Raw genomic sequence first — 55,644 nt, 5'->3', positions numbered from 1 at the left:
TCGCGGGGTAGAACCACCCCCGACCGTCGGGGACGTCCCCGCCGAGCCGCACGCTCGCACCGGCCGCGACCGCGTCCTGCACCAGCGTGCCGACGGTCTCCCGCTGGCCCGCGTTGATCAGCGGACCGAGCGTGGTGCCGGGGTCGGTACCCGGCCCGAGCCGGTACTGCGCCATGCGCTCGGTGAGCTTCTTCACGAACTCCTCCCGCACCGGGTTGGCGACGTGGAAGCGGTTCGCGGCCGTGCACGCCTCGCCCCCGTTGCGCAGCTTGGCGGCCAGTGCTCCCTCCACCGCGGCGTCGAGGTCGGCGTCGTCGAACACCAGGAACGGCGCGTTGCCACCCAGTTCCATCGACGTGCGCAGCATCGCCTTCCCGGCCCGCTCGGACAGGGTCCGGCCCACCTCGGTGGAACCGGTGAAGGTCAGCTTGCGCAGGCGGGGATCGTCGATCAGCGGGCCGGTGACCGCGCCGGCACGCGAGGTCGGCAGCACCGACAGCACCCCCTTCGGAAGCCCGGCCTCGACGAACAGCTGGGCGAGCAGCAGCATCGTCAAGGGGGTCTCCGACGCGGGCTTCATCAGGATCGTGCAGCCCGCGGCGAGGGCGGGACCGATCTTGCGGGTGCCCATCGCGAGCGGGAAGTTCCACGGCGTGATCGCCAGGCACGGTCCCACCGGCTGCTTGGTCACCAGGATCCGTCCGTTGCCGGCGGGTGCGTGCGTGTAGCGCCCCGAGATCCGCACCGCCTCCTCGGCGAACCAGCGGAAGAACTCGGCCCCGTACTTGGTCTCGGCCCGGCTCTCCGGCAGGGCCTTGCCCATTTCGAGAGTCATCAGAAGCGCGAAGTCCTCGGCCCGTTCGGTGATCCTCCCGAACACCGAACGCAGCAGTTCACCCCGCTCGCGCGGCGCGGTCGCCGCCCACTCGTGCTGGGCGGCCACCGCGGCGTCGAGGGCGCGGACGGCGTCGGCGGGGCTCGCGTCGGCGACGTCGGTGAGGATGTCGCCGGTGGCGGGATCGTGGACGGGGAAGGTGGCGCCGTTCTCGGCGGCCACCCATTCCCCGCCGAGGAACAGTTCTGTCGGTACGGTCCGGATCAGTTCGTCGGTGTCCATGTCCCACATCATGCGCTCCGGGACCCGGACGGGTTCCGAACCCGCCGGTAACTACGGGCCCGCACTAGGCTCTGAATTCATGAGCGACGTGACTCGAACCGCACCGTGGCAGCAGCTGTCCCAGCACCGTTCGGAGCTCGAGGCGGTGGATCTGCGAGGGTTGTTCGCGGCGGATCCGGGTCGGGCGCAGCGGTTGTCGGTGACCGCGGGCGACTGGTACATCGACTACAGCAAGCACCGCATCACCGACACCACCGTCGCGTTGCTGCTGGATCTGGCCCGGGCCGCCGGGGTCGAATCCCGCCGCGACGCGATGCTCGCCGGGGAACGCATCAACAGCACCGAGGACCGGGCGGTGCTGCACACCGCGCTGCGGCTGCCGCGGTCGGCGACGCTGCCCGTGGACGGCGCCGACGTGGTCCCCGACGTCCACACCGTGCTCGACGCGATGGCCGGCTTCGCCGAGCAGGTCCGCTCCGGCACCTGGCGCGGCGCCACCGGGGAGACGATCACCACGGTGATCAACATCGGCATCGGCGGCTCGGACCTGGGCCCAGCGATGGTGGCGCGGGCGTTGCGGCACTACGCCGACGGCCCGGACGCCCGGTTCGTCGCCAACATCGATCCGGCGGATCTGACCGCGCAGCTGTCCGACCTGGATCCGGCCCGGACGCTGTTCGTGGTGGCGTCGAAGACGTTCACCACCATCGAAACGCTCACCAACGCCACCGCCGCGCGGCGCTGGCTGGTCGCCGCCCTCGGCGAGGACGCCGTCGCGGCGCACTTCGTGGCGGTGTCCACCAATGCCGCCAAGGTCGCCGAGTTCGGTATCGACCCGGCGAACATGTTCGGGTTCTGGGACTGGGTGGGTGGGCGGTACTCGGTGGGTTCGGCGATCGGCCTGTCGGTGATGTGCGCGATCGGCCCGGTGCGGTTCGCCGAATTCCTGGCCGGGATGCACACCGTCGACGAGCATTTCGCCACCGCGCCGCTCGAGGCGAACGCGCCGGTGCTGCTCGGGCTGCTGGGGGTGTGGTACGCGTCGGTGCTGGGGGCGCAGACGCGGGCGGTGCTGCCCTACAGCCAGGACCTGGCGCGGCTGCCGGCGTATCTGCAGCAGCTGACCATGGAGTCGAACGGCAAGTCGGTGCGGCTCGACGGCAGCCCCGTCGACCACGACACCGGGGAGATCTTCTGGGGTGAGCCGGGCACGAACGGTCAGCACGCGTTCTTCCAGCTGCTGCACCAGGGCACCCGGCTGATCCCGGCCGACTTCGTCGGGTTCGCCACCGCGCTCGAGGATCTGCCCACCATCGACGGGACCGGGAGCATGCAGCAGGTGCTGCTGGCGAACATGCTCGCCCAGGCCAAGGTGCTCGCGTTCGGCAAGACCGCGGCCGAGGTCGCCGCCGACGGCACCGACCCGGCGCTGGTGGCGCACAAGGTGATGCCCGGCAACCGGCCCTCGACCACCCTGCTCGCCCCGGCGCTGACGCCGGCGACGCTGGGCCAGTTGATCGCCCTGTACGAGCATCAGGTGTTCGTCCAGGGCGTGATCTGGGGCATCGACTCGTTCGACCAGTGGGGCGTCGAACTCGGCAAGACCCAGGCCCTGCAACTGGCCCCCGCGCTGACCGGCGCGGCGGACCCCGAGACCGGCGACACCTCCACCGACACCCTCGTCCGCACCATCCGGCGGTGGCGTAAGAACTAGAGCAGACACCCGTTGTGGCGGGCTTGCACCGGTTTCCGACTGCGGAAACCGGGGCAAGCCCGCCGATTCGGGCGCAAGCTCTGCCGCTCAGGCGGCGTGCGGGCGGGACCAGCGGCGGGTCGTGTGCACCCGGTCGCCGCCGTCGACGAGGCGGGCGGCCAGGTCGTACTGCTCGAGCCACCGCACCGCGGGCGCTCCGCGGCGCAGAGCTGCCGCGGCGGCGGCGTCGGCCCACAACGCGTCCTCGGCGATGACGGTGACCTGTGCCCACCGTCCGGAGACGTCGTTCCCGCCGTCCTGCTCTGCGTCGGATTCCTCGCGCACGCGCGTCGCTATGGCGCTTCCGGCCGGGAGCTCGACGGTCCCGGCGCCGGGGACGGACACCTGCCACCCGCCGGCGGGACTGTGACCGGCGGTGGCCGTCACGTCGCCCATCCGCACCAGGACACCGCATTCGAGGCTGCGGGCCACGGTCGCGGCGGCCCGATCCGCGGTGTCGGCCCTGGCCGTCTCGGTGATGTCGAGGTTGACGCCGAACGGGGCCAGCACGGTCTCGCCGTCGAGGTGGATGTCGCTGTAGTCGGGGAGCGGATGGATGGGCGGGGTGGCGTCCTCGTCGATCCCTGCGTCGTCGGCCGCCAAGGGACTCACCGTCCCGTCGGTCATCCGGGCGACCCAGAGCGCCGAGCGCAGCAACGCCGACAGCCGCGGGCTGACCTGGACGGGAATGCCCTGGGCGAGGTTGACCTCGTGGATCTCCGCGTCGCCGCGCTGCGGGTTGCACGCCGCCTCGGATTCCGCGATCGCGGCGCGCACCCGCGTTTCGGCCTCCGCCAGGGCGGCGTACTCGGTGACGGCCACCGTCACCGGGACCCCCCATTCCCGCCATTCGCTGCTTCTGATCATGAGGGGCTCCGGGCTCGCTCGACGATCGTTGTCGTTACCTCCAGTATGCCCTGACCTCCAGGATGCCCTGTGGGTCGTCGCCCGTCGGCTCGCGTGAGGGTCGCCGCGGATCAGACGCGCGCGAGGATCGCCGCGGTGTCCAGGCCGGTGGGCATGGTCCCCAGGGCGATGCCCCAGTCGTCGCCCAGCCGGGTGGCGCAGAAGGCGTCCGCGACGGCCGGATGCCCGTGCCGCACGAGCTGTGCACCCTGCAGGACCAGCGCCATCAGTTCCACGATCCGGCGGGCCCGGTACTCGACGTTCTCGAGATCGGCGAGTTCCTTGCCGACGCGCGCCACGGCGTCGTCGAGCCGGGAGTCGGCGCCCTCGGCCAGGCGTACCTCGGCGAAGAACGCGTCCACGGTCTCGGGCTGCTTGACCATCGCGCGCAGTGCGTCGAGGGCGGCGACGTTGCCCGAGCCTTCCCAGATCGACATGAGCGGTGCCTCGCGGTACAGCCGCGGCATCCCGGATTCCTCGGCGTAGCCGTTACCGCCGAGGCATTCGAGGGCCTCCGCGGCGTGGGCGGGGGCGCGCTTGCACACCCAGTACTTGGTGACCGCGAGGGCGATGCGGCGCAGCGCCGCCTCCTGCGGATCCGTCGATGCGCGGTCCGTCGCACCGGCCAGCCGCATCATCATGGTCGTCGCGGCTTCCGACTCGACGATCAGGTCGGCGAGCACGTTCCGCATGAGCGGCTGGTCGACGAGCAGGGCGCCGAACGCCTTCCGGTGGCGGGCGTGGTGGACGGCGCGCAGCGTCGCCGCGCGCATTCCGGTCGCCGAGCCGATCACGCAGTCCAGGCGCGTCATGTTCACCATCTCGATGATGGTGTTGACGCCGCGGCCCTCCGCGCCGACGAGCCAGCCGGTTGCGCCCTCGTACTCGATCTCGGAGGACGCGTTCGACTTGTTCCCGAGCTTGTCCTTGAGCCGCTGGATGCGGATGCGGTTGCGGCTGCCGTCGGGAAGCACCCGCGGCAGCAGGAAGCACGAGAGGCCGCTGGTGGTCTGCGCCAGCGTGAGGAACATGTCCGACATCGGTGCGGAGGTGAACCACTTGTGTCCGACGATGCGGTAACTGCCGTCCGCCTGAGGGGTCGCGGTCGTCGTGTTGGCCCGCACGTCCGATCCGCCCTGCTTCTCGGTCATGGACATGCCGGCGATCAGGCCGCGCTTGGTGGACGGTTCCCGGAGCCCGAAGTCGTAGTGCGGGGCGGTGAGCAGCGGCTCGTACGTCGCGGCGAGTTCGGGATTGTGCCGCAGCGCCGGTATCACCGCGTACGTCATGGAGATCGGGCACATGTGTCCCGCTTCGGCCTGGCCCCACACGTAGAACTTGGCGGCCCGGGCGACGTGCGCCCCGGCCCGGGGGTCGCGCCACGGTGCCGCGTGCATGCCGTGCTCGACGGCCACCGTCATGAGGTCGTGCCAGTGCGGATGGAACTCCACCTCGTCGACGCGGTGCCCGTAGCGATCGTGGGTGTGCAGCACGGGCGGGTACTCGTCGACGAGCCTGCCCCATTCCTGCGCACGCGTCCCTCCGGCGAGCGCGCCGATCTCCCGGACTTCGTCCTCGGCCCAGGCGGCTCCTTCGCGGCGCAGGCCCTCGAGCAGTGCCGCGTCGTCGGCCGCCTGGTACGGCACGAGGTCGGGCACCTGGTTGAACACCTCGTGGGTGGCGGGAAACGTGGGTGATTCGGTCATGGCCGGGCTCCTAGTGCGCGTAGGGCGAATGCGACGAGTTCGGGGACGGTGTCGGTGGCGGCCACGCCGGACTGCAGCGGGCCGGTGAGAACCTCGCCGACCGCCCCGACGAGGGCGGCGGCGGACAGCGCCGGGTTGCGAGAGGTGAGATCGCCCGAGTCGACACCGCGGCGCAGGGCGTCCTCGAACGCCGCCGCGAAGGCGCGGCGCAGCACCAGGCGTTCGGCGTCGACGGCCGCGTCGACGGGTTCGGCGAGCAGGGCGTAGGCGAGGGTGGGGTTGCGCAGGGCGCGGCGGGCGAAGGTCTCGACGACGGCGGCCACCTGTGCGGCCGCACCGTCCGGCCGGGCCGCGTCGGCGGCCGCGACGACGGCGTCGACCTCCCGTCCGCACAGGCTGCGGAAGATGCGCACCATCAGTTCGGACTTGTCGGCGTAGTGCCGGTAGACGCTGCCGGTGGCGACGCCGGCGCGCTCGGCGACCGCCGCGATGGACAGTCCCTGGTAGCCGCGCTCGGACAGCAGGCTCACGGCGGCGTCGGCGATCGCCTCGCGTTGCGCGTCGAGCCGTTGCTGCACGGCGGGGGTCCGGCGGTAGGCCACGAAAGAATTGAACCTCGATTCACAGCTTGGGTCAAGGACGGCGGCTACCGTCGGGACGGTGAACCGGCTCAGCGTGGTGGACGAGATCTTCCTGTACAGACATCGCGGCCTCGGCCTGCCCATCGCACTGCAGGGGCTGTGGCGCACCGGCGACACCGTGGGCGCACCCCTGCTGATCTCGCTGCACGACGCGCTCGGCCGCGGCCCCCTCGGCCGGCGCGTGGTTCGCCCGCACGTCCCGGGCGCCCGCCCCCGGCTCGAGCCGGGCCTGCGCAGCTACCCGCTGCGCTACCCACCCGAGCCGATCCCCACCACCGACGTCCTCACCTGGGCGGACCAGCAGGCGGAAGTGGACGTCGACCCCGAACTCGGACCGGGCTGGGCGCTGACCGCCACCCGCGTCGAGGGCGGCGGAACGGTCGTCTCGCTGGTGTGCTCGCACGTGCTCGCCGACGCGCGCGGTCTGATCGACGCCGTCGCCGACGCGCTGGCCGAGCGGATCCGTCCGTCCGACCCGGAGCGCGTCTCCGACCTCCGCGACGCCGCACGCCTGGTCCGTCGCGTCGCCCGCGGCCTGCGCCGGGCCCGCTGGTCCCCCACGACCGGCAAGCCCCCGCGTCCCCGTCCGATCCGCTCACCGGCGCGGACGGCACTGCTCGACGTGGACGCGCTCGCCTGGGACACCGCCGCCGACACGGCCGGCGGCACCCCCAACTCGCTCTTCCTCGCCCTCGCCACGGGCGTCGCGCACCGCGCCGGGCTCGACTGGCCGGTGCGGATCGCGGTGCCCGTCGACGGCCGCACCGCCGCGCCCGGGCTCCCCGGCGCCGGCAACGGGGTGACGATGACCGAGGTGGTGGTCGACGCCTCCGACACCCCGGCGTCGATCCGCCACCACGCCCGGGCGGCGTACACCCGCGGCCGGGAGGGGGCACCGCACGGCCTGCCGGACGAGGCGCTGCAACTGCTGCCCGACCGGCTCGCCGCGCGCCTCGCCGCCGGGGCCGGTGAGCGGGACCTGCTGTGCTCCAACATCGGACCGTTGCCCGCGGTGCTCGACGGCTTCGGGCCGCACCGCACCACGGGCGTCGCGACCCGCGCCGTCCACCCGGGACTCGCGACCGCCCGGGCCGCGACGTCCACCCGGCTCGCCGCATACCTGTGCCGTCAGGGGGACCGCTACACCTTGGCTCTCGTCGCACTCGACGACGAGTGCTTCCCCACCCGGGCCGCCCTGCGCGCCCACACCGACGCCGAGCTCGCCGCCCACGGCCTGCACGGCCGGCACTGGTAACGCGGCACCTATGACCGGCCGTCACGTACAGTTCGAACATGGCGGACGAGACCCTTGTCACAGTTTCCGACGGTGCCCTGCGGGGCACCCGCATCGGCGACCTGCTCGCCTGGCGCGGAGTCCCCTACGCAGCTCCTCCGGTCGGCCCGCTGCGACTGCGCGCCCCGCAACCGGTGCAGCCGTGGACCGGCGAGCGCGACGCCACGCACTTCGGTGCCGCGGCGAGCCAGCACCCACGGGGCCTGACCATCGGCTTCCGGAAACAGCAGCCCGCGAGCGAGGACTGCCTGACGCTCAACGTGCTGGCACCCGCGGCCCCCGCCGCGGCACCCCGACCGGTGATGGTGTTCATCCACGGCGGCGCCTACACGCTGGGCACTACGGCGCTGCCGCTCTACGGCGGGGAATCGCTGGTACGCTGCGGTGACCTGATCTACGTGTCGATCAACTACCGGCTCGGCAGCCTCGGCTATCTCGACTTCACCGAATTCTCCACGGCCGAAAGACCGTTCGACTCCAATCTCGGACTACGCGACCAGGTTGCCGCGCTGGCGTGGGTGCGCCGCAACATCGCCGCCTTCGGCGGCGACCCCGACAACATCACGATCTTCGGCGAGTCCGCCGGCGGCAATGCCGTGACCACGCTGCTCGCCACCCCGGCGGCCGAAGGACTGTTCGCCCGCGCCGTCGCCCAGAGTTCGGCACCCAACCTCGTCGTCGACGCCGAGCATGCGGCCGAGTGGGCGCGACGTTTCGTCGAACTGCTCGGCGCAGACCGGGATTCCGCGGTCGAGGCACTCGGGTCCGCCACTCCGGTCGACTTCGGCCGTGCCGCCCGGCGGCTCAGCGGGCGCATCCTGCACGAGACTCCCGGCCTGCACGCGTTCGGTCCCGTCGTCGACGGCGACTACCTCCCCACCACCCCCGTCGAGGCCTACGAAACCGGTGCCGCACATCGGGTTCCGCTCGTCATCGGCACCAACGCCCGGGAGGGGACGCTGTTCCCGCGGGTCCTCGACGCGCTGCCGACCAATCAACTCCGCATCGAGCAGATGTTCGGGCTCACCGATCCCACGGCCCAGGAACGCGTCGTCGCGGCCTATCCCGGGTATCCGGACGCCCGGGCGGCCGTCGACCTCGGCGGCGACCTCACGTTCTGGCATCCCTCGATCGAGATCGCCCAGGCCCACTCCCGCCACGCCCCCACCTACAGCTACCGGTTCGACTACGCGCCGCCGCTGCTGCGCTGGACCGGCTTCCACGCCACCCACGCCTTCGAACTGCTCTCCGTGTTCGGCCAGGCCGACACCGCCCTGGGACGGGTGGTCACCGCCGCCGGGGGCCGGCGTGCGCTGCGCACGGTGAGCGACGCGGTGCAGCGCCAATGGCTGCACTTCGCGCACGTGGGAGAGCCGCTGCCGTCGTGGCCGCGCTACGACGAACACGACCGCGCCACCGTCGTCTTCGACGACCCGACGCACGTGGAGTACGACCCGTGGCGGGAGCGGCGACTCGCCTGGGCCGGGTACCGCGGCTACCGCGGAGTGGCGCTGCCGCAGCGGTGAGCGCTCACTTGACCACGGTCAGCAGGAACACGACGTCCTCGAGCGCGGTGACGCTGTGCCGGACGGTGGGCAGCACCAGATAGTCGCCGGTCGAACCCTTCCAGGAATCGTCCCCGGCGATCAGGGACAGGCGCCCGCTGAGCACCTGCAGGGACCCCTCGCCGGGGCCGTCGTGCTCGGCGAGTTCGTGTCCGGCGAGCAGCGCGACCATCGTCTGCCGCAGATGCCTGGCGTGCCCGCCGAAGATGGTCTGCGAGCTGCGGCCGCTGCTCGATGCCGCCGCCAGCTTCAGTTGCTGTCGCGCCAGAGCCGTGAGGGATAGCTTGTCCATGGCTGCCCTTCCTGGTCGGGGTACGCCCTCGCAGTATGGCCCACCGGACGCGCCACCGGTCAGGTTCGCGTGTACCGGACGAAACGGAACCCGATTCCGTCGCCGGATTCCTGCCGCTCACCGACGTCCACGGCCGTCCACTCGGAACCGATCGGCGGGGCGAAGGCATCCGCTCCGGTGTCCAGGTCCACCTCCGTGACGAGCAGCTGCGTCGCGTGCGGTACGGCCTGCGCGTAGATCTGTCCGCCACCTATGACGCAGACGTCGCCGTCCCCGGCGAGCGCCAGGGCCTGCGGCACCCCGTGGGCCACCTCGGCGCCCGCGTCCGACCAGGCCGGGTCGCGGGTGACGACGATGTTGCGCCGGCCCGGCAGCGGCCGGAAGCGCGGCGGCAGCGACTCCCACGTCAACCGGCCCATGATCACCGGCTTTCCCCGCGTCGCGGCCCGGAAGTGCGCCATGTCCTCGGGGATGTGCCACGGGATCGCACCGTCGCGGCCGATGCCCCCGGCGCGGTCCTGCGCCCAGATCAGGACGACGTCCCCCGCCGCCGTCATACCGCGACCGGGGCCTTGATGGGCGGGTGGTGCCGGTAGCCGGTGACCTGCACGTCCTCGTACTCGTACTCGAAGATCGACCCGCGCCGGTTCAGCTCCAGGGTGGGGTACGGATAGGGCTCCCGGGCGAGCTGCTCGGTGACCTGCTCGACGTGGTTGTCGTAGATGTGGCAGTCCCCGCCCGTCCACACGAACTCGCCCGGCTCGAGATCGGTCTGCTGAGCGACCATGTGGGTGAGCAGCGCATAGCTGGCGATGTTGAACGGCACGCCGAGGAACAGGTCGGCGCTGCGCTGGTACAGCTGGCAGCTGAGCCTGCCGCCGGCGACGTGGAACTGGAAGAACGCGTGGCACGGCGCGAGCGCCATCTTGTCGATCTCGCCGACGTTCCACGCGGAGACCACGATGCGCCGCGAGTCGGGGTCGGTGCGGATGGTGTCGATCGCCTTGGTGATCTGGTCGATGTGCCCGCCGTCGGGGGCCGGCCAGGACCGCCACTGCACCCCGTAGACGGGACCGAGCTCGCCGTCGGCGTCGGCCCACTCGTCCCAGATGGTCACGCCGTGCTCCTGCAGCCACTTGACGTTCGAGTCGCCGCGCAGGAACCACAGCAGCTCGTACACGATCGACTTCAGGTGCACCTTCTTGGTGGTGATCAGCGGAAAGCCCTGCGCGAGGTCGAAACGCATCTGGTGCCCGAACAGGCTGCGCGTACCGGTGCCCGTCCGGTCCGCCTTCGGCGTGCCGGTCTCGAGCACCAAGCGGAGGAGGTCTTCGTACGGGGTGGGCACGGCAGTCACCCCGACAGGCTATCGCCCGTGCGTGGTTGTGGTCGTCGGGGCAGCCCGAAGCACGCACGAGCGCGATAGCCTGGCACCATGCCCGAGCTGCCCGAGGTGGAAGCCCTGGCGGTGTTCCTGCGCGAGCACGCCGTCGGTGCCGTCGTCGGCCGGATCGACGTGGCGGCGCTCAGCGTCCTGCAGACCGCCGACCCGCCGGTCACCGCGCTGCAGGGCCGCGACGTCACCGGCGTGTCCCGCTTCGGGAAGTTCCTCGCGGTCGACTGCGCCGGGCTGTGGCTCGTCGTGCACCTCTCACGCGCCGGGTGGCTGCGCTGGCAGGACAACCCGTCGCCGGCCCCGCCGAAGCTGGGCCGCGGCCCGCTCGCGCTGCGGATACATCTGTTCACCCCCGAGGCCGCCACCCCCGCCTTCGACCTCACCGAGGCCGGCACCCGCAAACGTCTGGCCGTGTGGATCGTCGACCGCCCGCAGCAGGTGCCCGGCATCGCCCGGCTCGGTCCCGACGCCCTGGCCGTCACCGCCGACGAGCTGGCCGCGCGACTGGCCGGCAGCACCGCACGCCTGAAGACCGCCCTCACCGACCAGCAGGTGCTCGCCGGGATCGGCAACGCCTACTCCGACGAGATCCTGCACGTCGCCCGGCTGTCGCCGTTCGCGCCGGCGGGCCGGCTCGGCGAAGAGCAACGACAGGCGCTGTACGACGCGATGCGCACGGTGCTGCTCGACGCCGTCACCCGTTCCGTGGGGCAGGACGCCGCACGGCTCAAAGGCGAGAAGCGGTCGGGGATGCGGGTCCACGCCCGCGCCGGGCTGCCCTGCCCGGAGTGCGGCGACACCGTCCGCGAGGTCGCCTACGCCGAGCGCTCCTTCCAGTACTGCCCCACGTGTCAGACCGGCGGCAGGATCCTCGCGGACCGGCGGCTGTCGCGGCTGGTCAAGTGAGCGGTGCCGTGCGGACCCGCGCCGACCCGGACGGACACCCGGCGGTAGCGTGCGGCTGTGACGGTTCTCGACGGTCTCCGCGGGTGCGCCCGCACGCTCGACCCCGGCTACTTCGCGCTCGTGATGGCGACCGGCATCGTGTCGATCGGCATGCATCTGCACGGCCTGACGACGGTGTCGGCCGCGTTGCTGCTGATCTCCGCCGTCGCCTACGTCGTCCTGCTCGCGCTGACCGGGTGGCGGCTCGTGCGGTTCCGCGACGAGGTCCGCACCGACCTCACCGACGCGAGCCGCGCATTCGGATTCTTCACGTTCGTCGCGGGCAGCAACGTGCTGGGGATCCGACTGACCATGGACGGGTGGCACTCGACGGCCGCGGTCCTGCTCGCCGGCGCGGCCGCGACGTGGCTCGTGCTCGGCTACGTCATCCCGTGGACGGCGGTGCTCGGCACCCGCCGGCGCCCGGTGATCGCCAAGGCCAACGGCAGCTGGTTCGTGTGGGTGGTCGCAGCCCAGTCGGTCGCACTCGCCGCGGCGACCCTCGAGCCGGTCTACGACGACCTACGCCGGCCGCTGTCGCTGGTGGCGGTGTTCGCGTGGTCGGTGGGCCTGTTCCTCTACGCCGCGGCGGGCGTGTTCGTCGCGGCACGGATGATGCAGTATCCGCTGCGGCCGGTGGACCTCACGCCGTCGTACTGGGTGTCGATGGGGGCCGCGGCGATCACCGTGGTGGCCGGCTCCCGCATCGTGGCCATGGAGTCGGCCCCGATGGTCGACGCCACCCGCGGACTCGTCGCCGGGCTGGTCGTGGTGTTCTGGGCGTTCGCGACGTGGCTGCTGCCCGCCCTCGTCGCCGCCGGGTGGTGGCGGCACCGCACCCACCGCATCCGGCTGCGCTACGAACCGGGCCTGTGGTCGATCGTCTTCCCACTCGGGATGTACGGCGTCGCCGGGATCTACCTCGCCGAGGCCGACGAGCTGCCGTGGGTCGGTGTCGTCGGCCGGACGGAACTGTGGGTGGCCGTGACGGTGTGGGCGGCGGTGTTCGCCGCGATGCTCGTGCACCTGTGGCGCACGGTGCTGCGTCCGCGTCCGGCTACCGTGGGCCGGTGACGACCGAGGCCCTCGACGACGATTCGGTGCACGGCGTGCTGCATCACCCCGACGGCGCTCCGCGCGGTGCGGTGGCCCTGACCCACGGGGCGGGCGGCAACTGCGACGCGGCGATCCTGCGGCAGCTGTGCGGCGCGTTCGCCGACGCGGGGTTCCTCGCGTTGCGCTTCGACCTGCCGTTCCGGCGCCGACGCCCGAAGGGGCCGCCGCAGCCGTCGCGGGCCGCGGAGGACCGGGCCGGGATCGCGGCGGCGGCCGAGGCGATGCGGGCCCGCACAGTCGGCCGACTCGTGCTCGGCGGTGTCTCGTACGGCGGCCGGCAGACGTCGATGCTCGCGGCCGAACGACCCGGCGTCGCGGACGCGCTCGTCCTGCTGTCCTATCCGCTGCATCCGCCGGGCAAGCCCGAGAAGGCGCGCACCGAGCACCTGCCCGCGCTCGCCGTGCCGGCGGTGTTCGCCCACGGTGACCGCGACCCGTTCGGCACCCTGGACGAGATGCGCGACGCGGTGCCGCTGATCCCAGCGCCCGTCGTGCTGCTCCCGGTGACGGGCGCGGCCCACGACCTCGGCAAGGCGAGGACCGATCCGGCACCGTCGATCGTGCACGCCGTGTCCGGGCTGCTCTCGGACACGGCGTCCCGGGCGTAGCACCCCCGACCGCGGGCGGGGCGTCGGTGGCCGGGTCTCGGGTGGATCCTCCCCGACGACGGCCGGGGCGGTCTCTCGCATCCAGCCGAACCGCCGTTGCAGCCGGTGTCCGGCAGTCGATTCGGCCCTCCAACCTCCGACGGGATGCGGAATCCGGGGGTTAGAGTCGATCACGTCGGACCTGGGAGCAGGGAGGTGGGCGGTGCCTACGTCTCGGTTGCAGACCCCCGCGAGGACCCTGCCGATCATCCTGGCCCTGTCCCTCGCCTTCACGATCACGGTCGTCGACCCGCTGGTGCTGAGCCTGAACATGCCCCAGGTGAGCCGGGCCCTCGATGTGCCACCGCAGCTCGTCGGATTGCTCGGCGGCACGGCGACACTGGTGATGGCCGCAGCCGTCCTCGCCGCGGGCAACCTCGGCGACGCGTTCGGGCTTCGACGCCTGCTGATGTCGGGACTGGTCGTCGTCACGGTCGCCGATCTGCTCTCCATGCTCTCGCCCCACTACGCCTTCCTGCTTGCGATGCGGGTCGTGGCCGGATTGGGAATGACGGCGCTGCTCGGAGTGCCGCTGGCACTGCTCAAGACGTCCGTGACGGACAAGCAGCGGCCGACGGCCATCGGCGTCTTCGTGGCCGTCGAGATGGTTCTCTGTGGGGTACTCCCTGCGTTGACGGGCTGGGCGGTCGCGGCCGCCGGCTGGCAAGTGGTGTTCCTGGTCGCACCGCTGCTGGCCGTGATCTCGCTTCTGCTGACGGCGAGGTTCGTCCCGGAGACGCCCGTTCAGCATCGCGCTCGGCTGGACGTGGCCGGCGTCGTCCTGGTCGGTACGGCGCTCCTGGCACTCGTCATCGGGCTGGCAGCCGCGCAGAACGGCATCCTCCGGCCCCAGACATGGCTGCCGTTGGCTGTCAGCGTGGTCGCCGCCGTGCTGTTCGTTCGCCACGAACGTCGCACCCCCGTACCGGCACTGGACCTGGCTCTGTTCGGAAGCCGGGCCTTCAGCGTGGCTCTGGCGGCGACCTTCACACTGAATTTCCTCATGGCCGGGCTCGGCATCGTCCTGGGGCAGTTCGGCAGTGTGGTGCTCGCGCTGTCGCCGGAGACCGTCGGCCTGCTGTTCCTCCCCGGCACGCTGCTGATCGCCGGTTTCGTGGTCTGGTCCGGGAGCCTGGTGGGGAGGTTCTCGCCGAGACCGGTGATGGTCGTCGGCCTCCTGTTCATGGCAGCCGGCGGACTGCTGATGGCGGGCACGGTCGATCCGGCAATGGCGCTGTGGTTGCTCGTCTCGGCCGTGTGGCTGTACAACCTGGGCTCGATGGTGACCTCCACCTCCGTGTCCGAGACGGTGCTCTCGCAGGCGCCGAGCGGGCAGTCCGGAACGGTGGCTTCCGTGCAGCTGGCCTTCGGGATGACCGGCTATGCGTTCGGGCCCACCGTGTACCTGCTGCTTCTCAACGTGTTCTTCCAGCGAGAATGGCTGGCCGACACCGAGGCACGCGGGCTGACGGCGACCCAGGGCGAGCAGGCCGTGGATGCCGCGCGTAGCGCGGTGGCGCAGAGCCTCGGTGGCGCCGGGTACGACCCGAACCTGCTCCGGCAGGCGGGCGGTCTCGATCTCGGAGCGGACCTGGCCGACGCGGTGCGCCTCACCATGCTGACGGTCAGCGTCCTGCCCGTCGCCGTGGCGGTGGCGGCCTTCGTGCTCATGTCCCGCCGCACGGGGCCGACGGCGCGAAGGTGACCACCAGCACGTCCCTCCGCGCCGGTTTTCCGGGGTCGACGGGCCGGATCGGCGAAACACCGTGCCAGGTGCAACGGTCGTCGCCCAGGAGGAAGGTGCCGGGTTCGCGCAGGGTCGTCGTCACGAGTCGCTCGCCGTCCGGGCCGACCACCGAGCTTTCGCCCCCGGCGGCGTTGTCGACGCCGATCAACAGGGAACCGACCAGCGTGACACCGTCGCGGTGCACGCCCTCGGGTGTGGGCCGGCCCTCGTTGTCGGCCGAGGCGACCACACGGAACGGATGCACCCACACCGTCCATTCGGGAGCTTCGTCGAGGATCGGCGCGATCCGGCCCACGAGCTTCACCGTGAGCTCGAACAGCGGATCTTCGAGGAACGCGGCCGTCAGCGGTTCGAAACGGCGGTCCCGGGCGAGGTAGAGGACGTTGGAGCCGTCCGGCTGGACGAAGTCCCGGTGCGCCGCCGGCTCCAGCGTGCCGTCGGCCGTCCGGTACCGGAATCGGCCGTAGCGCCGCAGCCGGTGCACGCCCTGTTCTGCCGCGTACGGGTCGGGCTCGAGCTCCTCCCAATGCGCGGAGAACCGGACCCACGCATCGGCGTCGGCACCGAGGGATCGCCACAGGTCTGCCGCCGGCATCAGGAACGTACCCACGGAGGCGAGCGCACGCCGTGCGGCGTCGACCGGATCCGTGCCGGACTCCGCACCCCCCGCAACCGTCATCGACTCAGAATCGGCGAGGACGGCCCCCAGCGCAACCGTCGCCGGTGCAGACCACGCCGCTGCCCACAACGCCGCTGCCCACCGAAGAGCCGCCGAAGGAAACCCATGGGGTCGACGAGCGCGAACGCCACCGTCGGCACGGCGAGCTGCCCAGGAAGCGGCCTCCGCCCGCCGCGGCAGTCATCCGGTCAGGGAGCCTGCCGAGCACCGCGCAACCGATCCAGATCGTCCTGCACGCGTGCACTCACCGCCACGGGATACGGCGCCCCCGCCTCGTCGAGGGAACGAAGCGCCGTCGGAAGGGCGTCGATCTGCTGCCGTGCACGCCGTCGCGCGTCGTCGAGTCCTGTGTCGTACTGCGGCAGCCGCCGGCCGGCTCTCATGACGGGCACCAGCAGCGGCTCACCCGGGAGGTCCTCGTCCGGCCGGCCGATGGTGTCGCCGGCGAATACGCCGCCGTCGGTCCGCCGGAACACCTGCTTGCGCCCGGGATGGAGCACCTTGCCGCTCGACAGCTTCGTACGTCCGACGCCGGCGTACTCGACCAGCTTGTACGCCATGTCGAGGGTCGGCGCGTCCTGGGCGATCGACAGGTGGGTGCCCACACCGAAGCCGTCGACGGGGCAACCGGCGTCGAGCAGTGCCGCGATGCTGTACTCGTCGAGGCCCGACGAGGCGAAGATCCGGACGTCGTGCAGCCCCGCTGCGTCGAGCCGGGCGCGCGCGGCCTTCGACAGGGCACCGAGATCCCCGGAATCCAGCCGGATCGCGCGCACGTCGAACCGATCGCCCAGCCGCCCGGCCAGGTCGACGACGAGGTCCACGCCGCGCAGGGTGTCGTAGGTGTCGACCAGCAGCGTCGTACCCGGATACAGCCGGGCGAACGCCTCGAAGGCCTCGGCCTCGTCGTCGAAGGCCTGGACGAAGCTGTGCGCCATCGTGCCGAACGCCGGAATCCCGTACTCCCTGGCTGCGAGCAGATTCGACGTTCCGGCGGCTCCCGCGAGGTATCCGGCGCGGGCGACTTCGAGCGCGGCGTCCGTGCCGTGCGCCCGGCGTGCGCCGAAATCCACCACCGGGCGCCCCTGCGCGGCCTCGACGATGCGCGCGGCCTTGCTGGCGAGGACGCTCTGCAGGTGGATCCGGTTCAGCACGAACGTCTCGACGAGCTGTGCCTCCAGGATCGGCGCGACGACCTGCACGATCGGTTCGTTCGGGAAGACCACCGTGCCCTCCGGCACCGCCCACACGTCGCCGGTGAAGCGCACCGCGGCGAGCTGTCCGAGGAACTCGTCGGAGAACAATCCGAGTCCGTGCAGGTATTGCAGGTCGTCCTCCTCGAACCGGAACGCCTCGAGGAAGTCGAGCACATCGGGCAGGCCGGCGGCCACCACGTACGACCTTCCGGGCGGCAGCTTCCGGAAGAACGTCTCGAACACGGCTGTCTCCGACATGCCCCGGACCGCGTAGGCCTGCGCCATCGTGACCTCGTACAGGTCGATGAACAGCGCGGCGCCCGGGAATCGCACGGCGACCGTCACCCGAGCCCGGTCCGGGCCGGTGTGTTCTCCATACCCGAATTCTCACACGCCGGCGAGGCGCCGGCGGCCGGTTGCGTCCGGTGCACGAGAGGGGCCGTCTTCGACGGCACCTATGCTGACGGTGTGAGCACTACCGGTGACGCTACGACCGCCGGCACCGCCGTCGGTCGCCCCGGTGACGGCACCGCCGTCGGTCGCCCCGGCGACCGCACCGCCGACATCGACGGACTGCTCGCCGAGATCCGGGATCGGCTGACCGACACCGTCACCACCCGCGCGAGCCTGCAGAGCCTGCTCGAGGCGGTGCTCGTCGTCGGGTCGGGTCTCGAACTCGACTCGATGCTCCAGCGCATCGTCTCCGCGGCCGTCACGCTGCTCGACGCCCGCTACGGCGCGCTGGGCGTGCGGGCTCCCGACGGTGGACTCTCGGAGTTCGTCTACGTGGGTATCGCCCCCGAGGCGCGCGGCCGCATGGGGCATCTGCCGGAGGGCCGCGGCCTCCTCGGTCTGCTCATCAACGACCCGAGGCCGGTGCGCATCGCGGACCTGTCCCGGCATCCCGCGTCGATCGGCTTCCCTCCGGGACATCCGCCGATGAAGAGCTTCCTCGGGACCCCGATCATGGTGCGCGGCAAGGTGTTCGGCAGCATCTACCTCACGGAGAAGGTCGGTTCCCCGGCGTTCACCGAAGAGGACGAGGTGATCCTGAAGGTGCTCGCGACCTCCGCGGGCGTCGCGATCGACAACGCGCGCCTGTTCGAGGGCTCCGTCACCCGCGAACGCTGGCTCGAGGCGGTGGCGACGATCAACTCCCGGCTGCTGGTCGGCGGCTCGGTCGACGAAACGCTGGAACTGCTGGTCGACCACGTGCGCGACCTCGCCCACACCGAAGGCAGCTACGTCGTGCTCGTCGACGGCACCCAGGGCACGGTCCGGGCCGCCGCCGCACCCGGCCCGCCGTCGGCCGGCACCCGCCTCGACCTCACCGGTTCTCCTGTGCTCGAGGCGATCCGGACGCGGCGCACCCTGCTCACCGACAGTCTCGAGGGCATCCCGGACGCGGCGGGCACCGACGGCCGCGCCGTCGTCCTGCCGTTGTCCGCCACCTCCGGCGCGAGCGGCGCCCTGATCGTCACCCGGGCGGCCCGATCCGACGCGTGGGACGACGAGGACGTCACGCGGCTCGAATCCATGGCCGATCTCGTCACCGTCGCGCTGGAGTTCGCCACGCAGCAACGCAAGAAGCGGTTGCTGGACGTGCTCGCGGACCGCGACCGCATCGCGCAGGATCTGCACGACAACGTGATCCAGCGGTTGTTCGCCACCGGGATGAGCCTGCAGAGCACGCTGGTTCCCGGCACCGACCCCGACCGGGTCGCGAACGTGGTCCAGCACGCCGTCGAGCAACTCGACCGCACCGTCCGCGAGATCCGCACCACCATCTTCGATCTGCACACCACCGGCGCCGCGGCATCGACCAGCCTGCGGCGGCGGCTGCTGGACGTGGTCGGCGACCTGACCGCCCAGTCGCCGGTGGCGCCGAACGTCCAGTTCTCCGGGCCGATAGACACTCTGGTCCCCGCCCGCATCCATCCGCACGCCGAAGCGGTGCTGCGGGAAGGACTCAGCAACGCGTTGCGTCACTCGCAGTCGGAGAAGATCTCCGTATCCGTCTCAGCGGGAGACGAATTCACGATCGAGATCGTCGACGACGGCATCGGGCTGCCGGACGCCCCGCGCCGCAGCGGCCTCACCAACCTCGAGCGTCGCGCCCAGCAGTGCGGCGGCCGCTGCAGCATCGGCCCCGGTGCGACGGGCGGCACGCGCGTGGTGTGGCAGGCGCCGCTCTGACGGGTCGGCGTCAGACCTCGCGCTGCTTGCGCAACTCGGTGGCGAGCACCGCGGCCTGCGTGCGACGCTGCATCCCGAGCTTGGCCAGCAGCCGCGAGACGTAGTTCTTGATCGTCTTCTCCGCCAGGAACAGCCGCTCGGCGATCTCGCGATTGGTCAGGCCCTCCCCGATCAGCTCGAACACGGCCCGTTCCTGGTCGGACAGTTCGGCGAGCGGATCCGCCGTGCGGGACGCGCGGATGCGTTCCATGAGCGCGGCCGTGGCCCGGCTGTCGAGCAGCGAGCCGCCGGCCGCGACGGTCCGGATCGCCGACACCAGGTCGGTGCCGAGGATCTGCTTGAGCACGAATCCGGACGCACCCGCCATGATCGCGTCGAACAGGGCCTCGTCGTCGGCGTAGGAGGTGAGCATGAGAGCGCGCAGCTCCGGCATGCGGGCCCGCAGCTCACGGCACAGTTCCACGCCGTTGCCGTCGGGCAGGCGCACGTCGAGGACCGCGACTTCGGCTCCGCTCCCCGGGATGCGGGCCAGCGCCTCGCCGACCGACGCGGCCTCCCCGACGACCGTGAAGTCGGGCACGCTGTCGAGCAGGTCGACCAACCCGCGCCGCACGATCTCGTGGTCGTCGACGAGAAATACCCGAGGCATCGTCCCTCACCTTTCCTGGCACCGGTGTTGCGGTGACCATGCTCGCACACCACCTGCCGCGGGCCGTTCGACGGCAGTTTCGGGACCTTCGGCACATGCGCCCGGCACAGTCCACGGGCGATGCTCGGAACGTCGCCCCGATGAGCCGTGCGGGGTGACCGACCAGGACGAGGAGGCTGCGATGTCCACGGTGCCCGACACCTGGTCCACGAGCGACACCGAGGTCATCGCGCGTGCCGTGATCGAGGCCCCCTCCATCCACGACACCCAGCCGTGGAATCTGCGTCTCCCGGCGCGCACCGCCGAACTGGAGGAGCGGGTCGAGTTCGCCGCGCCCGGTCCGGACCCGCTGCGCCCGGATCGCCTCATCTCGTGCGGGGCCGCCGTCGCCAATCTCGAACTCGGCATCCGGGCGCTCGGCTGGAGCACCCGGACCCTGCTGCTACCGGAGCCGGAGCGGCCCGAGCTGATCGCGCGGATCGAGGCGGCGGCTCCGGCCACCCCGTCGAGCACCGATCTGGGGTCCTTCGCCGCGATCTCGCACCGGCGCAGCCACCGCGAGTCGTTCGCCCGGATCCCGGTGCCGGCCACCACCATCGCCGACGTGATGGCGGCCGCCGACATCCCCGGTGTCCGGGTTCGCCTGCTGGCCTCGGACGAGGCACCGGCCCTCGCCGACATGCTCACGTACTCGGCCGAGGCGATGCGCCGCAACCCGCACTACCAGCGCGAGATGTTCCGGTGGACGTCGCACTGGCATCCGGAGGGCAACGCCGAGGTGGTGACCGACTGGGGCGCCGACCTGGACGCCGGCGGAGCGGCCGGGCGCGCACTGATCACCACCGGCGTGCCGGACACCGCCGAACTCGCGGCGGCCATCGACCGGGAGACCGTGCTGGTCTTCTCGGTACAGTCCGCCGATCCGATCGACCTGGTGCGGGTGGGCATCGCATCCGAGCGGGCGTGGCTGGCGGCGGTCGATGCCCGGCTGTCCGCCTCCGTGCTCACCTATCCACTGCGCGTGGAGGACTCCGCGGCCCGGCTCGCCGAACGGATGGACCTCGACGGTCTTCCGCAACTGATCATGCGTATCGGGTTCTGACCGGACCGAACGGGGCGTCGCAGGGGGGCGCCCCGACCAATCAGAGAGGGAACACATCACTGTGACAAGGGAACTCACGGACCTGCAGTTGCTCCGGGAGCTCGAGCCGATCGCCGAGGACAACGTCCACCGCCACCTGGCGATGGCGAAGGACTGGCATCCGCACGACTATGTTCCGTGGGACGAGGGCCGCAACTTCGCCGCCCTCGGCGGCACCGACTGGGATCCCGCCCAGTCCGCGTTGTCCGACACCGCCCAGGCAGCGATGATCACCAATCTGCTCACCGAGGACAACCTGCCCTCCTACCACCGTGAGATCGCCGAGCACTTCAGCCTCGACGGCGCGTGGGGCACGTGGGTGGGACGTTGGACGGCCGAGGAGAACAAGCACTCCGTCGTCATGCGGGACTACCTCGTGGTCACCCGCGGGGTGGACCCCGTCGCACTCGAGAACGCGCGCATGGCGCACATGACCACCGGCTTCGACCCGGGGTCGACATCGATGCTCGAGTCCGTGTCGTACGTGACCTTCCAGGAACTGGCGACCCGGGTCTCGCACCGCAACACCGGCAGGGCGTGCGGCGACCCGATCGCGGACCGCATGCTCGCCCGCGTCGCCGCGGACGAGAACCTGCACATGATGTTCTATCGCAACATCGTCGACGGCGCCCTCGACATCGCCCCCGACCAGACGTTGGCCGCGATCATGAGCGTGCTGACCCGGTTCCGGATGCCCGGTGCGTCGATGGCGAACTTCCGGCGCAACGCCGTCCTGATCGCCAAGGGCGGCATCTACGACCTGCGCCAGCACCTCGACGACGTGGTGCTGCCGGTGCTCCGCAAGTGGCGCGTGTTCGAGCGCACCGACTTCGGCGGCCGCGGCGAACAGCTGCGCGAGGACCTCGACGCCTTCCTCACCGATCTGCAGACGAAGGCCGAGCGGTTCGAGGAAGCCCGGGACCGCGCGCTCGCACGTCAGGCCCACCGCGACGAGCACGCGGGGGCGAGCGCATGACCAGCGTGCGTGAGCCCGGGACCGGAACCCCCCGGACCGGAACCCCCCGGACCGGAACCACCGACAGCAAGCTGTTCGGCTCGGTTCTGGACATGGCGCGCGCCGCGAAGCGCGGCGACGTGTCCGGCTGGCTGACCGCCAAGAGCAGTACCCACCGCCCGGAGGACGTCGCCTACCTGAGCTCGGTGCTGCTGGGCGTCCTCATCGAGAACGACGCGGTCCGTCGCGGCATCCATCCCGCCGACGTCTGGCGCGAACTGCGCGAGCGTGGCCTCGACGACTTCGGCTGACTCGCGCACCGAGGAGACCACCGTGCGACGATGCCCGGCACCCGCTTCCGGGTGCCGGGCATCGAGCGTCCGGGTACGGTCGCGCGGTGCGGTGCTTCTCGCGCGCGTGAGAACGCGCGCGAGAAGCACCCAGCCGCGCAACCACATGCGGCGCAGGCCGGGACGGGAGGGCTACTTCTCGCCGTCGGGCCGGACGATCAGCACGGGGCAGTCGGCGGTCTGCATCAGCGCATTGCTGGTCGATCCGAGCAGCAGGCCCTTGAAGCCGCCGCGGCCTCGGGAGCCGACGACGATCAGCTGGGCGCGTTCGGCGTACTCGCTCAGCACCCGCACCGGCCGGTCCCGCGCGACGACGCGTTCGACGACGACGTCCGGGTAGCGCTCCTGGAACCCGGCGAGGTTCTCGGCGAGCACGACCTCCTCGCCCGTCTGGATCCGGCTCCACTGCGGATCCTCGGGCACCGCGCCCAGCGACGGCTGCACGCTCACGTCGCTCCACACGTTCACCGCGACGAGCGTGGCCTTGCGGGCGGCCGCCTCGGCGAACGCCACCTCGACGGCGCGCACCGACGCCTCGGAGCCGTCGACGCCCACCACGACCGGGCCGTCGGAGGGGGGTGCCCCGTCGAGGGTGCGGCCGCGCACGATCGCGACCGGGCAGTGGGCGTGCGAGGCGAGACCGAGGGTGACGGAGCCGACGAGCAGCCCCTTGACCTCGCCGAGGCCGCGGGAGCCGAGCACGACGGTGTCGGCACGGCGCGAAACCTCGACGAGGGTGGGGACGACCTTGCCCTCGATCTGCTCGGTGGTGATCTCGACCGGGCCCTGCTCGTCGGCGATGCGCTTGGCGAGCACCACGGCGCTGTCGAGCCGGGCCCGCGCCGTCTCCTTCATCTCCTCGTGGAAGCTCTCCGCGAGGTAGGGCTCGGAGTAGTAGAAGGCGGGGATGTGCACGACGGTGACGATGTGCAGCGGCAACGCACGGGCCGCGGCGGCGCGGGCCGCCCAGATCACCGCGGTGGCCGCCGCGTCGGATCCGTCGACCGCGACGACGATCGGTTGGGTATCGGTCATAGGTGTCCCCTCTGTCGGCGGGCCGGCGGCCCGGTTCTCGCGAGCGTCAGTTGCAGATCTCCCGCAGCTGTTCGATCAGTCGGACCCGGCCGGCGGTGTTCTCCGCGATCGGGGTGACGGTGAGGGTGGTGACGCCGGCTTCGGCGAACGCGGCGACCCGCTCCCGGACGTAACTCTCGGGGCCGATCAGCGAGACGGCCCGCACGAGGTCGTCGGGCACTGCGGCGGCCGCCTCCTCCTTGCGGCCGGCGAGGTACAGGTCCTGAATGGTCTCTGCTTCCTTCGCGTAGCCGTAGCGGACGGCGAGATCGTTGTAGAAGTTCTTCCCCTTCGCACCCATGCCGCCGATGTACAACGCCAGGTGCGGGCGCACGAAGTCGAGGAGGAAGTCGACGTCGTCACCGATCGCGAGGGCGGCCCCGACGTAGACCTGCAGGTCGCCCAGCGAGGGGTCGCGCTTGGCCTTGCCGCGCGCGAGGGAATCGCCCCAGACGTCGGCGGCCTTCTCCGGATGGAAGAAGATCGGCTCCCAGCCCTCGGCGATCTCGGCGGTCATCTCGACGTTCTTGGGGCCGATCGCGGCGATCAGGACGGGGATGCGTTCCCGCACCGGGTGGTTGATGAGCTTGAGCGGTTTGCCGAGCCCGGTGCCCTTCTCCGGCGGCAGCGGGATCTGGTAGTACTTGCCCTGGTATTCGACCTTTTCCCGGCGCCACACCTGACGGCAGATGTCGACGAGCTCCCGGGTGCGGCCGAGCGGCGCGTCGTACTTGACGCCGTGGAATCCCTCGATGACCTGCGGGCCGGACGCACCGATCCCCAGGACGAAACGGCCGTCGGAGACGTAGTCCAGTCCTGCGGCGGTCATCGCGGTCAGGCTCGGCGTGCGGGTGTAGATCTGGAAGATGCCCGAGGCCAGCTCGAGTCGTTCGGTCTTGGCCGCGAGGTAGCCGAGCTGACTGACCGCGTCGAACGAGTACGCCTCCGGCACGAAGATGATGTCGAGGCCGGCCCGTTCCAGATCGGCCACCTCCGCCGCCGTCTCGGCGAAGCCGCCGCTGTAGTTCAGTCCCATCCCGATGCGCATCGGCATACCCCGTGATCCGTTGGTGCGTGCCCGGACGGGCACGCTCGTACCGTTTTCCCGGTACCCTACCGCCGGGGCGCGGCACCGATCCTCAGGACTCGTCGGGGCGCACGACCATCACGGGGCAGTGGGCGTCCCGGATCAGCGAGTTGCTGGTGGAACCGAGCAGCATGCCGGTGAATCCGCCGCGTCCGCGACTGCCGACCACCAGCAGCTGCGCCTTCTCGGACCAGGCGAGCAGGTGAGCGCGCGGCCCGTCGACGTACACCTCGCGGCGCACGTTCACGTCGGGGTAGCGGTCGTGGAATCCGGCGAGACGCTCGGCGAGCAGGGCCTGCTCGGATTCCGCGAACGCGTCGGGATCGATCGAGACCTCGACGGCCTCGTCGAACGTCCCGCGCCGCATGTCGCTCCACACGTGGACCGCGACCAGGTCGACACCCCGCAGACCGGCCTCCTCGAACGCCGCGTGCACGGCCTTCTCGCTGAGGGTGCTGCCGTCGACCCCGACGACGACGGGCCGGGTGTCGGGCAGGGACTCCGGTGCCTCGCCGCGAACGACGACGACGGGGCACCGGCCGTGGCTGGCCACGGAAACGGGGGTGGAGCCGAGCAGGGCCTCGCCCACCCGGCCGGTGCCGGAGGAACCGAGCACGAGCATGCGCGCGTGGGCGGACAGGTCGATGAGCCAGCGGGCGCTGCCGGTGGCGGCGAGTCGGGTGGTGATCTCGAGCGCCGGCGCGACGGTGCGGGCGACCTCCTCGGCCCGTTGCAGCAGCGTCTTGCCCTCGTCCTCGACCCATTCGAAGACCTGCGCGGTCTGGATGAACGGCGCCCCGCTGTACCCGCTGGGGGCGAAGTCCAGAGCGTGCACGATGTGCAGCGGCAACCCGCGGTCGGCGGCGGTCGCGGCGGCCCACCGGACGGCGTCGTCGGAGGCCGGAGAGCCGTCGATCCCGACCACCACGGTGTTCGACCGCACCGCCTCGTCGTGCGCGGGTTCGTGGTGCGTCTTGCTGCCGGGGAACTTCACGTCGGTCACCGCTCTCGTCGCAGGGATCGTCCTCGGCCTCGAGGTTAACCCGCTCCCCCTGGGCCAGGAATGGTCTTTGGTCCTTCTCCGGGAAGTCCGGAGCCACTGGTCCGGCGGGGAGGATGCGGCCACAATCGTGGGGAGAGGAGGCGCGTCATGTCCGGTGGTCCGATCCGCGTGACGGATGCCGCGGCCCGCAAGGTCCGCGCGGCGGACGTGATGAGCACGCCGGTGCTGGCGGTGACGGTGGACGCCACCTTGGAGCGGGCCGGGGAGGTGCTGGCGCGCAACGGTTTCACCACACTTCCGGTGGTGGACGAGTACGGCCGGTTGTGCGGCCTGATCACCGAGGAGGCCCTGGCGGGGGCGCACCTGGCGCGGCTGTCGGTGTATGCCGATCTGCCCGAGCCGATCGTGAGCGCGATCCGCCGGCCGCTGACGGTGCGGGCGGTGGCGCTGCCGCCCGTCGCCCTCGACGCGGACGCGGAGCTGTTCGACATCGCGCGAGCGATGCTGCAGATGCGGCTGCGGTCCGTGCCGGTGGTGCGCGACGGCCGGCCGATCGGAATCGTCAGCTGGCGCAATATCCTTCCCCTGCTCGAGCACTGAAGACCGGAAAGCGATCTGCGTCACATTAAATTGTCATTTGGGATGACAATTATCTAGTCTCGGTTCATGCAACTCACCCAGTTCACCGATCTCGGACTGAGAGTTGTCATGTACCTGGCGGCCGCCGCGCCCGACAGCTCCCCCAGTACCAGAAGCGTTGCCGAGCAACTGGAGTTGTCGTACGCCCACACCACCAAGGTGGTCGCACGACTGAGCGAACTCGGCGTCGTCACGACCCGCCGCGGCCGCGGCGGCGGACTGGCCATCACCGAACTCGGCCGGTCCGCCACCGTCGGATGGCTCGCCCGGCAACTCGAAGGCGACAACGAGGTCGTCGCCTGCGAGGGCGACAAGCCGTGTCCGCTGCGCGCCGGGTGCAGCCTCCGGGGCGCACTGCGACGCGCCCAGGAGGCGTTCTACACCGCCCTCGACGCCGTCACCGTCGCCGACCTCGCCCGCCCGCCCACCCGCACCGTCCTGCTCGAACTCACCCGCCCCGCCGTCTGACCGCAGGGTTCCACAGCCCGCGAACCCGCCCAGCCCGATCGAAACGGAGTCCACGATGCCGCTCTCAGCCGAGTCCAAGGAAGTCATCCGCGCCACCCTCCCCGCCGTGGGTGCCGCCATCGGCGACATCACCCCCCTGTTCTACAAGAAGATGTTCGCCGCGCACCCCGAGCTCGAGCGGAACCTGTTCAACCGCGGCAACCAGAAGCAGGGCGAACAGCAGAAGGCCCTCGCCGGCTCCATCGCCGCGTTCGCGACCCTGCAACTCGACCCCGATCCCGCCCGGGTCGAGGCCATCCTGTCCCGCATCGCGCACAAGCATGCCTCCCTCGGCATCAAGCCCGACGAGTACTGGATCGTCCACAAGCACCTGTTCGAGGCCATCGTGGAGGTCCTCGGCGAAGCCGTCACCCCCGAGGTCGCCGCGGCCTGGGACGAGCTGTACTGGCTGATGGCCAACACCCTCATCAAGCTCGAGGACGACCTGTACAAGGCCGCGGGCGTCGCACCGGGCGACGTGTGGCGCACCGTCCGCGTCGCCGAGCGCCGGCACCAGTCCGCCGACACGGTCTCGTTCGTCCTGACCTCGCTCGACGGCGCCCCGCTGCCTGCTTTCCGCCCGGGCCAGTACCTCTCGGTGGGCGTCGTGCTCCCCGACGGCGCCCGCCAGATCCGCCAGTACAGCCTGACCAACGCGCCGTCGCAGGGAGACTGGCGCATCACCGTCAAGCGGATCCTGGCGACCACCACCCCCGACGGCGCCGTCGCGCCGGCCGGTGAAGTGTCGAACTTCCTGTACGACAACGTCTTCGAAGGCGACGATCTGCAGGTGACCACGCCGTTCGGCGACCTGGTGCTGCCCGACGACGGCGCCCCGCTGCTGCTGGCCTCCGCCGGCATCGGCTGCACCCCGATGATCGGCATGCTCGCGCATCTGGCGGAAACCGGTGACGAGCGCAAGGTTTCGGTGCTGCACGCCGACCGCTCCGTCGCCAACCACGCCCACCGGCACGAACTCGCCACCCTCGTCGAGCGCATCCCGTCCGCCGAGGTGCACCGCTGGTACGAGGATCTCGGTGCCCGCGAACCGCTCGAGACCGTGCGCGTGGGCCGGGCCGACGTGTCGGACCTGCCGCTCGACCCGAACACCAAGGCGTACCTGTGCGGTCCGCTGCCGTTCATGCTCTCGCTGCGCGAGGCCCTGATCGAGCGCAACGTGCCCGCCGAGAACATCCACTACGAGGTGTTCGGCCCGGACAGCTGGGCCCCCAGCGCCTGAGTCCCAGCGCCTGAGTCCCAGCGCCTGAGTTCCCTGCGACCGTGCCCCGGCCCCGGCCGGGGCACGGTCGTCTCCACGATCCGGCGCTAGGCTCGCTCGCATGGACGACGTCGCGGTCCCCGCCCGTGCGGACACGCCCCGCGGTCCCGCCCGGATCGGACTGCTCGTGCTGCTCCTCGTCGCGCTCACGGCCACGCTGCGGACCCCGGTGGCGCCCGCGCCGGCCGACACCCCACCGACCGAGTTCAGCGCCGCCCGCGCGACGGCGCACGTCGAGGCGGTGGCCGCGCAGCCGCGCCCGCCCGGCTCGGCCGGCCATGCCGCGGCGCGGGACTACCTGGTCCGCGTCCTCGACGGACTCGGCTGGGCCGCCCGCGTCGACGACGGCGTCGGCTGGTCGACCACCGCCGTGCAGGGCACCCAGCGCGGCGGCCGGGTCGCCAACGTGGTCGCCACCCTCCCGGGCACCGACCCCACCGGTTCCGTCGTGCTCGCCGCGCACTACGACACGGTCCCCGCTTCCCCCGGCGCGGGCGACGACGGGATCGGAATCGCCACGGTCCTCGAGGCCGCCCGGGCCCTGTCCGCCGGCCCCCGTCCCCGGAACGACGTGACGGTGCTCGTCACCGACGGCGAGGAACGCGGCCTGCTCGGCGCCGAGGAGTACACGAGGCGGCAGCCGGCCGACGCGCGGCCGACCGTGGTGCTCAACCACGAGGCCCGCGGCAACGGCGGCGTCCCCGTCACCTTCCGGATCTCCTCACCCAACGCCGGTCTCGTGGGTGTGCTGTCCGACGTGCCGGGCACGACCGCGGACTCGTTCACCCAGACGGCGTTCGAGTTGCTGCCCAACGATACCGACTTCCGCCGCCTCACCGAGGCCGGCCTGCACGCCGCGGACACCGCGGTCGCCGGCGGCGGCGCCTACTATCACAGCCCCGTCGACACCGCGGACCGGCTCGACACCTCGTCGCTGCAGCGCATGGGCGAAACGACCCTCGCTGCGGCACAGCGATTCTCGTCCATCGACCTGGCCGAACTCGGTTCCGGCGGCGACGACGTCGTCGTCACCCTGCCCTGGGGACCGGTGCACTTCCCCCGCAGGCTCGAGATCGCCCTGACCGCGCTGCTCGCCGCCGTCACCGGTGCCCTCGTGGCCCGGCGGATCCGGGACGGCACCGCCTCGGCGGGCCGGCTCGCGGCATCGGGCGGGATCTCGATCGCCGTGGCGGCCGCGGCGGCGGGTGCGGCGTTCGTCCCGTGGTGGCTCGCGCTGCGGATCGCCCCCGGGCAGGCCTCGGCGGTCCTGCGGGAACCGTACCGGCCGGTGCCCTATCAGGTTGCCGCGGTGGCCGCGGCCGTCGCCGTCCTGCTCGCGGCGTACCCGGCGGTGCGCCGCCGCATCGGCCCGGCGGCGTTCGCGACGGGCGCGCTGCTCGCCGTCGCGGTCACCGCCGTGGCCGCGCTGCCCTTCCTGGGCGTCGCGACCGTCCTGGTCCTGCCGGCGCTGCCGGCCGCGGTCGCCGCGCTCGTCGTGGACCGGCTGCCGGCCGACCGGCGCGGGTGGCGGACGCCCGTGACGGTGGCCGGGACCGTGCCGGCGGTCGTGGTGCTCGTGCCCGGCGCGGTCGCGTCGTTCGACGCCGGTCTGCTCACCGGAGCGCCGCTCGCGGGCGTGTTCGTCGCGGTGCTGTTCGCGCTGGCGCTGCCGCTCGTCGACGCCGCCGGCGACCCGTCGCAGCTGCGGCTCGCCGCGATCGCCGCCGCGGCGGTCGTGGTGGTGGCCGCGCCGACCGGGGGTTGGGTCAACCGCGACGGCGCCACCCCGCCGCGGCAGGAACAGCTCCTCTACGCACTGAACGCCGACACCGGCGCCGCCGTGTGGGCCTCGCCGCGCGCCCCCGCGTCGGACTGGAGCCGCGCCCTGTTGACCGAGGCGCCGGCCACCCTGCCGGACGCGTTCCCGTGGCGCAGCGAGACCAGGTTCGCCCACGGCCGGGCACCGGCCGCGCCGCTGCCCGCGCCCGGGCTCGACGTCGTCGCGGACGTCACCGACGGCGACGAGCGGACGCTGACGTTGCGGCTGACGTCACCGCGCGGGGCGCCCACGGTCGGGCTGTGGGTGGACGAGACGACCGCGGAGGTGCGCGAGGTCGCGGTGGCCGGCCGGAACGCCGCACCGGCCGCGCCGTTCGGGTTCCTGTTCTCGGGGACGCCGGCCGAGGGCATCGAGGTGCGGCTGACCGTCGTTCCGCGCTCCGGTACCACCGTGCTGCACGTCGCCGATGTCACCGACGAGCTGACCGCGGTCCCGGAATACCGCGCTCCGGACGACCGGGTCGTGGTCACCCCGGCGGTCGCGGTGACCCGGACCGTCCGGTTGTGATCACACCGCGCCGAGCGGCCACTCGTGAACGGGCTTGCCACCGAGCATGTTCCGGATGTAGTCGCGCATCATTCCGTGGAGGGCGGTGCGCCGGTCGGCGCCGGCGTCCTCCCGTTCGACGACCTGCGCGCGCTGCCACGCCGCACCGGTCTGCCGGTTCAGGCACCGGCCCTCGATGATGCCCAGGTACCTGTCCCGCGCCTGCTGCGACAGGCCGAAGGCGGTCAGCCCCGCGTCCGCCATCGGCAGCAGCCGGCGCAGCACGAGTTCGTCGGCTCCGACCCACCCCAGTCCGGGCCAGTACAACCGCGCGTCGAGACCGTACTTGGCCCCGATCCCGAGGTTCTCGCGGGCGGCGTCGAAGCTCATGAACCGGCACAGCGGCACGTCGGCATCGACGAGAGCCCGCAGCGCCCCGTAATAGAACGCGGCGTTGGCCATGACGTCGAGCACCGTCGGCCCCGCCGGCAGCACCCGGTTCTCGAGCCGCAGGTGCGGGTGGTCGTCGGCGACGTCGTAGACGGGCCGGTTCCAGCGGTAGATGGTGCCGTTGTGCATCTGCAGCTCGCGCAGGCCCGGAGTCCGTCCGGCATCGAGCTCGGCGAGCGGGTCGACCTCGGAGACCTCGGGAAGCAGTGCCGGAAAGTACCGCGAGTTCTCCTCGAACAGGTCGGTCACCGAGTCGATCCAGCGCTCGCCGAACCACACCCGCGGGCGCACCCCCTGGTTCTTCAGCTCCTGAGTGCGGGTGTCGGTGGCCTGCGCGAACAGCGGGATCCGGCTCTCGTGCCACAGCGCCTTGCCGGCGAGGAACGGGGAGTTGGCGGCGAGCGCCACCTGCACCCCGGCCAGGCACTGGGCGGCGTTCCAGTGTTCGGCGAAGTCTTCCGGAGCCACCCGCAGATGCAGTTGCAGCGACGTGCACGCCGCCTCCGGCACGACCGAGTTGGCATCGGCCCGCAGTTGTTCGGCACCGTCGCGGCCGGGCAGGGGCACGCCGTCGAGATCGAGTTCGATGTCTTCGCCGCGCGCGGCGAAGATCTGCTCGTTGAGGGCCTCGTAGCGCGGATTGGCGGTGATGCGTTCCCGGTCGAGGTGGGCGAGCTCGAGCGTCGGCAGCATGCCGATCATGACGAGCTGGGCGTCCTGTCGGTGCATCCGCGTGTCGGCGCGGCGCAGCGACTCGCGCAGGGAGTTCTCGATGTCGAGGACGGCGTCGCCGGCGAACGGCCCGGGGTCGACGTTCATCTCGACGTTGAACTGGCCGAGCTCGGTCTGGAACACGGCGTGATCGTCGATCGCCTGCAACACCTCGAGGTTGCACATGGCCGGTTCCATGTCGTCCTGGACGAGGTTGAACTCGATCTCCATGCCCAGGAGCGGCTCCGGGCGTTCGCGCGCATCGGTGAAGGCGCCTTCGCGCAGCATCCGCTCCAGGGCGGCCAGGCAGGCCTGCACCTTGGTGCGGAACTCGCGCCGGTCGGCGCGAGTGAAGGACCGAGCCTTGATCTGCGTGCCCATGGAGCCGTGTCCCTCTCCCCCGCTAGGTGATGATTCGTCAGCCTAGCGGCCGAGCGACCGCAGGTGGGGGCGAGCGTCAGACGGCGCGGTAGCTGCTCCAGTCGGCGACGACGCCGCGTGTGCTGAGCCAGGCGTTGGGGTCGGTCTTGCCGCCGGCCTGATCCCACACCTCGAAGTGCAGGTGCGGTCCGGTGGACCAGCCCCGGTTGCCGACGGTGGCGATCTGCTGACCGGCGGTGACCCGCTGGCCGGCGCTGACCTGGTAGGTGTCCACGTGGCCGTAGACCGCGGTGGTGCCGTCGTCGTTGAGGACGCGCACCCACTGGCCGTAGCCGGAAGCGGCGCCCGCGTCGAGCACGGTGCCGTCGGCGGCGGACTTGATGGGGGTGCCGATGGGGGCGGCGATGTCGATGCCGCCGTGGTGGCTGCCCCAGCGGGGGCCGAAGTCCGAGGTGAGCGTGCCCGAGACGGGCTGCACGGTGGCGGGCTTGGCCGGGTTGAGGTTGTTCAGCCAGCCCTGACCCGTGGCGAACTGGTCGACCAGGGCGTCGAGCTCCGGCGGCAGGGCGGGAGCGGCGGCATGCCCGTGGCCGTGTTCGTCGGCGGGGGCGGGCGCTCCGGGCAGCTGCGGGAGCTCGAAGCCCTCGGGCAGCAGACCCTGGGGCACCTCGAAGGGCAGCGTGCCGGTCTGAGCGGGGGCGGGGGCGGCACTGGCCGTGCCGGCGGTGAGCTGCGCGCCGACGGCGAAGAAGGCGCCGGTGGCGGCGGCGACGGTGGCGGCCTTCACGGGCGCCGACGGGCCGGCGGGCTCGACGCGGTGCCGGCCGCGGCCGGAGGACGCACCGGACAGGTCCATCTCGAAGGTGGTCGCCTCGTCGCCTGCCCGCTGGTGCCGTCCCACAGTTGCTACCTCATCCGTCGTCCGTTGCGCGCCGGGTGACCCCCGGCCGTTTCTGGCGACTCAAAGTAACAAAACGATATAGGCCAGCGCCAGCGTTACGTTTCGGACACCGTCGCGGTGGGTAGGGCGGCCGACGCCGCGGCGCCGTCGTCGGCTGTCGCGCTTCCCGCGCCCTCGTGAACAGCGGAAACCCGTCCTGCGGTGGGCACGACACGGCGGAAGCGTCCACCGGACCCCGACGCCGCGTCCCACTCCCGCACAACCGGCCGGAGCCGCCTCCGGTTATGTGATTGTGATCACAGCGGTTCGCCTGCCGCCTCAGCCGACATACGCGAGGGGCGCGTCGGGGACATAGTCGACGCACGAGAGCAACGGCGTCGGCGACGGGCTGAGGTAGCCGGTATCGAATGCCTGGATGCGCTGCTCGACGGTGCCGTGGGTGCGCTCCGGCCCCTTGTCCTCCCCCACCGCGGCGAACGCCCGCCCCAGTGATGCCAGGTCGGCCTGCTCGATCGTGACGCCGAGATCCCGTTCGGAGTACGCGACGAAGGCGCCCGATCCGCAGTCGGCCTGGTTCTCGTACGGGATTGCGCTGTTGGGTTCTGCCGGGTCGGGCTGCGGCAGCCCCAGCATCGTCTGGAAGTGATGCGTCACCTCATGGCTCAGCACCGCGGCAACGGCGATCTCCCCGTAGTCACTCACCAGTTCCCTCGCCGCCTTCTCGCCGATGTAGAGGCTGCGGTCGGCCGCGCAGTACATCAGCGAGTTCTCGTCGTAGGCGCAGCCGGGCGCCGCCTCCCCCGGCTTCCCGGCCGATACCGCGTAGTAGGCGTTCGGATGCGGCATGTCCGTATAGGTGGCGTCGATCCACGACTCGATCGACGGAAGGAAGCACTGCACATACGGTCCCATCATCTCCGTCGTGTACTGCCCGGTGGGCCCGGCGGCGAACGGACACTCCGCCGTGGGCGAAAGCTGTTGCAGTGCAGCCTCGTCCTCCGCGGCGGCCGGAGCGACGGCACCGAGGGCGGGCACCACGGCGACGACGGCCACGGCGGCGAGGCGGATCGTGCACGAAACGGAACGAGGCATGAGCACTCCCGGGGGACGAGGATTCGGCTTGCGGATCCACCCTCCGGCGTGCGGGGGTCTCGATCCAGGGCTCTTCGGGCTGCGCCCCGTCACCCCGAGGGGGACGTTTCCCACCCCCGGGATCACTGGCCGCACCTCCGCCGGGATGCGCCCGACTGCCGCCGCCGGGGTGCGCCCGACTGCCGCCGCCGGGGTGCGCCCGACTGCCGCCGCCGGGGTGCGCCCGACCGAATGTCACATGCGTTCGGCTGGATCGACGGCGTGTGACATTCGGTCGGGCGGAGTGGCCGGGCGGAGTGGGCGGGTACAACCGCTGCGCCCCAGGTCCGCGACCGTTTCACACCGGTACCCCGATCCCGGCTACACTCACACCGCGCATCGAATCGAACCGGTTCACCGCGCGCCGCCCTCGTAGCTCAGGGGATAGAGCACGGCTCTCCTAAAGCCGGTGTCGCAGGTTCGAATCCTGCCGGGGGCACACGGGAACGCCGGCCGAGTTCCGCTGCCGGCCCTGGATCAGTCGACCTTCGCTTCAGGGGCGACGTCGAGCCGCAGGTACGACCGGACGCCGAACAGGCGGTGCATCCTTCTCGATGCCGGTGTCAGATGCGGTTCCGCTTCCGCTGCGGGCACGATCACGGGAGCGACGACGTCGTAGCGCACGCCGGCCTGCTCGAGGGTGCAGCCCCCACCGGCCAGGACGTTGCGGCACCAGTCGACGTCGGTGCCGTAGGGCAGATGGACGAAGAACGACTGTCCGGCTCGTTCCGCCCAGACCGGGGTGACGTACGGCTTCCCGGATCGGCGGCCGACGTGGTGCACCGCGGTGACCGTCGCCCCTCTCCTCTTCAGGATCACCGGGTTGAGGACGGACTTGTTGTACCGGCGCACGGCAGTCAGGGCGGGCTTCCAACGCGAGCGCCACACGGCGACACGCACCACCGTGAAGGCTGTGTCGACGACGAGCACGGCGCCGTCGTACACCCGCTCGGCCAGTCGCCGGAGCACGGACCGGCCGGTCGCAGCTCCACCCTCGTCACTCACGGGGGATATCGGCCTTGCTCGCCGTGTCGGCCGAGCGGCCGTCGGCATCCGGTCCGTCCGCGGAGTTCGCCCACCGGAGGAACCTCGCTGCGAGGTCGGCACGTAGTTCAGCGAAGAGGTCGCCGTCCCGCGCGGGGTCCAGGTGCTCGACGGTGTCCAGGTGCGCCCGTACCGTCACGGATTCGTCGCCGCGAAGGCTGGCGATCCACCGCTCCACCGGGCCGGGCGGAGCGGGAACCGGACGGGGCACCACCACGTACTTCTCGAAGACCTTCCGAAACCGCTCCCAGCATTCGTGTTCCTGCTGCAGGAGGTACCACGGCCACTCGACGACCCGCCCCCGGAGGCACACCCTCGTCGAGGGGCCGTACTCGAGCGGATTCCACTGTGGCGGACGCGTGAACACCACCTGCAGGTCCACACAGCCCCGGTCGCTGCCGGGTGTACTCATCAGCGACAGGGTGTGCAGGTTCCGACCGTCCCCGGGACACCGGTACCGGATCGCCGGCGCACCCTGGCACGGCGCGTAGTAGCTTGCCGGCACGATCGCCGCGCCGTCGACGATCCAGCCGACGGACAGATCCTCGTGGCCGTGCTCGAAGGAGATCAGCACGGTTTCGGAGAAGTCGATCTGCCGGCCGACCCACACCCCGCGTCGGCAGAGCGACGGCGTCTTCGTGTAGTCCTCGGTCACGAGATGCCGCCCGGTTTCCGAGCGTTCCCGGGTCTTCTCGACGAGCGGGTAGGTCATTGCTCCCCCTCTCGGCTTACTCGACTCCACGGTAGACCGAAGAGCAGGCGGCGGAGCCGGTTTCCTGCTGCGGAGCGGACAGCTACCTGCTCAGTCCGATCGTCCGTGCGACTCGTACGCGGCCTGTTCCGCCGCCACGGCCTCGGCGACGTGCGCTTCGGCGGCGGCGGCGTCCACCCCGAGACCGCCGAGAACGCCGCTGCCGTTCTCGTGGTCGAGCAGGGCGAGGAGGATGTGCTCGGTGCCGATGTAGTTGTGCCCGAGCCGCAGCGCCTGCCGGAAGGTCAGTTCCAGCACTTTCCGGGCGCGCGCGTCGTAGGGGATCAGGTCGGGCACATCCCCCGTCGCCGGCGGGAGCGTCGCCGCCACGGCGCGACGGACCGCGTCCGGCGACACATCCTGCGCGACGAGCGCGCGCATCGCGAGGGCTTCGGGTTCGCTCAGCAGACCGAGCACGAGATGCTCCGGGGCGATCTCGGCATTGCCGGCCGCCCGGGCCTCGTTCTGTGCCGCCACGACGACGTTCCGGGCACGTTCGGTGAATCGGCTGAAGCCTTGTTCGGAATCGAGATCGGCGGACCCCTTGGGCACGAAACGTTTCTGGGCCGCCTGCTTGGTGACGCCCATACTGCGGCCGATGTCGGTCCAGGACGCGCCGGAGCGACGGGCCCGGTCGACGAAGTGGCCGATCAGGTGGTCGGCGACCTTTCCGAGATGCTCGGCGGCGAGAACGGCGTCCGTCAGTTGTTCGAGGGCATCGGAGTGGACCTTCTCGATGGCGTCGATGAGGTCGTCCAGCCGCACGGGATTGCTCATGGGGATCGGATTCGTCATTCGTCAACCATAGGTTGACGCATGACGCTCGTCAACGCTCGGTTGACGACGATTCCGGCGTGCCTCCCACGTGCGCCGACTCCGGGTACCGTCGTCGCATGGACCCCGATGTCCGCACCGGCCCCGGCCGCCGCCGCGAGCCCCTCATCGCACCCAGCCTGGCCTCGGGCGACCTGGCGCGTCTCGCGGACGAGGCGCGGATCGTGGCCGGTGGATCCGACCGCGGAGCCGACTGGCTGCACATCGACGTGATGGACGGGCACTTCGTCCCCAACCTCACCTTCGGGCTGCCGGTCGTGCGGTCCCTCGCCCGGCACACGCCGCTGCCGCTCGACTGTCACCTGATGATCGAGGACCCCGACCGGTGGGCAGTCGACTACGCCGAGGCCGGCGCGTACAACGTCTCCGTGCACATCGAGGCGACCCGCGACCCGATCGCCCTCGCCGGTCGCCTGCGAGCCGCCGGCGCCCGTGCCGGTCTCGCGTTCGCACCGCAGACCCCGCTCGAACCGCACCTCGGCACGCTCGCGCACTTCGGCACGCTCCTGGTGATGAGCGTGCCGCCGGGTTTCAACGGTCAACGGTTCATTCCCGAGATGCTCCACAAGGTGCGCACGGCGCGACGCCTGGTCGACGCAGGTGAACTCGACCTGCTCATCGAGGTCGACGGAGGGGTGAACCTCGACACCATCGGGGCTGCGGCGACGGCCGGTGCCGACTGCTTCGTGGCCGGCACGGCCGTCTACGGCACGGACGACCCGGCCCGCGCCGTGCGCCTGCTGCGCGAGAAGGCCCGGGCGGCGTACGGGAGACCGTGACACACGGGAGACCGTGGCACACGGGAGGCAGCGACGAACGCGAAACGGGCGCCGAGAGACATCCCGGCGCCCGTCGTGACGGCTCAGCTACCCAGCGCGTCGATCGCCGCCTGCAACCGCCGCGCGGCCTCGTCGGCGACCGGCTGCAGCTCGGGGTCTTCGGCCACCTGCACCATCAACTGCGGATTCATGGCTTCGACGTGGACCGTGCCGGAGTCCTCCGGATCGCGCCGGACGACGACGTTGCACGGCAGCAGCAGCCCGATCTGCCGGTTGGCCGACACGGCCCGGTGCGCGAGCGGCGGGTTGCACGCCCCGAGAATGACGTACGGCTCCATGTCGACGTCGATCTTGGTCTTCAGGGTGGCCTGCATGTCGATCTCGGTGAGCACCCCGAAGCCTTGCTCCTTCAGTGCCGCACGAGTGCGCTCGACGACGTCGTCGAGCGGGGCGCGCAGCGTGGTGGCGAGGGCGAGTGTCATAGCGCTCCTTCGTGATTCGCTGATGTCAGGCGAGCGCGAGGAAGAGCTTCTCGAGTTCCTCCTCGGTCAGCTTGTCGACGCAGGTGTCGTCCTGCTCGTCGAGGACGCACTGCCGCAACCGGGTGGCGACGATCTTGAAGCCGGCCCGGTCCAGGGCACGCGAGACCGCGGCGAGCTGGGTGACCACCTCGCGGCACTCGCGCCCGCTCTCGATCATGGAGATGACCCCGGCGAGCTGGCCCTGCGCGCGACGCAGCCGGTTGAGAACCTGGGTGGTGGATTCTGCGGCATTCACGGTGTTAACTGTCATGGTCGGCCCCTTCATACTGAAGATGAACACATCATACCCCGTGGGGTATTCCCGCGCCCACCTTCCGACTCGATGCCGCCTCCCGGATCACGGGCCGCTCGATCCGGCGTCGCCTTCAGCGGCGACCGCCCCTGACCACCCGCTCCCCGGCCCGTTCCCAGGCGATCATGCCGCCACGCAGCGAGGCCACGGGCGCCTGCGCCTCCGGGGCGAACATCCGCGCGGCGCTGGCCGACCGCATGCCGGAGTGACAGACGAACACCACCGGCCGGTTGCGGACGATCCGCGCCGCGCGCGTGGGGACCTGGGACAGCTCGCAGTGCTGTGCGACGGGCGCGTGCCCGGACCGGTACTCGGCGGCGGACCGCACGTCGACGAGGACCGCCCCGGCCTCGAGCAGCTCGCGTGCGCGACGGACGTCGACCGTCTCGTAGGGTTTGGCGAAGCGCGCCTTGACCTTCTCGAGCAGGCTCATCGGGTGCCACCCTGCTCGACCGGGTGACCGGCCCGCAGCCAGCCCTTGGTGCCGCCGGCGACCGAGACCGCAGGCCGCCCGGACGCGGACACGATGTCCGCCCCGCGCAGGCTGCGATTACCGGAGGCGCAGACGACGTAGACGAGGTCGGCTCCCGGGATCTCGGCGAGTCGGGACCCGAGTTCGCCGAGCGGAATCCACTGGGCGCCGGGCACGTGCGCCTGCTCGTACTCGTAGTCCTCGCGCACGTCCACCACGGTCGCGCCGGACTTCCACGCGTCGGCGAATGCGGTGATGTCGATTTCCCTCATGTCCACTCCTCGGCCCACACCGGTGGGCATCGTGCCGTCGTTCGAGGTTCATACCCCGAGGGGTACTACATACCCTAGGGGGTATATGCAGATCTGTCCACCGTCCCCGCCCGGGCGACGGCCGCCCGGGTCCGGCGCCGCGACCGTTCCGGTAGCGTCCGAGACGATCCCCGACCCGATGCACCTGGGAGGAATCGCCGATGAGCGAGGGACCCGTGGCGCCGCAGCCCGGCGCGGGCCGTGCCCGTCAGAACGTCATCTACCGGGCCGGAGTGCTCGGGCGTACTCCCCCGGTGCCGACCGACTTCGCCGGGCTGGAACGTCTGGCGCGACGGAAGACGAGCCGCCGCGGCTGGGCCTACATCGCCGGGGGCGCCGGTGAAGGCGCGACGATGCGCGCCAACCGGGAGGCGTTCGACCGCTGGAAGATCGTCCCCCGCGTCCTGCGCGACGTCTCCCACCGCGACCTGAGCGTCGAACTGTTCGGCCGCACCCTGCCCGCCCCGGTCCTGCTGGCGCCGGTCGGCGCCGCCGAACTCGCGCATCCCGACGCCGACGTCGCGATCGGTGGCGCGGCGGCCGAACTCGGTGTGCCCTACATCCTCTCCAACCAGGGCTGCGCGCCGATGGAGGCCACCGCGGCGGCGATGGGAGATGCCCCACGCTGGTTCCAGTTGTACTGGAGCAGCGACGACGACCTCGTCGACAGCCTGCTCGCGCGCGCGAAGGCGATCGGCGCGGACGCCGTGGTCGTCACGTTGGACACCACCCTGCTGGGCTGGCGGCCGCAGGATCTCAACCTCGGTTCCCTGCCGTTCGCCCGCGGCGAGGGGATCGCCCAGTACACCTCGGACCCGACGTTCGTGCGCATCGTCCGCGACCGCATCGCGGCGGCCGCCGGTGCCCGTCCCGAGGTGGAGGTGACCCTCGGCGCGATCAGGTCACTGCTCTCGATGAGCCGGCGCTACCCCGGCCGCCTCCTCGACAACCTCCGCTCCCCCGAACCCCGGGCCGCGGTCGAGACGTTCCTCGACATCTACTCGCGACCCTCCCTGACGTGGACGGAGATCGAGTCGCTGCGCGAACGCACCGATCTCCCCGTGCTGCTCAAGGGCATCCTCCATCCGGACGACGCCCGCCGTGCCCTCGACGCCGGGGCCGACGGCATCATCGTCTCCAACCACGGCGGCCGCCAGGTCGACGGCGCGATCGCCGCCCTCGATGCCCTGGTCGGCATCGTCCCCGCCGTCGACAGCCGGGTGCCGGTACTGCTCGACAGCGGAATCCGCACCGGATCGGATGTGTTCAAGGCGCTCGCGCTCGGCGCCGACGCGGTCACCGTCGGCCGCCCCCACCTGTACGGCCTGGCCGTCGGCGGCCGGGACGGAGCCCGCGACGCCGTCGCGAACATCATTGCCGAGTTCGACCTGACGCTCGGGCTCAGCGGGCTGACGTCGGTGAAGGAGATCACCGCGGACGCGGTGACCCGCACGTGACCGGTGCACACCGGATGCCGATCTTCGACGCCCACTTCCACATCGTCGATCCCCGCTTCCCGGTGATCCCGAACCAGGGATACGTGCCCCCGCCGTTCACGGTGACCGACTATCTCGAGCGGGTCCGCGGGCTCGGCGTCACCGGTGGCGTCGTCGTGTCCGGCTCCTTCCACGGCTTCGACCAGAGCTACCTGCTGGACGCCCTCGCGCTGCTCGGACCCGGCTTCGTGGGAGTCACCCAGCTGCCGGCGACCGTGACCGACGACGAGATCACGCGGCTGAACGACGCCGGGGTGCGGGGCATCCGGTTCAACCTGCGCCGCGGCGGTTCGGAATCCGCCGACCACCTCGGCACGCTCGCCCGCCGGGTGCACGACGTCGCCGGCTGGCACACCGAGTTGTACGTCGACGCGCGCACACTGCCCACCCTGACCGGGACGATCGCCGCCCTCCCCGCGGTCAGCATCGACCACCTGGGCCTGTCCGCCGCCGGACTTCCCCACCTGGCGGCACTCGTCGACCGCGGGGTCCGGGTCAAGGCGACCGGTTTCGGCCGAGTCGACTTCGACGTCGCCCCCGTGCTGCGCGCCGTGGCCGACCGGAATCCCCACGCCCTGATGTTCGGCACCGATCTACCGTCCACCCGGGCCCCGCGGCCGTTCCTCGACGCGGACGTCGAGATCGTCACCGACACCCTGGGCCCGGAACTCGCCGCGCGGGCACTCCACGACAATGCCGCGCAGTTCTACCGCGTGCGTTGACATCCCCGGCAACCAAGATCTGCGAAACGTCGTCTGCTCCGCCGTCCGCGATCTACACTCGGGGGCGTCATTCGGTGCGCGGGGCGCGCCGCCGGCGGGGCGCGGCGGTCGGCACCCGGACGTGACATTCCGATCCCAGGAGCATCAGCATGAGCGCCGCCCGAACCACCCGAGCAATCCTCGCCACCGCCGCGCCGATCGCGGCCGCCGTCCTGTTCGCCGGCAGCGCCGGCGCCGCACCGCCCCAATCCCTCGGCACGGCACTGACCTTCGGATGCCTCAACCAGGGCAGCCTGGCCTCGATCACGGCGGTCACCGCGCAGGCCGGACCGGAGGCGAATCCCGGGATCCCACCCGGGCACGTACTGTTCTCCACCGCACCGGGACTGGGTCCCATGCCTGCCGCCGGGCAGGTGTCGGTCGCGTGGCTCAATCAGAGCACCGGCCAGGCGGGGATCGTCGACCTCGAGGGGACGTACCCGAACCTGGCGAAGGTGGTGAACACCGGTCCGGGCACCGTGCTCACCACCGTGTTCGGTTCGGTGAACCTGAGCAGCGGCCCGATCTGCAATTCGACACCGGCCGTGGGGACGGTGACCGTCGGCTGACTTCGTCGGAATTCAGCGCGGGCTGTACATGATCAGCGCCACGCCGAGCAGACAGACGAGCGCCCCGGCCACGTCCCACCGGTCGGGGCGGAAGCCGTCGACGATCATCGCCCACCCGAGGGATCCGGCGACGAACACTCCGCCGTAGGCGGCCAGGATGCGGCCGAAGTTCGCATCCGGCTGCAGCGTTGCCACCATCCCGTACGCGCCGAGCGCGATCACCCCGGCCCCGACCCAGATCCAGCCGCGCTGTTCCCGGATCCCCTGCCACACGAGCCAGGCGCCGCCGATCTCGAACAGCGCCGCCACGGCGAACAGGGCGAGGGACTTCGCGATACTCACGCGAAGCACCCTACGGCGTTGCACGGCTCCGGTGCGGGGCGCCCGCACCGGAGCCGGCCCGGAACATGGTCAGGTTCGGCTCACCGCGCGCGGGCGCGGTACCAGCCGGGGCACGCGGGCGCTGTAGTCGCGGTACCGGTCGCCGAACGTCTCGGTCAGATCGTGTTCCTCGAACCGCAGTGCGACGAGGATGTATCCGGTGGTGACGGCGGCGAACAGCAGGTGCCCCACGCTCATCGTCGGCGCCACCCAGAACGCGATCAGGAAACCCAGATACAGCGGATGGCGCACCACCCGGTACAGCATCGGGGTGCGGAACTCGGCTTCGGCCGGCGACTTCCCGGCGAAGTTCCGCAGCACCTGGCGCAGGCCGAACAGGTCGAAGTGGTCGATCGCGAACGTCGATGCGAGCACGAGACCCCATCCGGCGAACGACACCGCGTACAGGGCCACGCGCACCGGGGTCGCGTCCACGTCCCAGACCTCCTGTGGCAGCGGACGCCACTGCCACATCACCAGCGCGAGGGCGGCGGTGGCGAACAGCACGAACGTGGAGCGTTCGATCGGTTGCGGGACGATGCGGGTCCACCGGCGCTTGAACCACGGCCGGGCCATCACCGAATGCTGAACGGCGAACACGGACAACAGGGCCAGGTTCACCATCACGGCCACGACGACGGGCGTCTGCGGCCCCTCGTCGATGGTGCGGGGCACCACGAGACCTTCGACCCACCCGATCGAGTACAGGAACACCGCGAAGAACACGGCGTAGGCGACCGCGCCGTACGCGGTCATCAGGGTACGGCTCAGGCCACCCCTGTCGGTCGTCTGCAACATCGTGAACCTTCCTCCTCCGGGCGCGGCGCCCGTGCCACAGTCGGCGGATGTGCCGTGTGACCACGGTGCGCCGACGCGGCGGAGGAGGACAGGCACCCCGGGGTGAGTTTTCCGGCACCCCGGCGGTCGTCCACCGCCCGGACTTGCTCGCACTTTCGGTATCTGCCCACGCCGTGGCCTGGGCGAATTCCGAAGATGCGAGCGAGTTCTTCCCCGTGCGGGCGCGCCGGAGCCTGTGCGCGAGACGCTCTGCCGCGCAGGGTGTCCGGACGGCGTGCCGCAGGCCCGCTGCGATGGCTACCAGTACCGGTGCCGCTTTCCGTCGGTGTCGGCGACGAAGACGATCGCGTCGGCGCCGTCCAGGTCGGCCGGGCCCAGCGGGATGTGGCCGGGCACGATCGGTGGGCCCGGGACGATCGACGGGTCGAGCGCGGCGCGCAGAGCCGGCGCCGGGAACAGGGCGCGTCGGGTCGTCGCCTCGGTCAGCACACGCTGAAGGGTGCCCGGCTCGCTGTGCGGGGCGGCGTCGGTCGCCACGACGAGGTAGCGCTCGCCGAGGGCGAGCCCGACGTGCGCGCCGGCGCTTCCCCACTGCGCCCCGTCCTCGCCGGCCTGCATGCGGGACTGCGCGCGTTGCAGGTGCGCATTGTGCGCGAACACCAGGACGGGTCCGCGTCGCCGCTCCTGCGCGACGATCGCGAGCAGGTTCTCGGCCATCATCTCGGCGCGCACGCCGAGCAGGGTGGCGATGCGATCGGGGGCGGGATGGGCCATGGCCGCGTGATAGCGCAACAGGCCCCGGGCGGTGCGCGCGTGCGCGACGGCCCGGTCGTAACCGGCCGGGTCGGCGGCACGCAGGGCCGGTGCCGCGCGCCGCAGCGCGCCGGCGATGTCGTCGGCGACGACGCGCAGAGCGCGGGCACGATCGGAATCGCCGACGGACGCCGCCGGGTCGAACATGGCCGCCTGGTCGGTCCAGTCCGCGTCCTCGCCGAGGAGGGCGTCGAGGTCGTGGACCGATCGGGGGCGCAGCGCCGCGGGCAGGTAGTCCCCGGCCCGGACCAGGGTGTGTCGCGGGCTCGGTGCACCGGAGTACTCCACCGGCGCATCGAAGCCGTGGAAGCGAACCCGATCCTGCGGCGCGCACCCGGCGTTGTGCGCGCGGAGCCACTCCACGAGTTCCCGGTTTCCCGGCACGGCGCCGAACCCGTGGCTGAATCCGGTCGCGAGCACCGTGTCGATCTCTCCTGGCGCCCCGGCCGCGTAGTCGTCGACGACGGAGGCGGCGAAGAAGTCGGTCTCCAGAACGATCGACCGGAACCCCCGTTCGACGAGGTGAGCGAGCAGTTCGTTACGCAGCAGCGGGAACGCCTCGATCCCGTGGGTCGGCTCACCGAGGGCCAACAGGACCGGCGGCTCGCTCCGCGCGGCGAGCAGCTCGTCGAGGGCACGGTCCACGCCGGCCGGGTCGTCGAGCGGACGGCCGATCCCGCGCAGTGATACGGCAGATGACATGACACTCCTTTACGGAAGGAACTGCCCTCGACGCTATCGTTGAAGAATCGAGTGAAGCTTCTGCGAACTCGACCTGCGATCGGCAGATCGAACCTTCAAACCGGAGGTGCGCGGTGCGACCCGTCGACCTGGCCCGGCAACACGGGTTGTCCGCACAGGCGATCCGCAACTACGACGACGCGGGAGTCTTCCCCCCGACCGAGCGCAGCGAGGCCGGCTACCGGCGCTACACGCCCCTGCATGCACAGGCGCTGCGCACCTTCCTCGCGTTGCGCGGGGGCCACGGACACCGGCCGGCGACGGAGATCATGCACGCGACCAATCGCGGCGACACCGAATCCGCCTACCGGCTCGTCGATGCCGCGCACGCCGCGCTGCTCGCCGAACGTGACACCCGCATCGAGGTGGCGACCGCTCTGGACGCCCTGGCCACCGCGACATCGACCCCCGTGCGCGGTCGACCGCTGACGGTGGGTGAGCTCGCGCGCCGGCTCCGCGTGCACCCGGCCACGTTGCGCACCTGGGAATCCCACGGCATTCTGCGGCCCGACCGCGACCGGGCCACGGGCTACCGCGAATACGGGCCGGAGTGCGTGCGCGATGCCGAGATCGCACGGCAGCTGCGGCGGGGCGGCTATCCGCTGACCCAGGTCGCCCGGTTCGTCGACTCCCTGCGCACGGCAGACGGCGCCGCCGCGTCGACGGCTTTTCTCGACGCCTGGCAGGACCGGCTGACCACGCGCAGCCGCGCTCTTCTCGCCGGCGCGGCCCAGCTCGACACCTACCTCACGATGCTCGAGCGGGCACGGCAGACGTAGCCGACGACCCCGCGCGGCCACGGATCCGGTTTCTACTGCGCGGGCCTCTTCACGTCCTGGGGGTCGATGTCGTCGCGCAGCCCGCGCCAGCTCGGATGCCAGAGCTTGCCGGCGTCGGTCCATTCCCGGAACCGCACCTCCCCCACCAGTTTCGGGGTCACCCACACAGCGTCCCGCGCGTCCTCGCGCGGAACGTCACCGGCGAAGGGGGTGGTGCGGCGCCGCAGACCGGCCAGGGCGACCGACAGATCGGCGAGCTCGGGTTCGTCGAAGCCGGTGCCGACACGGCCGACGTACTCCAGCCCGGCCTCGCCGTGCACGCCGACCAGCAGCGAGCCGAAGGTGCCGGCACGAGCCCCCTTCCCGAGGCGCCAGCCACCGATGACGACGTCCTGAGTGAGCCAGTTCTTCGACTTCACCCAGTCGGGGCTGCGCCGGCCCGGCACGTACACCGAGTTCCGCCGCTTGGCCACCACACCTTCCCAGCCGCGCCGGGTGCTCTCCTCGAGCGCCTCGGATCCGTTGCCGCGCAGCATGTCCGGCACGATCAATCCGTCGGTCGCGGCCGCGAGCGCGTCGAGCACGCGTCGCCGGTCGGCGTAGGGCTTGCGGTACAGGGTCACCCCGTCGAGGTAGAGGACGTCGAACACGAAGTACTGCGGGGTGCCGCCGGTCCGCAGCAACGGAAAGCTCGTGACTCCGCCGGGGTCGCACGCGACCACCTCCCCGTCGAGGACGACGTCGTGTCCGTCGAGGACGCGGGTGAGGTCGGCGAGGGCGGGGTAGTCGCCGGTGATGTCGCGGCCGGAGCGCGAATGCAGCCGCAGCTGCCCGTTCTCGATCTCGGCCACGGCGCGGTAGCCGTCCCACTTCCCTTCGAAGGCCCATTCGTCGGCGTCGAGACCGGTCACCTCACCCGGTGTCGCGAGCATGGGCTCGAGGTCGCGCGGAAATCCCGAGGGCGGACCCGCCTGTCCGCCCTGGTCTTTCATGCGGTGGGCGAGCCACTGGTTGCCCGCCGTGCGGATCAGCGCGTACCGGCCCCGCACCCGCGCGCCGTGCAGGCGCACGATCACCTCGTCGTCGCGCCACTTCTCGGTCTCGTAGCTGCCGGTGTCCCAGATCGTCATGCTGCCGGCGCCGTACTCCCCCTTGGGGATGACGCCGTGGAAGGTGAGGTACTCGAGCGGATGATCCTCGGTGCGCACCGCGAGGTTGTTGCGGCCCGGGTCGTCCGGCAGGTTCTTCGGTACCGCCCACGACGCGAGCACCCCGTCGCGTTCGAGCCTCAGGTCGTAGTGCAGCCGGCGGGCATGGTGTTCCTGGATGACGAAGGCGTTGCCCGGCCCGGAACCCACGGCGGCGGGAACGGGTTCGGGCGTGCGGGACGGGTCGCGTTTGCCCCGGTACTCGGTCAGGGCGTCGGGCTCGGGCCGCGGCGGGTCGAGGTCGGCGAGCGGGTCGGGAGCGGTGTCCAGTCGCGCGAGCACCTCGTCGAACCGCAACTGGCGCAGCCCGGGATCGTCGAGTTCGTCCCAGGTGCGGGGCGCGGCGACCCACGGTTGCTCGCGGCCGCGCAGGGAATACGGGGCGATGGTCGTCTTGGCCTGGTTGTTCTGGCTCCAGTCGAGGAACACCCGCCCGCCGCGTGCGGCCTTGGCCATCGTCGCGGTGACCAGGTCCGGATGCAGAGTCTCGAGGTTGATCGCCACCTGCTTCGCCACGGCCGACGCCCCACCCGGGGCGAGTTCGCGGTCGAGCGGAACATACAGGTGTATCCCCTTGCTGCCGCTGGTGACCGGGTAGGCCGGCCAGCCCAGCCCGCCGACCATGTCGCGCACCAGCCGGGCCACCTCGGCGCACTGGACCAGGGTGACCCCCTCCCCGGGGTCGAGGTCGAACACGATCCGCGTCGCAGGGCCCGGAACGGAACCCGCGAACCGCCACTGCGGCACGTGCAATTCGAGTGCCGCCTGCTGCCCGAGCCAGGCCAGCGCCGCGACGGAGTCGAAGACCGGATAGGTGACCGAACGCTGCTTGTGGTGAACCGTCTTACGGGTGAGCCACTTCGGCGCGTGGGAGGCGACGTTCTTCTCGAAGAACGACTCGCCGCCGACACCTTCGGGCCAGCGCTTGCGGGTGCCGGGCCGGCCCGCGACGTGCGGCAGCATCACCGGGGCCACGGCCACGTAGTAGTCGACCACGTCGGCCTTCGTGGTGCCCGTCTCCGGGTAGAGCATCTTGTCGAGGTTCGTCAGGTTCAGACGACGGCCTTCGAACGTGCGGGTCGTCATCGCCTCATTGTGCCGAGCGCGGCCGGCGAGCGTGCAGTTCTCGCGCCGGCCTCCGCGTGTCGCCCGCGAAAAGTGCATCCTCGGCGCAGCTCATGGGCGGCTCAGCCGTACAGTTCGGCGAATCGGCGCAGTGAGGCTTCGATGTCGCCGTGCAGGGCCCGCGCGACACCCGAGCCGATCGGCCCGAACAGCGGCGCCCCGCCCAGGTCGATGTTCAGGCTGAGCACGGAACCGACCCCGACGGCCCGGACCGTCATCCGCAACTTGAAGCGGGTGCCGCCCTTGCCGGAACCGTGCAGGACGAGGTGGTGCGGCGAGTCGATCTCGCGGACGGTCCACGCGACCCGGTTGCGCATCCCCTTCACCGACACGACCGACTCTGCGGTGGTGCCGACGACGAGTTCGCTCGGCAGGTCGCTGCGCCACCCGTCGTGGATGGTCAGCCACTCGTCGAATCCGTGCAGGTCCGACGCGCGCACCCAGGTGAGGTGCGGTTCGAGCGGAAGGTCGGTCGATACCTCGAGTTTGGCCATGCCCGGCAGCGTAGACGCCGAAGCGCGGGCCCGGGGTGATCGACCCCGAACCCGCGCTCCGTGGGTGTTGCCTAGTGGGCGACAGCCTTTTCGACACCGACACCGGTGAGGGAGCGGACCTCCATCTCGGCCTGCTTGGCCGGATCCTCCAGCTTGCGGCGCCCGATGAAGGTGCCGACGATGCCGAGGACGAAGGCCAGCGGGATCGACACGATGCCGGGGTTGGCGAGCGGGAAGAGGGCGAAGTCCGCGTCCGGGAACATCGAGGACGGCTTGCCGGAGACCGCCGGGGAGAGGGCGATGAGCAGCAGGCAGCTGATCAGGCCGCCGTAGATGCTGAACAGGGCGCCGGTGGTGTTGAACTTCTTCCAGAACAGCGAGTACAGCAGCGTCGGCAGGTTGGCGGACGCGGCGACCGCGAAGGCCAGGGCCACGAGGAAGGCGATGTTCTGGCCCATCGCGAGGATGCCCAGCACGATCGAGACCAATCCGATCACCACGACGGTGATGCGGGAGACCCGCACCTGGTCCTCCTCGGAGGCGTTGCCGCGCTTGATCACGCTGGCGTAGATGTCGTGGGCGAAGGACGCGGACGCGGTGATCGCGAGGCCGGCGACGACCGCAAGGATCGTGGCGAACGCGACGGCGGAGATGATGCCGAGGAAGATGGTGCCGCCGAGTTCGAAGGCGAGCAGCGGCGCGGCCGAATTCTCCTTGCCGGGGGCGCCGAGGATGACGTCCGGTCCGACCAGCTTGGCGGCGCCGTAGCCGAGCACCAGGGTGAACAGGTAGAACCCGCCGATGAGGGCGATGGCCCAGGTCACCGAGCGACGTGCTTCCTTGGCGGTGGGCACGGTGTAGAAGCGCATCAGCACGTGCGGCAGGCCGGCGGTGCCGAGCACCAGGGCGATGCCGAGCGAGACGAAGTCGAGACGGGTCATGTCGCTGATGCCGTACTTGGCGCCCGGAGCGAGCACGTCGCGACCGGCGACGGCCTCGTTGGTGGAGCTGTTGACCATGGCCTGCGCGTCGGCCAGCAGCTGCGAGAAGTTGCCGCGGACAGCCAGCAGGACGAGCACGAACATGATGCCGGCGCCGGCGACGAGCAGCACGGCCTTGACCATCTGCACGTAGGTGGTGCCCTTCATGCCGCCGACGAGCACGTACACGATCATCAGGACGCCGACCACGGCGACGACGATGCCCTGGCCGAGCTGGCCGTCGATGTTGAGCAGCAGCGCGACGAGGCCACCGGCACCGGCCATCTGGGCGAGCAGGTAGAACAGCGACACCGCGAGGGTGGACAGCGCGGCGGCCATGCGCACAGGCCGCTGCTTGAGCCGGAAGCTCAGCACGTCGGCCATGGTGAACCGACCGGTGTTGCGGAGCAGTTCGGCGACGAGCAGCAGGGCGACGAGCCAGGCGACGAGGAAGCCGATGGAGTACAGGAAGCCGTCGTACCCGTAGACCGCGATGGCGCCGGCGATGCCGAGGAACGACGCCGCCGACAGGTAGTCGCCGGCGATCGCGAAGCCGTTCTGCGGGCCCGAGAACTGCCCGCCGCCGGTGTAGAAGTCGGAGGCCTTCTTGGTCGAGCGGCTGGCCCGGATGACCAGGCTCATCGTCACGACGACGAACGCGACGAAGATCGCGATGTTGAACAGCGGGTTGCCGACGTCGGTGGCACCCTGAGCCAGAACTGTCACATGCGCGAGCGCATTCGTTGTCACTGGGCCGGTCCTTCCAGCTCTTCGCGGATCGCGGCGGACCGCGGATCCAGGTCACGATTGGCGAACCGCACGTAGAGCGCGGTGATGACGAACGTCGAGACGAATTGGCCGAGTCCGAGGATCAGGCCGAGGTTGATGTTGCCGAGCACCTTGGTCGCCATGAAGTCGGCGGCGTAGGTGGCCAGCAGGACGTACACGAAGTACCAGGTGAGGAAGAGCCCCGTCATCGGGAAGACGAACCGCCGGAGCCGGCGGCGCAAGTCCTGGAACTCCGGACTCGCCTGCATGTCGACGAAGTCCTGCGCATCGGGCGTGCGGCGTTCGAGCGCCCCGCCCTTGCCGAGGTGAGCTGTGGTCACTGCCGACTCCTTGGTCGTGGCTTCAGGGATCGCCCCTGTGAGGCGTACTACCAGTAGACCGTAGTGAGACCGGAGTCACACGAAAAGAAGGTGGCACCGGTCACACGGTGAGCTGTCGCCCGGTGCGGCGAACGGTCTGCCGGGCGCGACGAGTGGCAGCTCAGTGCTCCCCACGCGGGGACGGCTGGCCCGGTCCGCGGGGCTCTGCGGGAACGCCGGTGTCCTCGAACGCCCCGAGTTCCCGGTCCCGGCCCATCCCGAGCCGCTCGGGCACGTGCATGCGGGAGAAGACCCGCCCGACGTCCGCCGGGACGCGAGCGCGGGTGGCGAGGCTGACCACGATCATGGTGGCGAACGCGAGCGGCACACTCACGGCGGCCGGGTAGCCGACGACGGCGGCGACCCAGCCGCCACCGGCCTCGGGATCGATCCGCACCAGCACGACGACCAGGGCCGCGCCCCCGGCCACCACCGCGCCGGTCACCATGCCGGCGGCCGCGCCGACCGCGGTCAGCCCACGCCACCAGATGCCGAGCATCAGCAGCGGGCACAGCGTGGAGGCGGCCACCGCGAACACCAGGCCCACGGCCCGCGACAGGTCCAGCGACGTCACCGCCAGCGACAGGCCGAGGGGCACCAGGCCCGCGAGGACGGCCGCGATCCGGAAGTCGCGCACGCGTCCGCGCAGCACGTCGGTGGACAGCACACCGGCGACGCTGACCAGCAACCCCGAGGACGTGGACAGGAACGCCGCGATCGCCCCCGCGGCGACGAGCGCGGCGAGCAGCTGGCCACCCAGTCCGGAGAGCACCGACCCCGGCAGCAGCAGCACGGCCGCATCGGAGCGGCCCGTGATGAGCAGTTGCGGCACGTACAGGCGTGCGAACACCCCGAGCAGCGTCGGGAACAGATAGAACACGCCGAGCAGGGCGATCACCGCGAGCGACGTCATGCGGGCCGCTCGCCCGTCCGGGTTGGTGTAGAAGCGCACCAGCACGTGCGGCAAGCCCATCGTGCCGAGGAAGGTGGCGAGGATCAGCGAATACACCTGGAACATGGGGTGGGCGCCCCCGATCCCACCGCCGGGAGCGACCCAGTCGTCGTTGGTGGCGGGTGCCCCGGCCACCACCGGCACGGCCGCGCCGGGCTCGAGCACCAGCGCCGTGCCGGCGGCCACCTCGTGCTCACCGGGCGCGAGCAGCACGGTGCCGTCCACGGTCCGTCCGTCGACCCGTCCGGTCGCCGTGACCGCGAGGGGCTCGCCGACCTGGACGACGACATCGGTGGTGACGTCGACGGTGGTGCGCTCGGTGACCGTCGGGGGCGCCGGCCGGCCGACGGCGCGATCGTCGTCGAAGAAGTGGACGACGAGCACGAGGGCGGGCACCGCGACGGCGGTGAGCTTGAGCCAGTACTGGAACGCCTGGACGAAGGTGATCGAGCGCATGCCGCCGCCGACGACGTTGCCGACGACGATGACGGCGACCGCGACGACGCCGACCCAGTCGGGAACCCCGAGCAGGATGTTCAGCGTCAGTCCCGCGCCTTGGAACTGGGGGACGAGGTAGAGCACGCAGACGACGGCGACGATCACCATCGACAGGGTGCGCAGCCATCGCGCACCGAGCCGGAACTCCGCGAAGTCCGGCACGGTGTAGGCGCCGGACCGGCGCAGCGGGGCGGCGACGAACAGCAGCAGACCCAGGTAGCCCGCGGTGAAGCCCACCGGGTACCACAGGGCGTCGGCGCCGTACTTGGCGATGAGTCCGGCTACGCCGAGAAAGGAGGCAGCGGAAAGGTATTCACCGGAGATCGCGGCGGCGTTCCAGCGGGGTCCGACGCTGCGGGAGGCGATGAGGAAGTCGGAGGTGGTGCGGGCCAGCCGGACTCCGTAGATGCCGATCGCGACGGTGGCGGCGGCGGCGAAGACGAGACCGACGACGGTGGCGACGGGGATCGAACCGGTGTCCATGGGCCGCTCAGTCGTCGACCAGGTCGGTGAAGTCCTGCTCGTTGCGTTCGGCCAGGCGGACGTAGAGCCGGCCGATGCCGAGCAGCAGCGGGTACCCGACGAAGCCGAGCAGCAGCCACGGCAACCGGATGCCGAGCACGGTCACGTCCGTCAGGTGCGGCACGAAGTGGAACAGCACGGGCAGGGCGCACAGCAGGCACACCGCGACGAGCGCGAGCCGCGTGGCGAGGCCGAGCTGGGCGCGGACCAGGCCGCGCACCATCGCCTCCCCGACCTCGGTCTGTTCCTGGACCTCCACGCGGGTGCGCACCATGCGGGCACCGCGGCGCTGGGCGAGCACCACCCGTTCCCGCGGCGGCGGGCCGCCCGAACCACGCGGCGGCGGGCCGCCCGAACCACGCGGCGGCGGGCCGCCCGAACCGCTCCCCGAGCTGCGCGACGGTGAGCCGCCGGACGGACTCATCTGCTCGTCCAGGTCTGCATCGGGCCGCGGATCAGGCGGTCCTTGAGTTCGCGGGTGTGACGACGACTCACCGGCAGTTCGACGGCCGGCTTGCCCTCCTCGGCGCGCAGGCACACCACGAGGCCGGAACCGACGCTGCGGATGCCGGTCACCAGGGGCAACGCCACCAGATAGGAGCGGTGCACCCGCAGGAACCCGGCGTCGGCCCAGCGGCTCTCGAGCGTGGAGATGGGGATGCGCACGAGGTGGGAGCCGGTGCCGGTGTGCAGGCGTGCGTAGTCGCCGTCGGCCTCGACCCACTGCACGGACGACCGCGGCACCAGCGTGGTCACGCCGCCGAGTTCGACGGGGATCACCTCGTCCGAGGCCGCGGCACCCGCGGCAGCGGATTCGGTTTCGCGGGTGCGGCGGCGCTCGGCGATGCGGCGCACCGCCTCGGCGAGCCGCTCCTCGCGCAGGGGTTTGAGGAGGTAGTCGACGGCCCCGAGGTCGAACGCCGCCACCGCCCGGTCGTCGTGCGCGGTCACGAACACGACGGCGGGCGGGTTCGCGAAGTTGCGCAGGATGCCGGCGAGCTCGAGGCCGTCGAGGCCGGGCATGTTGATGTCGAGGAACACCGCGTCGATTCCGCCGTCGCGCAGCAGCCGCAGGGCGGTGGTCGCCTCGCCCGCGGTGTGGACGTGGCCGATCTCCTCGCGCCGCCGCAGCAGGTACGCGAGTTCGTCGAGGGCCGGCGGTTCGTCGTCGACGGCCAGCACGGTGAGGGTGTCGGTGGTCTCGTTCACAGCCGGTCCATCGTGCCATGCCGGACCGTCCGAGCGGAGCGGACCGGGCCACTCGCGCCCAGGGTGACCGGGTAGCGGAAGGGTCGCGTCATGCCCGGATCCCGGGACGGAACTTCGGTACCCGCATGCTGACCTTCGTCCCGGCCCCGGGGGCAGTCTCGACGACGAGGCCGTAGTCGTTGCCGAACGCCGCGCGCAGGCGGTCGTCGACGTTGGCGAGTCCCACGTGCGCCGCCTCCTTGGCGCTGGTGCGACCTTGTCCCTCGGCGACGGCGTCGAGGTCGCCCGAGCGCAGGAGTTCGGGGTCCATTCCGACGCCGTCGTCCTCGACGCTGATGACGCAGTCGGTGCCCTCGTCCGCGGCGACGATGCTGATGGTGCCGGTGCGGGTGCTCTTGCCGGCGATGCCGTGCCGCACCGCGTTCTCGACGAGGGGTTGCAGGGCGAGGAACGGCAGCACCACGTTGAGGACCTCCGGCGCGACCTGCAGCCGCACCTCGAGGGCATTGCCGAAGCGGGCCCGTTCGAGCGTGAGGTAGCGGTCGATGTTGCGCAGTTCGTCGGCGAGCAGGGTGTACTCCCCGGCTGCCCGGAAGGAGTACCGGGTGAAGTCGGCGAATTCGAGGAGCAGTTCGCGGGCGCGTTCGGGGTCGGTGCGCACGAAGGACGCGACGGTGCCGAGGGCGTTGTAGATGAAGTGCGGGCTGATCTGCGCGCGCAGGGCCCGTACCTCGGCGCGGTCGAGACGGGCGCGGGAGGCGTCGAGTTCGGCGAGTTCGATCTGGCTGCAGGCGTAGCGGGCGACTTCGGTCAGCACGCCGAGCAGGGCCGGTCCGGGTTCGGTGGTTGTGACGACGCCGAGCGCGCCGACGACGCCGACACCGTCGATGACGAGCGGCTGCACGATCACGGCCCGTGCCGCCTGATCGTCGGCGCCGCGCACGAGGTCGCCGTGACCGACGAGGACGCGCCGATCCTCGGCGACGGCGCGGTGGGCGGCGGCGAGCAACTGCTCGGACAGCCCCTCGAAGGGACCGCTCCACGCCAGGCAGGTGCCGTCCGCGTCGACGAGCGCGACGGAGGGTGTGCCGGTGAGGGAGCGCAGGTGCGGGGCGGCCTCCTGCGCGGATGTCGCGTCGAGGCCCCGCCGCAGCGGCCGGGCGGCGAGCGATGCGGTGTGCAGGGTGGCGTGCACGGCGCGTTCGGCCGGTGTGGTCAGGCCGCGCCGGGTGCGCAGCCACAGGGCGGCGACGCCGGCGAGGACGAGCACCGCGACGGCGAGGAGGGCGACGACCGTGCCGTTCACCGCGTCACCGGTTCCGGCCGATGCTCGCACCCGGCCGGCGGCGGAGGCGACGGGTGGACGCATGCACGGTCGAGCGGGTCGGTCATGGCTCCACGCTACGAGTTGCCGATTCGCGGCGCGGGCAGAGCACCGAAGGCGGCGCGGCGCCGAATCGGCCGTGGGAGACTCCCGGGGGTGACCGCTCGACGTGGGCCCCGCCCGTTCGACTACTCGCTCGACTACGCGAATCTCGACCTGCGTCGGCAGCCGCACCTCTACCGTGTCGGCCGCGGGGAGCAGGGCGTGCTGAAGGTCGAGCCGTACAAGTCGGAGTTGCTGCCGCACTGGCGGTTCGCGACGGTCGAGCAGGCCCGGACGAGTGCCGGCACGATCCTGACGATGTTCTTCTCGTATCTCGACGAGGGAGATTTCGTGGGCGCGGACATGGCCCGCAAGTTCCTCCAGATGGGGTACACGCGGGCACGCCGGTACGCCGCTCGTCCGAGTGGTCGCAAGTACGACGGGCCCGTCCCGCAGGACCGCCGGGGTCGCAGCGGCGCGCACGGCCGCGCGGAGCTCCCCCGGGGTCCCGAGGACGCGGAGAAGGCTGCGGCCGCAGCGGTGTTCAAGCAGGCGTGGGACCGGGCCGCGGCGGAGCCCCGGTACGTGGAACAGCGGCGGCGGCACCGGGAGCTGTACGGCTGATGGTCCACCCGTCCGGGCCGAACGGTCAGCGACGCCGACGGTTGATCCGTTCCTCCGCGGCCGCCTCCTCGATGTCGAGTCCCTCCAGCACCGTGCGCAAGGTCTCGTCGTCGAGGTCGCCGTCGTCGCGCGCAGCGATCAGAGCCTGCCGCTGGGCGCGCAGCACCGAGCGGCGGAACGTTTCGAACAGCGCCGCCGCGTGCAGCACGGACGGATCGCGCTCCCCCGCGTCCTCCGCCTGTTGCGCCTCGGCGCGGGACTGCATCGACCGGTTCACCCGGTCGAGGATGCGCTGCAGGTCGTCGGCGTCCACGCCGTCCGGTGGATTCGCCGCGAGTTCGGTGAGGTGCTGTCGTGCCGCCGCGGCCGAGATGG

56 protein-coding genes and 1 tRNA gene (2 of these 57 cut by a window edge) are annotated in these 55,644 nt (G+C 71.4%); 22 read left to right on the top strand and 35 right to left on the bottom strand.

Going from position 1 to position 55,644, the window contains the following annotated elements:
- Nucleotides 1–1,117, bottom strand: partial view of an NAD-dependent succinate-semialdehyde dehydrogenase gene (locus tag LZP97_RS01150; RefSeq protein ID WP_234574943.1) — the 5' portion only. It extends 335 nt beyond the left edge of the window; 1,117 of the gene's 1,452 nt are visible here — the first part of the coding sequence; it begins with the start codon at nt 1,115–1,117; the stop codon falls past the left edge of the window.
- 79 nt (nt 1,118–1,196) lie between these two features.
- Here LZP97_RS01150 and pgi point away from each other — a divergent pair, with 79 nt between their 5' ends.
- Nucleotides 1,197–2,831: a glucose-6-phosphate isomerase gene (gene pgi, locus LZP97_RS01145; protein WP_048774059.1), complete on the top strand. Its 1,635-nt coding sequence runs from the start codon at nt 1,197–1,199 to the stop codon at nt 2,829–2,831.
- A gap of 87 nt (nt 2,832–2,918) precedes the next feature.
- Here the strand turns inward: pgi and LZP97_RS01140 are convergent, their stop codons facing one another.
- From LZP97_RS01140 to LZP97_RS01130, 3 genes are all read right to left on the bottom strand, one after another.
- On the bottom strand, nt 2,919–3,737 hold the full coding sequence (locus LZP97_RS01140) for an FAD:protein FMN transferase (protein ID WP_048774060.1): 819 nt from the start codon (nt 3,735–3,737) through the stop codon (nt 2,919–2,921).
- Between the two features lie 110 nt (nt 3,738–3,847).
- A complete protein-coding gene (locus tag LZP97_RS01135) occupies nt 3,848–5,482 on the bottom strand; it encodes an acyl-CoA dehydrogenase family protein (RefSeq protein ID WP_048774062.1) in 1,635 nt (544 codons plus the stop codon).
- Entirely contained in the window at nt 5,479–6,084 is a 606-nt protein-coding gene (locus LZP97_RS01130; RefSeq protein ID WP_010593048.1) for a TetR/AcrR family transcriptional regulator, read from the bottom strand. Before LZP97_RS01130 ends, LZP97_RS01135 begins: the two co-directional genes overlap by 4 nt.
- Nucleotides 6,085–6,142: 58 nt before the next feature.
- Between LZP97_RS01130 and LZP97_RS01125 the strand changes: the two genes are divergently transcribed.
- The gene (locus LZP97_RS01125) at nt 6,143–7,378 is read left to right on the top strand and encodes a hypothetical protein (protein ID WP_048774064.1); all 1,236 of its coding nucleotides are present in this window, start codon (nt 6,143–6,145) and stop codon (nt 7,376–7,378) included.
- Nucleotides 7,379–7,416: 38 nt separating this feature from the next.
- Entirely contained in the window at nt 7,417–8,943 is a 1,527-nt protein-coding gene (locus tag LZP97_RS01120) for a carboxylesterase/lipase family protein (RefSeq protein ID WP_048774066.1), read from the top strand.
- A 4-nt stretch (nt 8,944–8,947) separates the two neighbouring features.
- Here LZP97_RS01120 and LZP97_RS01115 read toward each other — a convergent pair whose 3' ends face one another.
- Genes LZP97_RS01115 through LZP97_RS01105 form a run of 3 tightly spaced genes read right to left on the bottom strand, consistent with a single transcriptional unit; the run spans nt 8,948 to nt 10,622 of the window.
- Nucleotides 8,948–9,274, bottom strand: a complete 327-nt coding sequence (locus tag LZP97_RS01115; RefSeq protein WP_010593051.1) for a cupin domain-containing protein — start codon at nt 9,272–9,274, stop codon at nt 8,948–8,950.
- A gap of 59 nt (nt 9,275–9,333) precedes the next feature.
- On the bottom strand, nt 9,334–9,831 hold the full coding sequence (locus tag LZP97_RS01110) for a dihydrofolate reductase (protein ID WP_017679422.1): 498 nt from the start codon (nt 9,829–9,831) through the stop codon (nt 9,334–9,336).
- Nucleotides 9,828–10,622 (bottom strand): thymidylate synthase, encoded by a 795-nt coding sequence (locus LZP97_RS01105; protein WP_010593053.1) that lies wholly within the window; start codon nt 10,620–10,622, stop codon nt 9,828–9,830. The genes LZP97_RS01110 and LZP97_RS01105 overlap by 4 nt, the downstream gene beginning before the upstream one ends.
- Before the next feature lie 87 nt (nt 10,623–10,709).
- Here LZP97_RS01105 and LZP97_RS01100 point away from each other — a divergent pair, with 87 nt between their 5' ends.
- The 4 genes from LZP97_RS01100 (at nt 10,710) to LZP97_RS01085 (ending at nt 15,083) form a co-directional block, all read left to right on the top strand.
- Entirely contained in the window at nt 10,710–11,576 is an 867-nt protein-coding gene (locus tag LZP97_RS01100) for an Fpg/Nei family DNA glycosylase (protein ID WP_048774068.1), read from the top strand.
- 57 nt (nt 11,577–11,633) lie between these two features.
- Entirely contained in the window at nt 11,634–12,689 is a 1,056-nt protein-coding gene (locus LZP97_RS01095) for a tellurite resistance/C4-dicarboxylate transporter family protein (protein ID WP_048774070.1), read from the top strand.
- Nucleotides 12,644–13,339 carry an alpha/beta hydrolase family protein gene (locus tag LZP97_RS01090; RefSeq protein ID WP_124259059.1) on the top strand — a complete coding sequence of 232 codons (696 nt, stop codon included), beginning with the start codon at nt 12,644–12,646 and terminating at the stop codon, nt 13,337–13,339. The genes LZP97_RS01095 and LZP97_RS01090 overlap by 46 nt, the downstream gene beginning before the upstream one ends.
- Before the next feature lie 217 nt (nt 13,340–13,556).
- On the top strand, nt 13,557–15,083 hold the full coding sequence (locus tag LZP97_RS01085; RefSeq protein WP_234575094.1) for an MFS transporter: 1,527 nt from the start codon (nt 13,557–13,559) through the stop codon (nt 15,081–15,083).
- On the opposite strand, the gene LZP97_RS01080 is transcribed toward LZP97_RS01085, so the two are convergent.
- Entirely contained in the window at nt 15,046–15,804 is a 759-nt protein-coding gene (locus tag LZP97_RS01080; RefSeq protein WP_234574942.1) for a 2OG-Fe dioxygenase family protein, read from the bottom strand. The genes LZP97_RS01085 and LZP97_RS01080 overlap by 38 nt on opposite strands.
- Before the next feature lie 188 nt (nt 15,805–15,992).
- Nucleotides 15,993–17,333 (bottom strand): nicotinate phosphoribosyltransferase, encoded by a 1,341-nt coding sequence (locus LZP97_RS01075; protein ID WP_442792843.1) that lies wholly within the window; start codon nt 17,331–17,333, stop codon nt 15,993–15,995.
- Between the two features lie 231 nt (nt 17,334–17,564).
- On the opposite strand from LZP97_RS01075, the gene LZP97_RS01070 reads away from it, so the two are divergent.
- Nucleotides 17,565–19,196, top strand: coding sequence for a sensor histidine kinase (locus LZP97_RS01070; protein ID WP_234575091.1), 1,632 nt, complete (start codon nt 17,565–17,567; stop codon nt 19,194–19,196).
- A gap of 10 nt (nt 19,197–19,206) precedes the next feature.
- Here the strand turns inward: LZP97_RS01070 and LZP97_RS01065 are convergent, their stop codons facing one another.
- Nucleotides 19,207–19,845, bottom strand: a complete 639-nt coding sequence (locus LZP97_RS01065; RefSeq protein WP_003937734.1) for a response regulator — start codon at nt 19,843–19,845, stop codon at nt 19,207–19,209.
- Between the two features lie 181 nt (nt 19,846–20,026).
- Here LZP97_RS01065 and LZP97_RS01060 point away from each other — a divergent pair, with 181 nt between their 5' ends.
- From LZP97_RS01060 to LZP97_RS01050, 3 genes are all read left to right on the top strand, one after another.
- Nucleotides 20,027–20,947: a nitroreductase family protein gene (locus LZP97_RS01060; RefSeq protein WP_026137460.1), complete on the top strand. Its 921-nt coding sequence runs from the start codon at nt 20,027–20,029 to the stop codon at nt 20,945–20,947.
- 61 nt (nt 20,948–21,008) lie between these two features.
- The gene (locus tag LZP97_RS01055) at nt 21,009–21,962 is read left to right on the top strand and encodes an acyl-ACP desaturase (protein WP_010593063.1); all 954 of its coding nucleotides are present in this window, start codon (nt 21,009–21,011) and stop codon (nt 21,960–21,962) included.
- On the top strand, nt 21,959–22,252 hold the full coding sequence (locus tag LZP97_RS01050) for a hypothetical protein (protein WP_172603597.1): 294 nt from the start codon (nt 21,959–21,961) through the stop codon (nt 22,250–22,252). The genes LZP97_RS01055 and LZP97_RS01050 overlap by 4 nt, the downstream gene beginning before the upstream one ends.
- A 171-nt stretch (nt 22,253–22,423) precedes the next feature.
- On the opposite strand, the gene LZP97_RS01045 is transcribed toward LZP97_RS01050, so the two are convergent.
- From LZP97_RS01045 to LZP97_RS01035, 3 genes are all read right to left on the bottom strand, one after another.
- Nucleotides 22,424–23,326: a universal stress protein gene (locus LZP97_RS01045; RefSeq protein ID WP_010593065.1), complete on the bottom strand. Its 903-nt coding sequence runs from the start codon at nt 23,324–23,326 to the stop codon at nt 22,424–22,426.
- 46 nt (nt 23,327–23,372) lie between these two features.
- The gene (locus LZP97_RS01040; RefSeq protein ID WP_010593066.1) at nt 23,373–24,413 is read right to left on the bottom strand and encodes an LLM class F420-dependent oxidoreductase; all 1,041 of its coding nucleotides are present in this window, start codon (nt 24,411–24,413) and stop codon (nt 23,373–23,375) included.
- A gap of 91 nt (nt 24,414–24,504) precedes the next feature.
- A complete protein-coding gene (locus tag LZP97_RS01035; protein ID WP_010593067.1) occupies nt 24,505–25,455 on the bottom strand; it encodes a universal stress protein in 951 nt (316 codons plus the stop codon).
- Nucleotides 25,456–25,602: 147 nt separating this feature from the next.
- Between LZP97_RS01035 and LZP97_RS01030 the strand changes: the two genes are divergently transcribed.
- The 4 genes from LZP97_RS01030 (at nt 25,603) to LZP97_RS01015 (ending at nt 30,227) form a co-directional block, all read left to right on the top strand.
- Nucleotides 25,603–26,055: a CBS domain-containing protein gene (locus LZP97_RS01030; protein WP_010593068.1), complete on the top strand. Its 453-nt coding sequence runs from the start codon at nt 25,603–25,605 to the stop codon at nt 26,053–26,055.
- A 66-nt stretch (nt 26,056–26,121) separates the two neighbouring features.
- Complete coding sequence (locus LZP97_RS01025; protein ID WP_010593069.1) at nt 26,122–26,562, top strand: RrF2 family transcriptional regulator; 441 nt, start codon at nt 26,122–26,124, stop codon at nt 26,560–26,562.
- A 55-nt stretch (nt 26,563–26,617) separates the two neighbouring features.
- Complete coding sequence (locus LZP97_RS01020) at nt 26,618–27,841, top strand: globin domain-containing protein (protein ID WP_010593070.1); 1,224 nt, start codon at nt 26,618–26,620, stop codon at nt 27,839–27,841.
- Between the two features lie 100 nt (nt 27,842–27,941).
- Nucleotides 27,942–30,227: a M28 family peptidase gene (locus LZP97_RS01015; protein WP_040274327.1), complete on the top strand. Its 2,286-nt coding sequence runs from the start codon at nt 27,942–27,944 to the stop codon at nt 30,225–30,227.
- On the opposite strand, the gene LZP97_RS01010 is transcribed toward LZP97_RS01015, so the two are convergent.
- From LZP97_RS01010 to LZP97_RS01000, 3 genes are all read right to left on the bottom strand, one after another.
- A complete protein-coding gene (locus tag LZP97_RS01010) occupies nt 30,228–31,748 on the bottom strand; it encodes a glutamate-cysteine ligase family protein (RefSeq protein ID WP_010593072.1) in 1,521 nt (506 codons plus the stop codon). It lies immediately after the preceding gene.
- A gap of 76 nt (nt 31,749–31,824) precedes the next feature.
- On the bottom strand, nt 31,825–32,649 hold the full coding sequence (locus LZP97_RS01005; protein ID WP_017679408.1) for a M23 family metallopeptidase: 825 nt from the start codon (nt 32,647–32,649) through the stop codon (nt 31,825–31,827).
- A 318-nt stretch (nt 32,650–32,967) separates the two neighbouring features.
- A complete protein-coding gene (locus LZP97_RS01000) occupies nt 32,968–33,741 on the bottom strand; it encodes a neutral zinc metallopeptidase (protein ID WP_010593074.1) in 774 nt (257 codons plus the stop codon).
- Between the two features lie 405 nt (nt 33,742–34,146).
- Between LZP97_RS01000 and LZP97_RS00995 the strand changes: the two genes are divergently transcribed.
- Nucleotides 34,147–34,219, top strand: a tRNA-Arg gene (locus LZP97_RS00995).
- Nucleotides 34,220–34,257: 38 nt separating this feature from the next.
- Here LZP97_RS00995 and LZP97_RS00990 read toward each other — a convergent pair.
- The 3 genes from LZP97_RS00990 to LZP97_RS00980 form a co-directional block, all read right to left on the bottom strand.
- A complete protein-coding gene (locus LZP97_RS00990) occupies nt 34,258–34,785 on the bottom strand; it encodes a nitroreductase family deazaflavin-dependent oxidoreductase (protein WP_048774076.1) in 528 nt (175 codons plus the stop codon).
- Nucleotides 34,778–35,536, bottom strand: coding sequence for a hypothetical protein (locus LZP97_RS00985; protein WP_234574941.1), 759 nt, complete (start codon nt 35,534–35,536; stop codon nt 34,778–34,780). The genes LZP97_RS00990 and LZP97_RS00985 overlap by 8 nt, the downstream gene beginning before the upstream one ends.
- 90 nt (nt 35,537–35,626) lie before the next feature.
- Nucleotides 35,627–36,370 (bottom strand): Clp protease N-terminal domain-containing protein, encoded by a 744-nt coding sequence (locus LZP97_RS00980; protein WP_048774081.1) that lies wholly within the window; start codon nt 36,368–36,370, stop codon nt 35,627–35,629.
- A 98-nt stretch (nt 36,371–36,468) separates the two neighbouring features.
- Here LZP97_RS00980 and rpe point away from each other — a divergent pair, with 98 nt between their 5' ends.
- Nucleotides 36,469–37,188 carry a ribulose-phosphate 3-epimerase gene (gene rpe, locus LZP97_RS00975; protein WP_048774083.1) on the top strand — a complete coding sequence of 240 codons (720 nt, stop codon included), beginning with the start codon at nt 36,469–36,471 and terminating at the stop codon, nt 37,186–37,188.
- Between the two features lie 83 nt (nt 37,189–37,271).
- On the opposite strand, the gene LZP97_RS00970 is transcribed toward rpe, so the two are convergent.
- From LZP97_RS00970 to LZP97_RS00955, 4 genes are all read right to left on the bottom strand, one after another.
- Complete coding sequence (locus LZP97_RS00970) at nt 37,272–37,670, bottom strand: DUF302 domain-containing protein (protein WP_010593079.1); 399 nt, start codon at nt 37,668–37,670, stop codon at nt 37,272–37,274.
- A gap of 25 nt (nt 37,671–37,695) precedes the next feature.
- The gene (locus LZP97_RS00965; RefSeq protein WP_040274363.1) at nt 37,696–37,980 is read right to left on the bottom strand and encodes a metal-sensitive transcriptional regulator; all 285 of its coding nucleotides are present in this window, start codon (nt 37,978–37,980) and stop codon (nt 37,696–37,698) included.
- A gap of 115 nt (nt 37,981–38,095) precedes the next feature.
- Complete coding sequence (locus LZP97_RS00960) at nt 38,096–38,455, bottom strand: rhodanese-like domain-containing protein (RefSeq protein WP_010593081.1); 360 nt, start codon at nt 38,453–38,455, stop codon at nt 38,096–38,098.
- Nucleotides 38,452–38,766 (bottom strand): rhodanese-like domain-containing protein, encoded by a 315-nt coding sequence (locus LZP97_RS00955; RefSeq protein WP_010593082.1) that lies wholly within the window; start codon nt 38,764–38,766, stop codon nt 38,452–38,454. The genes LZP97_RS00960 and LZP97_RS00955 overlap by 4 nt, the downstream gene beginning before the upstream one ends.
- Before the next feature lie 200 nt (nt 38,767–38,966).
- On the opposite strand from LZP97_RS00955, the gene LZP97_RS00950 reads away from it, so the two are divergent.
- From LZP97_RS00950 to LZP97_RS00940, 3 genes are all read left to right on the top strand, one after another.
- Nucleotides 38,967–40,262, top strand: coding sequence for a lactate 2-monooxygenase (locus LZP97_RS00950; protein ID WP_010593083.1), 1,296 nt, complete (start codon nt 38,967–38,969; stop codon nt 40,260–40,262).
- Nucleotides 40,259–41,023, top strand: a complete 765-nt coding sequence (locus tag LZP97_RS00945; RefSeq protein WP_017679401.1) for an amidohydrolase family protein — start codon at nt 40,259–40,261, stop codon at nt 41,021–41,023. Before LZP97_RS00950 ends, LZP97_RS00945 begins: the two co-directional genes overlap by 4 nt.
- Nucleotides 41,024–41,172: 149 nt before the next feature.
- Nucleotides 41,173–41,631 carry a hypothetical protein gene (locus LZP97_RS00940; protein ID WP_010593085.1) on the top strand — a complete coding sequence of 153 codons (459 nt, stop codon included), beginning with the start codon at nt 41,173–41,175 and terminating at the stop codon, nt 41,629–41,631.
- Nucleotides 41,632–41,643: 12 nt separating this feature from the next.
- On the opposite strand, the gene LZP97_RS00935 is transcribed toward LZP97_RS00940, so the two are convergent.
- The 3 genes from LZP97_RS00935 to LZP97_RS00925 form a co-directional block, all read right to left on the bottom strand.
- Nucleotides 41,644–41,973, bottom strand: coding sequence for a YnfA family protein (locus LZP97_RS00935; protein WP_010593086.1), 330 nt, complete (start codon nt 41,971–41,973; stop codon nt 41,644–41,646).
- 69 nt (nt 41,974–42,042) lie between these two features.
- Nucleotides 42,043–42,810: a methanethiol S-methyltransferase gene (gene mddA / locus LZP97_RS00930; protein WP_010593087.1), complete on the bottom strand. Its 768-nt coding sequence runs from the start codon at nt 42,808–42,810 to the stop codon at nt 42,043–42,045.
- A gap of 297 nt (nt 42,811–43,107) precedes the next feature.
- Entirely contained in the window at nt 43,108–44,325 is a 1,218-nt protein-coding gene (locus LZP97_RS00925) for an erythromycin esterase family protein (RefSeq protein WP_048774087.1), read from the bottom strand.
- Nucleotides 44,326–44,438: 113 nt separating this feature from the next.
- Here LZP97_RS00925 and LZP97_RS00920 point away from each other — a divergent pair, with 113 nt between their 5' ends.
- Nucleotides 44,439–45,143, top strand: coding sequence for a MerR family transcriptional regulator (locus LZP97_RS00920; protein WP_010593089.1), 705 nt, complete (start codon nt 44,439–44,441; stop codon nt 45,141–45,143).
- Between the two features lie 32 nt (nt 45,144–45,175).
- On the opposite strand, the gene LZP97_RS00915 is transcribed toward LZP97_RS00920, so the two are convergent.
- From LZP97_RS00915 to LZP97_RS00880, 8 genes are all read right to left on the bottom strand, one after another.
- Nucleotides 45,176–47,437 carry an ATP-dependent DNA ligase gene (locus tag LZP97_RS00915; protein ID WP_048774089.1) on the bottom strand — a complete coding sequence of 754 codons (2,262 nt, stop codon included), beginning with the start codon at nt 47,435–47,437 and terminating at the stop codon, nt 45,176–45,178.
- A gap of 101 nt (nt 47,438–47,538) precedes the next feature.
- A complete protein-coding gene (locus tag LZP97_RS00910; RefSeq protein WP_010593091.1) occupies nt 47,539–47,970 on the bottom strand; it encodes a type II toxin-antitoxin system Rv0910 family toxin in 432 nt (143 codons plus the stop codon).
- A gap of 71 nt (nt 47,971–48,041) precedes the next feature.
- The gene (locus LZP97_RS00905; protein ID WP_010593092.1) at nt 48,042–49,676 is read right to left on the bottom strand and encodes a solute symporter family protein; all 1,635 of its coding nucleotides are present in this window, start codon (nt 49,674–49,676) and stop codon (nt 48,042–48,044) included.
- Nucleotides 49,677–49,696: 20 nt separating this feature from the next.
- Entirely contained in the window at nt 49,697–50,059 is a 363-nt protein-coding gene (locus LZP97_RS00900) for a DUF485 domain-containing protein (RefSeq protein WP_010593093.1), read from the bottom strand.
- Nucleotides 50,060–50,219: 160 nt separating this feature from the next.
- Nucleotides 50,220–52,031, bottom strand: a complete 1,812-nt coding sequence (locus LZP97_RS00895; RefSeq protein WP_010593094.1) for a sodium/solute symporter — start codon at nt 52,029–52,031, stop codon at nt 50,220–50,222.
- 7 nt (nt 52,032–52,038) lie between these two features.
- Nucleotides 52,039–52,344 carry a hypothetical protein gene (locus LZP97_RS00890; protein ID WP_225222349.1) on the bottom strand — a complete coding sequence of 102 codons (306 nt, stop codon included), beginning with the start codon at nt 52,342–52,344 and terminating at the stop codon, nt 52,039–52,041.
- A gap of 146 nt (nt 52,345–52,490) precedes the next feature.
- Nucleotides 52,491–53,279 (bottom strand): LytR/AlgR family response regulator transcription factor, encoded by a 789-nt coding sequence (locus LZP97_RS00885; RefSeq protein WP_017679397.1) that lies wholly within the window; start codon nt 53,277–53,279, stop codon nt 52,491–52,493.
- Between the two features lie 88 nt (nt 53,280–53,367).
- The gene (locus LZP97_RS00880) at nt 53,368–54,585 is read right to left on the bottom strand and encodes a sensor histidine kinase (protein ID WP_026137457.1); all 1,218 of its coding nucleotides are present in this window, start codon (nt 54,583–54,585) and stop codon (nt 53,368–53,370) included.
- Between the two features lie 174 nt (nt 54,586–54,759).
- Between LZP97_RS00880 and LZP97_RS00875 the strand changes: the two genes are divergently transcribed.
- Nucleotides 54,760–55,269 (top strand): DUF4385 domain-containing protein, encoded by a 510-nt coding sequence (locus LZP97_RS00875; RefSeq protein ID WP_048774091.1) that lies wholly within the window; start codon nt 54,760–54,762, stop codon nt 55,267–55,269.
- A gap of 25 nt (nt 55,270–55,294) precedes the next feature.
- Here the strand turns inward: LZP97_RS00875 and LZP97_RS00870 are convergent, their stop codons facing one another.
- Nucleotides 55,295–55,644 carry the 3' end of a Na+/H+ antiporter gene (locus tag LZP97_RS00870; RefSeq protein ID WP_010593099.1) on the bottom strand. Its footprint extends 1,288 nt past the window's final position, so 350 of the gene's 1,638 nt are visible here — the last part of the coding sequence; the start codon falls outside the window, past its right edge — the gene reads right to left on this strand; its stop codon occupies nt 55,295–55,297.

It is taken from the genome of Rhodococcus sp. DMF-1, assembly GCF_021441945.1.
GTDB lineage: Bacteria > Actinomycetota > Actinomycetes > Mycobacteriales > Mycobacteriaceae > Rhodococcus > Rhodococcus ruber.
This window is presented reverse-complemented; position numbering and strand designations above follow the sequence as displayed.

Excerpts from the sequence above, each read along its gene's own strand:
- pgi (WP_048774059.1), top strand. The coding sequence starts at position 1,197 with ATGAGCGACGTGACTCGAACCGCACCGTGGCAGCAGCTGTCCCAGCAC.
- LZP97_RS01140 (WP_048774060.1), bottom strand. The coding sequence starts at position 3,737 with ATGATCAGAAGCAGCGAATGGCGGGAATGGGGGGTCCCGGTGACGGTG.
- LZP97_RS01135 (WP_048774062.1), bottom strand. The coding sequence starts at position 5,482 with ATGACCGAATCACCCACGTTTCCCGCCACCCACGAGGTGTTCAACCAG.
- LZP97_RS01120 (WP_048774066.1), top strand. The coding sequence starts at position 7,417 with ATGGCGGACGAGACCCTTGTCACAGTTTCCGACGGTGCCCTGCGGGGC.
- LZP97_RS01115 (WP_010593051.1), bottom strand. The coding sequence starts at position 9,274 with ATGGACAAGCTATCCCTCACGGCTCTGGCGCGACAGCAACTGAAGCTG.
- LZP97_RS01110 (WP_017679422.1), bottom strand. The coding sequence starts at position 9,831 with ATGACGGCGGCGGGGGACGTCGTCCTGATCTGGGCGCAGGACCGCGCC.
- LZP97_RS01100 (WP_048774068.1), top strand. The coding sequence starts at position 10,710 with ATGCCCGAGCTGCCCGAGGTGGAAGCCCTGGCGGTGTTCCTGCGCGAG.
- LZP97_RS01080 (WP_234574942.1), bottom strand. The coding sequence starts at position 15,804 with ATGACGGTTGCGGGGGGTGCGGAGTCCGGCACGGATCCGGTCGACGCC.
- LZP97_RS01065 (WP_003937734.1), bottom strand. The coding sequence starts at position 19,845 with ATGCCTCGGGTATTTCTCGTCGACGACCACGAGATCGTGCGGCGCGGG.
- LZP97_RS01060 (WP_026137460.1), top strand. The coding sequence starts at position 20,027 with ATGTCCACGGTGCCCGACACCTGGTCCACGAGCGACACCGAGGTCATC.
- LZP97_RS01050 (WP_172603597.1), top strand. The coding sequence starts at position 21,959 with ATGACCAGCGTGCGTGAGCCCGGGACCGGAACCCCCCGGACCGGAACC.
- LZP97_RS01045 (WP_010593065.1), bottom strand. The coding sequence starts at position 23,326 with ATGACCGATACCCAACCGATCGTCGTCGCGGTCGACGGATCCGACGCG.
- LZP97_RS01040 (WP_010593066.1), bottom strand. The coding sequence starts at position 24,413 with ATGCGCATCGGGATGGGACTGAACTACAGCGGCGGCTTCGCCGAGACG.
- LZP97_RS01030 (WP_010593068.1), top strand. The coding sequence starts at position 25,603 with ATGTCCGGTGGTCCGATCCGCGTGACGGATGCCGCGGCCCGCAAGGTC.
- LZP97_RS01025 (WP_010593069.1), top strand. The coding sequence starts at position 26,122 with ATGCAACTCACCCAGTTCACCGATCTCGGACTGAGAGTTGTCATGTAC.
- LZP97_RS01020 (WP_010593070.1), top strand. The coding sequence starts at position 26,618 with ATGCCGCTCTCAGCCGAGTCCAAGGAAGTCATCCGCGCCACCCTCCCC.
- LZP97_RS01015 (WP_040274327.1), top strand. The coding sequence starts at position 27,942 with ATGGACGACGTCGCGGTCCCCGCCCGTGCGGACACGCCCCGCGGTCCC.
- LZP97_RS01010 (WP_010593072.1), bottom strand. The coding sequence starts at position 31,748 with ATGGGCACGCAGATCAAGGCTCGGTCCTTCACTCGCGCCGACCGGCGC.
- LZP97_RS01000 (WP_010593074.1), bottom strand. The coding sequence starts at position 33,741 with ATGCCTCGTTCCGTTTCGTGCACGATCCGCCTCGCCGCCGTGGCCGTC.
- LZP97_RS00985 (WP_234574941.1), bottom strand. The coding sequence starts at position 35,536 with ATGACCTACCCGCTCGTCGAGAAGACCCGGGAACGCTCGGAAACCGGG.
- LZP97_RS00980 (WP_048774081.1), bottom strand. The coding sequence starts at position 36,370 with ATGACGAATCCGATCCCCATGAGCAATCCCGTGCGGCTGGACGACCTC.
- rpe (WP_048774083.1), top strand. The coding sequence starts at position 36,469 with ATGGACCCCGATGTCCGCACCGGCCCCGGCCGCCGCCGCGAGCCCCTC.
- LZP97_RS00970 (WP_010593079.1), bottom strand. The coding sequence starts at position 37,670 with ATGACACTCGCCCTCGCCACCACGCTGCGCGCCCCGCTCGACGACGTC.
- LZP97_RS00965 (WP_040274363.1), bottom strand. The coding sequence starts at position 37,980 with ATGACAGTTAACACCGTGAATGCCGCAGAATCCACCACCCAGGTTCTC.
- LZP97_RS00960 (WP_010593081.1), bottom strand. The coding sequence starts at position 38,455 with ATGAGCCTGCTCGAGAAGGTCAAGGCGCGCTTCGCCAAACCCTACGAG.
- LZP97_RS00955 (WP_010593082.1), bottom strand. The coding sequence starts at position 38,766 with ATGAGGGAAATCGACATCACCGCATTCGCCGACGCGTGGAAGTCCGGC.
- LZP97_RS00950 (WP_010593083.1), top strand. The coding sequence starts at position 38,967 with ATGAGCGAGGGACCCGTGGCGCCGCAGCCCGGCGCGGGCCGTGCCCGT.
- LZP97_RS00940 (WP_010593085.1), top strand. The coding sequence starts at position 41,173 with ATGAGCGCCGCCCGAACCACCCGAGCAATCCTCGCCACCGCCGCGCCG.
- mddA (WP_010593087.1), bottom strand. The coding sequence starts at position 42,810 with ATGTTGCAGACGACCGACAGGGGTGGCCTGAGCCGTACCCTGATGACC.
- LZP97_RS00925 (WP_048774087.1), bottom strand. The coding sequence starts at position 44,325 with ATGTCATCTGCCGTATCACTGCGCGGGATCGGCCGTCCGCTCGACGAC.
- LZP97_RS00915 (WP_048774089.1), bottom strand. The coding sequence starts at position 47,437 with ATGACGACCCGCACGTTCGAAGGCCGTCGTCTGAACCTGACGAACCTC.
- LZP97_RS00910 (WP_010593091.1), bottom strand. The coding sequence starts at position 47,970 with ATGGCCAAACTCGAGGTATCGACCGACCTTCCGCTCGAACCGCACCTC.
- LZP97_RS00895 (WP_010593094.1), bottom strand. The coding sequence starts at position 52,031 with ATGGACACCGGTTCGATCCCCGTCGCCACCGTCGTCGGTCTCGTCTTC.
- LZP97_RS00890 (WP_225222349.1), bottom strand. The coding sequence starts at position 52,344 with ATGGTGCGCACCCGCGTGGAGGTCCAGGAACAGACCGAGGTCGGGGAG.